A 57,671-nucleotide genomic window follows, 5' to 3' on the forward strand; every position below is an offset into this window, starting at 1 on the left:
TCATCTATGGTGAGGTAGGGGCCTATGTTTTCGGGGAAGACAATGTGGTCTTCTGCATGGCTGAGTTGATCCCAAGTAGTGTAATCGCTCAGGTGTGAGACGTACTGCTCTTCAAGCAATTTTCCATTGACATGAAAGTAGTTACCTAGGCTTTTACAGCTTACCGGAGTGTTGTCGATGCAATGCTTTTAAAAAAGCCGCGAACTCTTTCGTCATACGCGTTCCTTTGGCCACCAGTTCCCAATTCCTGGATATCACCTCACCAGTATCTTCATTGACCCATCTTCGCCGTTTGACCTTTAGATAACATGCTTTGCCTCGAAGTGGAAAATCCTTGACGGTCGATTCGTTGTGGAAGCCATGTGAGCTTAACCTCAGTCCAGAAAATTCTCCCGGCTGAAGGCGCTTCTCTACTAGACTAATGGTATAACTCTCTATGTCTTTTTCTACTGACGCTACTTCAAAGTACTCCAACATTCCTTCAGGAAGCAGCAACTCCCATGCTGTTAAATCCAATTGCTCTTTTTATCTCGCAAATTAGATTATTCTATGTTCACCCACAGGTTTTCGGATTGATCCGTTTTAATCAACAGAAGTTACGGAATTAAACAAAAAAAGCACCTATAACAACGTCATAGGTGCTTAATTCTTCACTGTGATTCGCCCAGGGCTCGAACCTGGAACCCCCTGCTTAGAAGGCAGGCGCTCTATCCAGTTGAGCTAGCGAACCCTCCTACTATTTCTAGCATTAAGTTCCCTTCAGAAAGACTCACTTCAAAAGTGCGGAGAGAGGGGGATTCGAACCCCCGGTACGGTTTCCCGCACGCATGTTTAGCAAACATGTGGTTTCAGCCACTCACCCATCTCTCCTGATTTCCGTGAGCCCCCTGAAAAGGACTGCAAATATAGTATTTCAAAATAAAAATTCTAATCATGATCAATTAAAAATATCCACATACCACTTATCCTTAAAAATCGTTAAATGAAACATCCTCACATTGGGCAATACCAACTGCTTATGTATTTTTGGGGCCGCATATGACTTGGGCTTATTCAATCGACACATTTGAAATTGTAATTATTGCGGTTTTCGCACTTTTTTACCTGCTATATGTCATCAGACTGCTCAGGATCAGAGCTACCTTGCGCACTCCCATCAGCAAATGGCTCATCAAATTCACACTCAGATCAGTCTATTTCGCGTTGATGATCGTAGCCCTGCTGGGGCCTTCCTTTGGAGACTCTACTCGTGAAATCAAATCCATCGGCAAGGATATGTTTATCTGTGTGGACCTTAGTCAGTCCATGAACGCCTTTGATATACAGCCTACCAGGTTGGAAAAGGTGAAATTTGAGCTCAAGAATATTGTAGAGGCCTTCAGTTCAGATCGCATAGGACTGATCATGTTTTCTAATGAGGCCTACATGCAATGTCCGCTGACCTATGACAACAATGCTCTTAACCTCTTCATCCAGGCCCTCACCACAGATCTCGTACCGAATAGTGGTACGGATTTTGGACCACCACTGAAAATGGCCTTAAAAAAACTGACGGACGAAGAAAATACTGTAGCCCGTCAGAAGTCTAAGATCATCGTGCTCATCAGCGATGGAGAAGACTTTGGGGAAGAAACTGAGCAAGTAACAGAAGAAATTGAAAGTTCCGGAATCAAATTGTTCACTTTGGGTGTTGGTACCGAGAGAGGAAGTAAAATAATGACCAGGAGAGGGTATAAGAAAAACAACCAGGGAGAAGAAGTAGTGAGTAGGATCAATACCAAATCGCTTAAAAAAATAGCTTCGGATACAGGGGGCAAATACTTCGAGATCAACGATAGTAAAAATGATGTGGAGCGTTTGATCAATTCCATCAATGACATAGAAGGCGAGCTGAGAGACAGCAAGCAGGTAGATACCAAATCCAATAAATATTTTTACTTCCTTATGGCAGCGCTCTTGCTCATGCTATTCGATGCCCTCATTAGTGTAAAAGTGATCAGGATATGAAAACATTTTTGATACTCTTACTCCTCATAAGTGCAGACCCGACAGAGATTGCCCGGATCAATAGGTTAAAAAATAAGGCTGAAGTGGCCTTTGAGCATGGCCAATACGATGTGGCGGCAACCAATTATCGCATTCTATATGATTCAATAGGACTAGATGACCCGAGCGTAGGACTCAATCTTGCCCACAGCTACTATGCACTGGGTGACACGGCCAACGCCAAACTGAAGTACCAGTCGGTAGCCTCAAGCAATGATAAAAAGTTAAAATCCATCGCCTATCAGCAACTGGGCGTAATGGCCAAGACCCCTACCACCCTGAGTGAGTCACTTCAGTACCTGAAGGCCGCCCTGAAAGCCAATCCCATGAATGAGGAAGCCAGGTACAACTATGAGGTGGTGAAAAAACTCCTGGACAAGCAGAAGGAGCAACAGCAGGATCAGGATCAACAAAACCAGGACGAAAACAAGGATCAGGAAGAAAACAAGGATCAGGAAAATAAGGACGATCAAAAAGAAGATCAGGAAAGCCAGGAGCAAAAAGATCAGGAGCAACAGCAGGAAGACCAGGAACAGAAAGACGCTGAGCAAAAGGACGATCAAAAAGGAGACGAAGAGAAAGAGCAGAAAAAAGAAGGTGAGCAGAAAGAGGAAGAAAAAGATCAGCAAAACCAGAACCCCAGCACCAAGCAAAAGCTGGAAGACATGAATATCAGCGAAGAAAAAGCCCGAATGATACTGGAAGCCATGAAAAACAACGAGATTCAGTATATTCAGCAGCAAAAGAGAAAGGCCACGGAGCAACCTGATAGCGGAAAACCCGACTGGTAAGCCCGAACCTTTGCCAGCTCAATAATGAAATACCCAAATAAATAAACAACCCAAAAACTCAAATTAAGAAATGGAAGAAGTTTACATCATCTCAGCCGTCCGTACCCCCATCGGCAGCTTTGGCGGAAGCCTGTCTGGTTTCACAGCAGTGGAGTTGGGCAGCAAGGCCATCAAAGGTGCGCTGGAGAAAGCAGGAGTCAGCCCTGATCAGGTCAATGAAGTCTTTATGGGCAATGTGGTCTCCTCTGGCTTGGGACAGGCTCCCGCACGGCAAGCAGCCATTGGTGCCGGTCTGGGCTACAATGTACCCTGCACTACTGTGAACAAAGTATGTGCCTCTGGCATGAAATCGGTGATGTTTGGCGCACAGAGCATCATGCTCGGCATCAATGATGTGGTGGTAGCAGGAGGAATGGAGAGCATGTCTAATGTCCCTTATTACATACCCAAAGCACGGTTCGGATACAAATATGGTCATGGCCAAATGCTGGACGGACTGATGCACGACGGGCTGTGGGAAGCTTATCACGGCTTCCCAATGGGTAGCTGTGCGGACAATACTGCCAGAGAGATGAACATCTCCAGAGAGGCACAGGACGAATACACCATCAACTCCTACAAGCGAGCCGCTGCAGCCACCGAAGCTGGAAAATTCAAAGATGAAATCATCCCTGTGGAGATTCCTCAGCGCAAGGGTGATCCAATCATCATGAGTGAAGACGAAGAGTACAAGAACGTGAGTTTCGATAAGATTCCCGGCCTTCGTCCGGTATTCAATAAAGAAGACGGGACCGTCACTGCAGCCAATGCTTCCACGATTAATGATGGATCATCTGCACTGGTGCTGGTGAGCAAAAAGAAACTTGACGAACTGGGTGTGAAGCCATTGGCCAAAATCATTGGTTTTGCTGATGCAGCACAAGAGCCTATCTGGTTTACTACAGCACCATCAGAAGCCATCCCCAGAGCGATTAAACATGCCGGACTCACAGCCGCCGATGTAGATTTCTATGAAATCAACGAAGCCTTCGCTGTAGTGGCACTGGCCAATAATCAAAAACTAGGACTGGACGCCGCAAAAGTGAATGTAAATGGTGGTGCAGTGGCACTGGGTCACCCGCTCGGTACCTCCGGCGCCCGCATCATTACCACCCTTCACTCCGTACTGGCACAAAACAAGGGCCGAATTGGAGTGGCTGGCATTTGCAATGGTGGTGGTGGCGCATCAGCCATTGTCATCGAGAAAGTTTAATTCAAAATAAATAATCCTGAAAGCCTTACGTTTGTGAAAGCGTAAGGCTTTTTTTTCTCATGTTAAAACTCTTTTTTTTCGTCGGACTTCTACTGATCTGCATGTCATCCTTTGGCCAAACCAAAGTGATCGTGCCTTACCCCAATGATCCTTCCAAAACGAAAGAAATCTACTACATCCTGGAGGGGGACTCCTCACGTATCGACGGTGATTACAAACAGTATAGTCCTTCAGGCAAAGTCATCGTCACGGGCACGTTCGTGGATGGCAGCAAAGAAGGCACGTTTTACAACTTCTACGAAGACGGCAGTGTGCAGCGCGAAACCACCTATATAGGTAACCTCCGTCAGGGAGTAACCAGGATATTTGACCCCAATGGGGTCATTATTCAGGAAGCTACATTCAGCAATGACACCCTGGTGGGCGAACTGAAGCTGTACGATACAGAAGGTAAGCTGAAAGGAACCTCCAACTTTAAAAACGGCAAGCCTGACGGGCTGGTAGCGGAGTACTATGCCTCAGGTGGTATTAAGGAAGAGATTAACTACATCAATGGAAAACCCAATGGAACCACCCGACACTACTATGAAAACGGGAACCTGGAGCTGGAAGCTCAGTATGTAGCCGGACTCCTGGATGGCTTCTATAAGACCTACTACCCTTCCGGAAAACTGGAAATGGAAGCCCTCAATGAACGGGGAAAACGTTCCGGCTTCATTAAATATTACCATGAAAATGGTCAGCTCAAATCCCTCGGAAAATACGAAAACGGAACCCTGGTCGGTGACTTTAAATCCTACTATGAAGACGGAAGCCTTCAAAAACACCTGAAATACAATGATGGCTACCGGGTGGGCAAAAACCTGGAATATCACCAAAACGGATCAATCAAATACGAGGGCATTTTTACCAACAAAGGCCTGAATGCCAGGATCAGGGAGTATAACGACAAGGGCGATTTGATTATGGAAAAAGAACTCCTGAATGACCTGCCCAACGGCAAATGGATTACCTATGATGACAGGGGTCGCGTACTCCTTTTGGAAAACTATCAAAATGGAAAGCTTCATGGACAAAGGGTGGTCTATGAAAAAGGTAAAGTGATCAGCGAAACCACCTATGGTTTTGGCAACAAACAGGGGGAAGCCAGAACCTATTTTCCTAACGGGGATGTTCAGACCATAGAAAACTGGAAACTAAACCGACTGGAGGGTTCCTTTGTGCGCTTTCAGAAAAATGGACAGAAAGAATATGAAGGAGAGTATATAAGAAACAAACGCAACGGCACATGGTACTACTATGACAGAAAGGGTGAACCAGTCAGTCAGGAAGTCTACCAGCACGGGCAACTCATCAGCTCTAACCCCCTTTGAAATACAGCCATTTAACCGGCTCGGGTTCTCATATTTGACACCTCCGATCACGCTCTGTTTTCAATATTGATCACTATATTTGTCGCCCATGTCTCAAGGTATCAAATACACTCAATTCAATTTTCCCGGACAAACTGACAAATACGTTGGTAAGGTGCGGGACGTCTACACCGTTCAGGACAAACTGGTGATGGTCGCATCTGACAGAATTTCCGCATTTGATGTGGTACTTCCCGTGCCTATCCCGTTCAAGGGGCAGGTGCTCAATCAGATCGCCGGAATCATGTTGGAAAAGACCAAAGATATAGTCCCTAACTGGGTGATATCGGTGCCTGACCCCAACGTTACCATCGGCCGTAAGTGTGATCCATTTCCTGTGGAAATGGTGATCAGAGGCTACTTAACAGGCCATGCCTGGAGAGAATACCGGGATGGAAAAAGATCCCTGTGTGGGGTCCCTTTGCCGGAGGGGCTGAAAGAGCACGACAGGCTTCCTGAACCCATCATTACGCCCACTACCAAGGCTCATGAGGGACATGATGAGGACATCTCCCGAGAAGAAATCATCAGGCAGGGCCTCATTACAGAAGCTGACTATGCACAGCTGGAGAACTACACCTATAAGCTCTTTGCACGTGGCACAGAACTGGCCTCTGAGCAGGGACTCATTCTGGTAGACACCAAGTATGAGTTTGGTAAATACAATGGCGAAATCATCCTCATAGACGAAGTACATACCCCGGACTCTTCCAGGTACTTTTACCTGAAAGGCTACGGAGCCCGGCAGAGCAAGGGTGAAGAGCAGAAGCAACTATCCAAAGAGTTTGTGCGCCAGTGGCTGATCAGCAATGGTTTTCAGGGAAAGGAAGGACAAAATATCCCGGAAATGACGAAAGAATTTGTAGATTCCGTCTCTCAAAGGTACATCGAGCTTTTTGAGCAAATCACCGGACGTTATTTTGTGAAGGATACCGTGGAGAACATCATCAAGAGAATAGATACAAACGTTAACAATACCCTCAAATCATTATGAAATTTTCGATAAACAGACAGGATCAATATACAATTCTCAAAATAGACGAAGAAAAACTGGATTCCACCATCGCGCCGGAGGTAAAGTCAGAGTTTGTGACCTTACAGGCAGAAGGTGTGAAGAACATCGTCCTCAACATGGAAGTGGTTAAATACTCAGATTCATCAGGGTTGAGTGCCCTTTTGGTGGGTAACAGACTCTTCAAAGACAATGGATCTTTTGTGATGTGCAAGCTCAATGAGCACGTGATGAAGCTCATCAGCATCAGTCAGCTGGACAAAGTGATAGATATCCTGCCCACAGAGGAAGAGGCGATAGACGCAGTAATGTTCAATGACATTGAAAGAGGCCTGAGAGAGGCTGGAGAAGAATAACGATCCTTGGCGTTAGAACTTCAAATATTAGGGTCAAATTCAGCCGCCTTTGCCCACAACCGACATCATACCTCCCAACTACTACGGGTACAGGATAAATATTTTATGATCGATTGTGGGGAAGGTACCCAACTGCAGGTCAAGCGCTATAAAATCAAGCTTTCCAGAATTAACCACATACTGATCTCCCACCTTCACGGCGACCATTATTATGGGCTCATGGGGCTGGTCTCTACCCTGCACCTTTATGGCCGCACTGCAGACCTCCATATCTACGGCCCACCCGGACTGGCGGACATTATTACCCTGCAGCTGAAATACTCTGCCACTCGTCTGTCCTATGACATCAGGTTCCATGAGTGGGTACCTGAGACCATCAGTGTGATTTATGAAGACGATAAACTAACGATCACTACCATTCCGCTCAATCACCGGATCCACTGCTCGGGCTATCTCTTCAAAGAAAAACCCAAGAAGCGGGGCATCAACAAACTGGTGGTAGATAAAAAGCTCACTCCTAACCAGGCCAATGCCCTGCGCAACGGAGAGGATATTTTTAACGAAGACGGAACCCTGCTTTATAAAAACAGCCTGGCGACGCTTCCACCCAAAAAACCCTATAGCTACGCCTACTGCTCAGACACCAAACTCATCCCCCAGCTGGTAGATGTAATCCGGGATGTGGATTTGATCTATCATGAAGCTACCTTTATGGATGACATGAAAGACCGGGCTGAAAACACGTACCACACCACCGCCAGGCAAGCTGCCCAGCTGGCGGCTGAGGCCAATGTGGGGCAGTTGCTTCTGGGACACTTCTCTACCCGTTACCGTGACCTGAATCCGTTACTTTCAGAAGCCAGGTCGGTTTTCAGGGAGTCTTATCTGGCTGAAGAAGGAAAGCGATTTGTCGTAAATCACTAAAGCAGTGAAAAGTAAGAAACAGCAGTTGTTCATTATTTTGGCGAGTATTTTTCTCACCAACGCCATCCTGGCTGAGATGATTGGCGTGAAAATCTTCTCTGCGGAAAGCACATTTAGCTTGCCCCCAGCCAGTATCCCACTCTTTGGAGGCTCTGTGCTGGACTTTAACCTGACTGCCGGTGTGATCATCTGGCCTGTAGTATTTATTACCACAGATGTGGTGAATGAGTATTTCGGTAAAAAAGGAGTGAAAAAACTCAGCTACATCGCTGCCGGATGCATCGCCTATGCTTTTCTGGTCATCTACATCATTACCCTCCTGCCCCCGGCGGCCTTTTGGCAGGAGATCAACAGCACAGATGCGGAAGGCAATTATTTCAACATCAATTATGCCTTCAAAACCATTTTCAGACAAGGGCTGGGCATTATTGCCGGATCTCTGGTGGCTTTCCTGATCGGGCAACTGCTGGATGTTTACATCTTTCAAAAATTAAGAAAGTATACAGGATCTAAAATGATCTGGCTCCGGGCAACGGGCTCCACACTCATTTCACAGTTCATTGATAGTTTCGTGGTGCTGGGTATCGCCTTTTATGTACTGGCGCCTGAGAGTGGGCGGTGGAGCATCCCGCAGCTCCTTTCTGTGGGCACCATCAACTACATATACAAGTTTGCGGTAGCCATTGTGCTCACTCCACTCATTTACCTGGCCCATCATCTCATTGACAGGTACCTTGGCCAGGAACTCTCTGAAGAGATGCAGGCAGAAGCTGCCGCAGGAAGTAAGGGTTTTTTCTAATCGAAAGCCTATTTTGTCGTAATTTGTAGTCTCATGACCACCTATGAATAACGATCGCGACATACAAATCAATTTTTTGGAGTGGGTGAAAACCCAGAAGCCAGAGGGAAAATTTGTAGAGGAGCTGGAAACATTACTGGACATAAGTAAGGACAGTGCCTACCGCAGGATGCGCGGAGATACCTTACTCACCTTCAATGAGATCAGAAAAATAAGCCAACATTTTGGTGCTTCCCTGGACACTTTTTTCAACCTCTCCAAGGATACCGTTCTTTTCCATAAGCGTATGCTCAATGTCAACTACGGGTATCTTGACTTTCTGAAATCCGTGCTGGCTTCCGTGAAAATGATCCAGGAAAACGAATCTTATCACATGACTTATGTGGCCAAAGACATCCCTCCTTTTCACTACTTCAGATTTCCTGAGCTGTCACGATTCAAGTCATTCTTCTGGATGCGCACCATCCTTAAAGAACCTTCCCTGATGAATCAGGCGTATGGCCCCAATGTCATCAGCAAGGAGATGCTGAGCATATGTGCCGAAATCTGGAACACTTACCAGCAAATCCCTTCACTGGAAATATGGAGCGACGAAACGATCAACATTACACTGCGCCAGATTGAATATAGCTATGAAACGAACATGATCACATCAGATCAGTTCAGAACGCTAGTCAATGACATCAGGAGCCTGCTCACCGTCATCAACAAAGAAGCTGAAGAGGGTCATAAAATGCATCCGGATAATTCCCTACACCTCGTCAATGGTAAGTTTGATCTCTACTACAATGAAATAGAAATTGGTGACAACACCGTCTTTTTCTCTTTAGGTGACCGGCGCATGGTCATGAAGACTTATAACATGCTCAACCTCCTCAATACCACCGATCATCAGTTTTGTGAAAACATAGAGCAATACATTAAAAGCATCCTGCAAAAGTCTATTCCCATTAGTAATTCCTCTGAAAAAGAACGACTCAAGTTCTTTCATAAGATGAACCAGAAAGTAGACCTTTTTGAACAAAAGGTGAGATAACATAAATCAGCGAATGCAAAATGTCGGATCGTTGGCTACCGCATTCATGATTCTTACAGCATTTCTTTAGTCTCCTTCAGGGCAGTTGCAAAATTTGCAACTCGACCCATTTGCTGTTTCAAACTTCAATTTTGACCCCATCTGAAAGTTGTGGAAGTTCGAATTGTGATCAACGTCTATCACTATGATTCGATACAATCAAATAGAAAATGCAGAATTCTTTGCAGTACTCAGGGTCCGGATTCAGCATTATTTCAAAAGCAATGAGTTGTCCATTTATGCAGAAGATGTGGCATACACCAAAGCTATTGTGCTCATCAGCGCTTATGCCCTGGCCTACTACACCTTACTCCACACCAATCTCTTTGACCTCTACCTGATCCTTTGTGTGATTTTGGGTATGCTAAAGATCTTTATTGCCCTCAATATAGCCCACGATGCAGCTCATAGGGCATTTTTCCGAAACAGGAGGCTCAATGACCTGATGCTCTTCACCTTTGATGCATTGGGGGCAAATGGTTACATGTGGAAACTACGTCATGTCCACTCACATCACGCTTTCACCAATGTCCCCGACCATGACGCAGACATCAAGCAATCGGCCCTGGTACGCATCTTCCCCAACGCTCCTCTCAGTGGACTTCACTGCTACCAACATCTCTATATGCCGGTATTGTATGGGTTTTACTCTCTTCACTGGCTTCTGTTCAGAGACTTCAAAGACTTTATCAATACTCCGACAAATAACCACCTAACCCACCACCGCAAGGTGGAACTGATCAGGTTAATCTTGGGCAAGCTGATTTACTTCACAATGATGATTCTGGTCCCCTACCAGCTACTTGCTCTTGAGTTCTATCAGGTTATTCTCGGGTTTATTGTCATGCAAATGACTGCAAGTTATACAGTGGCCATTGCGCTGGCTTCTGCTCATGTAGGTGAGCATGCAGAATTTCCGGAACCTGATAGAACTGGTCAGTTACCCTACTCTTTCCTCATGCATCAGATCATCACCACCACAGATTTCGCCACTGACAGCAAGCTTCTGACGCATTTATACGGAGGGTTCAATCATCATGTGATTCACCACCTGTTCCCAAATATCTGTCACATTCATTATCCATCGCTGACGAAAATTCTCAAATGCACCTGTAAGGAATATGGCATAGGCTACAATGAAAATAAGACCCTCATTGATGCTATCCATGCACACCTCCAACTCTTAAAATCCAGAAGCAAAAACAATCTGACCATTGCAATGCCAGAATTCTAAACGACTATAGCCATGAACAACAAGATTAAGATTATTGAAGTCTCGGAGCCAAAACATGTTGAAAGGTTTTTGCAGCTGCCCGAAAAGGTATACCAGGGAGACAAGAATTGGATCAGGCCATTGGACAAAGACATTGAGCAGGTGTTTGATCCAAACAAAAACAGTTTTCATAGCCACGGCATCATTACCCGGTGGATCGCAATGTGCGGAGACACCTGCGTTGGCAGAGTTGCGGCTTTTGTAAACTTCCGAACGGCCAATAGTTTTAAACAACCAACCGGAGGAATGGGGTTTTTCGAATGCATTCACTCATTGGACATTGCATTCTCACTATTTGATACCTGTAGAGACTGGCTCAAAGAGTTCGGCATTGGTGCCATGGATGGACCGATCAATTTTGGGGAAAACAATGCTTGGTGGGGACTGGTAGTCGAAGGATATGAACCTCCGCTGTATCGCAATAATTATAACCCAAGCTACTATCAGGACTTTTTTGAGCGTTATGGCTTTCAGACCTATTTTGAGCAGTATTATTACAATTATGACTTCAAAAAAGGGCTCTCACCGAGATACTATGAATTTGGACGGAGACTGGCGCAGCGTGAAGAATATCACTGCGAAAATGTAGACCTGAACAACATCGATAAATACGCCGATGATTTCAGGGAAGTCTACAATCAGGGCTGGAAAACCCATGACAACTTTAAAGAAATGAAAGCCAAACGAGCGCTTTCACTTTTCAAAACCATGAAACCAGTGATAGATAAAGACCTGATATGGTTCTTATATCATAACGATCGACCTATAGGGTTCATTATCATGATTCCTGAGCTCAACACACTTCTGAGAAACTTTAGACGAGGCAGATTCGGAATCATCCAAAAGCTGCAGCTCAAAATAGGGCTTACCATGAAAATGTGCAAAGTAGCATACGGATCCGTCATTGGGTTTATCCCGGAGTTTCAACACAAAGGTTTGGAAGCGCTACTTTTCTACCACATCCACCAAAAACTAGTGCCAGAGGGTAAATATGAAACATTGAAAATCGGTTGGGCCGGAGACTTTAACCCAAGAGTGGTTAACCTCTATCAAAAACTGGGATTCAAAAAGGTACAAACTTCCAGAACTTACAGATACCTCTTTGACCCATCTATGCCATTTGAAAGAGCTCCGATGATACATTAGCCTACCAGGCACCGCCTACTGATGCCTGAATCAATAGCCCAATGGCAAGTGGGTTTTTGATGGACGCATCCGTATTGGGGTTGATGATGTATTGCACATCCGGCTGAATGGTAAGCCAGGTCCTTACCGGAAATGAGTAGGTCAGTTCCAAAGCCGTTTCCGCGCGTTCGTCTTCAGGTGAATGCTCAAGTCTTGCTTTGCCATTGATGGCTGTAGAAAATGCAAGGCCTACATAATCCGTTTTCTCGCTTAATGATCCTGCAAAAACAATTCCTCCGGAAATGGCCGACCCTATTCGGTTGATACGGTCATTTGCCACACCGTATCGAACAAACATAGAGAGGTACCGATCGTCATAACTGGAATAAAACCAATACTTCTGTGCACCGATATAAGCTCCCCAATTGGGCTGATAAAAGCTGTTGTCTCCAATCTCCGGAAATTCTGCTGTATACATCCAGCCACCCAGGTTTATTTTATCATTTGTTGGAATATCCCGGTCCCGCCCTACTTTTTTGCGCCTGGTGGTATAGTTTCGATTAATTCTGTCCGGCACAGCTGATGACAGGTAAATGGAATGTTCCATTGCAATGAGTGCCCCATCCTCTTTAGACAATGCAATCCTATTCGATTTAAGGTTAGCGGGGTTGCCAGACACTCCGTCAAGAATCGCCAGCCTGACCTGCCACTGGTCGGTAATGGATGAACTTAACCTCAGGCCCAGAGAGGATATGGGGAATATGGATGGGCCATTGAGGCCACTCTGTGCATACTCAGCTCCTATCCCAAATGAACTATTGATAAATATGGTTCCGGGCCGTAAAACATCAAACTCAGAGTTAAGATCATACAGGCCAAAAAGTGCAGACACCCGATCATTCAGAAAATTTTCCTGAATCCAGACTTCAAACAACCTCCAGGAGGGTGCAGCCTGAATGTTGCTGGCAACCTGAAAATCACCCATAAAATCAGTCGCCTGACCGCCATGATTTCCCAGCCCATAAAAGAAAATGGACATGCTCTGCTCCCAATCAAACAACTCATTGACATTGAGCTTCGCTGTTACATCCGCATTGTCCATATAGACAAAGCCCTGATCTAACCCACCACTGAGATTAGCCCAGGGCAAGGCAGAATAAACAATTTCCCATTCCAGAATATCTGAAGATGTTTCCTGAGCAACTCCCAGGTGACAAGTAAGGCTACAAAATACCAGCAGGAGGTTTTTTAGGTCAGTCATTGGTCTCCTAAAGAACCGCAATTTTTTGTGAAAATCACTAAAAACCCTCGTTTGATTTTAGCGCTTCAGCGCACCGTCCTCCAACTCGATAACACGACTTCCATATTCCGCAAATTTCTCGTTGTGAGTTACCTGGATGATGGTCATTCCTTCCTTATTGAATTGCTTCAGCATATCCATGACCTCCTCTCCCTGCGAAGAATGCAGGTTGCCTGTGGGCTCATCCGCCAATAACAACTTGGGCTTCCCTACGATGGCACGGGCCACACCTACCAACTGCTGCTGGCCTCCTGAAAGCTGCTCGGGAAACAAGTCCTTCTTCGCCACCATGTTGAATCGATCCAGCATTTCAGCCACCATGCTGGCTCGTTCTTTCCGCTTCACCCCACGATAAAGCAGCGGTGTCTCTATGTTTTCATACACGGTGAGCTCGTCTATCAGGTGATAGGCCTGAAAAATAAATCCAATGTGCTCTTTATGAATTCTGGAAGTCTTACGTTCGCTAAAGAGGTGGACAGGTTCATCCAGAAAATAATATTCTCCCTGGGATGGTTTATCCAGCATACCAATGATATTCATGAGCGTAGATTTGCCCGAACCGCTCGGGCCCATGATGCTCACAAACTCCCCTGAATTGATTTCTAGGTTGATCCCTTTCAGAATGAATACCCGCTGGTATTTCGACTCAATGTACTTATCTACTTCATTAAGCTTAATCATATGATCTCTGAGATTTTCCTACAGGCATCAAACGTGATACCAAAAAGTTAACTAACTGAAAATGTACTCTTTAAAAAATGCGAATACTAATCTCTGCACTAAAATAGGACACCGTGTGTTCTTTTTCGCACACTCACAACGCATTTATTAAATCCGCCCTCACCTCATGCACACCGTCAAATGTTCTTACCTCCGCATCCACTCCCAGGACTGCCCGCACTTTACTCACCTGGCCTTCTTTCATACCTGTTTCATAAAAAGGGTCTCTGGAGCCTGTAAAGTATTTCACTGAAATCTTTCGGTTGAGAAAATCATAATCCTTGTTGGCCAGTTCAGGAGGAAACATACCTGCCCAGAGGATCATCTGATCAAAAGGAAGCCTGGCATGAGCCGCGTATCTGCACATGGTGGCTACTCCCTGAGAAAACCCAAAGTACACCAGTCGCTTGTCTGCCCAGTCAATCTGATGGGCAGCAATCACCGCATCAATGTAAACCTTCTGGTTAGCGATTTCGGTGAGTCTGTCTTCGCTGGTCATCCAGCTCGCTCCCACCCTGCCGCTAAAGCCCTCCAGATAGGTTTTGGAGATCCCCTGAGGAGCGATGATATAGTTTTCCACAGGATCCAAACCCTCAAACTTTCGGAGAAAATACCTGGACAGTTGCCCATAGCCATGAAAAACCAACCAGATGCGTTTGGTGTCCTTAGTGAGCTTATTGAGTACTGCGTACGGAGTGGTGTGCTGATATGCGATGTGTCGTTCCTCCATCATGGTGATACTGCACTCATCAGAAGACCACACAAATAAGCTCCATATGTGCCCAGGACATAGCCTAAAACAGCCAATAAAACACCCACTGGAGCCAGTGCCGGATGAAAGGCCGCCGCTACCACCGGAGCAGATGCTGCACCGCCTACATTGGCCGTACTACCCACGGCTACAAAGAAGTAAGGCGCCCTGATAAGTTTGGCCACTAAGGTGAGCAGTGCTACATGAAACAGCATCCAGGTCAGCCCGACCAGGAACAACCCAGGATCATCAAATACCGCCATAATATCCATGTGCATACCAATGGTAGCCACCAAAATATAAATGAAAACACTGCCGATTTTTGAAGCCCCGGCACCCTCTAATTCCTTCACTTTGGTGAAAGAAAGAATGACCCCCAATGTGGTAGCTATGACCACTATCCAAAAGAACCCTGAAGTAAGGCTGTATTTGTCCAGAGAAGGAAAATGCTCACCAATGGCCGGAGCAATCCAGTCGCTCAGGTAATGGGCGATCCCAGTACAGATGAATCCAATCATTAATATTTTCATCAGATCTGTGAGGGTGGGGATTTTAGCATTCTTCTGCTGAAAAGCCTCCATCTTATGCTTCATGGACTCTATGGCAGAGGCATCTGCCTTCAGTTTCCTGTCGATGTATTTAGAATATCCGATACCCGCCAGCAGTACGCCCAGCCAGGTATTGCCAACGATAATGTCCACGGCCACCATTTTGGAGAAGAGCTCTCCATTCACCTCAAACACTTCTTTCATGGCGGCCTGGTTGGCCCCACCCCCGATCCACGACCCGGCAATGGTGGTCATGCCACGCCACACTTCATTGGGTGGAGGTGCTGAGACCAGCTCCGGTGCTATATAGGAGAAAAGCAGGATGGCAAGGGGTCCGCCAAGGACAATGCCCACTGTAGCAGTGAAAAACATGATCAGGGCTTTCGGCCCAAGTTTTACGATTTCCTTCAGGTCTACACTGATGGTGAGCAATACCAGACAGGCAGGCAGCAGATACCGGGAGGCAACAAAATACAGTCGGGAGGCGCCCGGATCTATGATCCCGAAAGTCCCTAGTAACGAGGGTAAAAAATAGCACATGAGCAGCGCTGGCACCACGGCGTAAAATTTCTTCCAAAAGGCATTTTCACTCGATGAGGTCGTAAAGACTACACCGAGGATGAGCATGATGATGCCAAAAATAACGGCATCATTGGTCAAAAGGGGTTCATTCATAGGTCTTCTATTATTGCTGCAAATTCACTTAGCATCATGGCTGTGGCTCCCCAGACCACTTTATCCTGAATATCAAAATACGGGGAATGGAGGCGGTATCCGTGGGCGGTGATAATTTCCTTTTCCTTCAGCCTGCCCTTGTCCAGAAGCTGGGCCAAAGGAGCTTCTATAATTTCATCCACTTCTATCTGGTCTGGTATAAACCGGGGGATCTCATTCGAAAAACCGACATAAGGTACAATTAAATGATTGCTTGCTGAAACCATAAATTCGCTCAGGTGTCCGAGGATGTTGACCTGTGCTGGCTCCACCCCTATCTCCTCATGGGTTTCCCTGAGGGCTGTGATCTCCAGATCACCATCTGACTCCTCATACCTGCCACCTGGCAAAGCCATCTGTCCACTGTGAACCCCCTCATACAGAGGGCGCTGGATCATTGGAAAACGGATGATCCCCTCTTTTTCATACAAAAGAATCAGCACAGCACCTTTTCTCGGGGCCTTATCAAATTTAAAATTCACCCGGTTTCCTGTTGGAAGCTTAGGGATCATCAGGTTGTGAGCCAGAGCGCCTGGCAGTGGTTGATTGAGTTTGATCCTAAGTCTGTTAATAAGGGCCTGCATCGTGGCAAAAGTATTTTATTTCGTGAAAACTAAAACTTTCAGGAGTCACAGTCCACCATGGCGAGGTTACCTAATGACCTTCAGACAAGGCAGCCAAACACCATCATTCACCCAACTATTTGATTACTAAGGCAAAATAGGCATTTACTTTTCCTCAAAGAATTTTTATATTGCTGTACACTACCTAACCGATGAACGACCTACCCATATACATTAGCCTCACTTTTTTTGCTTGTGTCCTCGCTTCCTTTGGCTTTATTTACTACGCTGTACTGACAGCCGCCGGGCCCAAGAGTAATATTCCACTTTTTGCGATCACTTTTATGGCCGTGTGGATATTTGTCACTTCGCTGATGACCATCAATGGTTTCTTTCAGAACTATGAAGCTATGCCTCCTCGCCTGATCCTGATGGTGGTGATCCTGGTCATTTTTATTATTAGCCTGTTTCTGATTCCGGCAGCAAGGGATTTTTTAAAGCAAATGCCCATCACCACACTCACCTACATTCACATCATCCGGGTGCCCGTGGAGATCGTGCTTTGGTGGCTATTCATCAATGGCGTAGTGGCCGAATCTATGACTTTCGAAGGGGTTAACTTTGACATCCTCTCAGGCATCTCAGCTCCGTTTGCCGGGCTTTTTCTGGTAGGTCTGAAAAGCAAAAGCAGCATAGCTGCCATCATCTGGAACCTACTTGCCCTGGGTCTTCTGGTCAATATTGTGGTCCGTGCAATCATGGCTACGCCCTATTTCTATGACCCGCTGGTGTACGAACAGCCTAATATCGCAGTGTTTTATTTTCCTTATGTCTTGTTGCCTCTTTTTGTGGTGCCGGCAGTATTGTTTAGCCACCTGGTTTCCCTCTATCAGCTCATTTTCATCAAGGAGGCAGAAGAGGATTAACCTAGCGACAGTTGAGTTCCCAAAGCTTCTGTGAGGCTGCTTCCTGATGCTCAATGCCCTGCTGCCAGGACTCACATGCCCGGGCCAACTGGTCTAGCTCCAGGTAAGCCTTTCCAAGAAAAGAATACACCTCATCTACAAATTCAGGTCGGCCAATTACCTCCTGAAACAAGCGAATGGCCTGCTCCTGATCACCGGATTTCAGAAAATAAATTCCCTTATTCCTATAGGCCCATGCATTGGATGGATCGAGCAGGATGCTTCTGTTGATGTCTTTGGCCGCCAGGTCGAGCTCGTCCATCTCCAGGTAGATCTGTCCACGGTTATTCAAAAAATAGGGTTCTGAAGGCTGAATGGTCAGGGCCTGATTTACAGTAGTCAGGGCATTTTGATAGTTCCCCTCCTTCAGGTAAACCTGACTAAGGGTATTTAGTGCACTGGCCTCATTGGGGTATTCCAAAAGCACCTGATTGAGAAGTGCTTTGGCACTGTCCATCTGCTCCTGAAAGTAGTGCAAAGTGGCCATGTTGATCAGGGTCTCCTGGTTGTCAGGATCTAACGTTAAGGCCTTTTGAAAGCTCAGCATTGAAGCAGCATAGGCTCTCAGTCTGGACTGAAGCAACCCCTCATAGAAGTAGACATAAGCCGAATCCGGAAAGGCTTTCTTTACAACCCCCAGGTCTGAGAGAGCATCCTCCGTTCGGCCCACCTGCTCATAAGCGTAGGCCCTGTTGAATATCGCATCATAGTAGGAAGAATCCAGCAATATGGCCATGTTGTAATCCTGAATGGCCTCATAGGGGTGATCATCCTCTATGCGGGCGACTCCACGGTTGTTATAGGCCCGGGCAAAATCTTTATCAATGATCAAGGCCTGGGTATAAAAACCAATGGCTTTATCATATTCACGTTCTTTCAAAGCAATGTTTCCCTGCAGAAAAAACCGGTCACGCTTCACTTCCTCACTGGCGCAGCCCATTAGAAACAGGCCCAGGATCAATATCAATTTATTCATAGGTACAAATAAAAATAGCCCGCTGGTAAAGCGGGCTATGAATCAAAAAGAAATCAATCTATTTAACCTTTAAGATCTTTTCACTGAGCCTCCACTGCTGCTATCGCTATTCGTGTTCTTGGGAGATCCCTGGTATCGGATGCTGGCACCGCTGCTGGCACGAGCCGTAAGCTCACCATTCACTGTCACCTTGATAGAAGCACCACTGCTCGCTCTCAAATCTGCATCCTCACACACAAGGTCATAACCGTCAATATCCCCGGAACTGCTGGCACTGCCATCCAGGTTTCTCACCTCGCCCGATACATTCACTTCTCCGGCACTCGAAACCTCAATGTCAATATCATCCGCATAAACCTCTAAATCCACATCTCCACTACTGGACACATCCACCTCTACCTGGTCTGCCTTTACCGCCACTTTGATGTCACCGGCGCTACTACAGGAAATATCGAAATCACCTTTGGCCTGAACCGTCCCCTCTACCCTGATAGAAGCAGCGGAAGAGGCCTTCAATGCGTCAAGATCTACAAAGGTGACATACACCTTGACATCTACATTCCTGTGATTGTCTCCATCGAGGTGTATTTTAAGTGTGCCGCCAAACACGTCGGTAAGTACTTTATCAACAGCGATACCATCTGCTTCAATACGCGCAGATTCGCTACTTCCCTTGGTTAAAAACACATCAATCCCTTCCTGGGCAGTGACTTCCGAAAAAGAAGAAAGGTTTCTGGTGGATTGGGCAATCCCTGAAAAAAGGACGAGGACTGCCAACATGGTTAAGGATAATCTTTTCATGTGAGTTGTTTTTCTTTTAAAGACTTACCAAAATCAAAACGGTTGCATCTGCTACAAAGAAGACTGGTAATTTTTTTGAAAATCCTCCCATTTGGTATTTTTGAACTTATCACCACCAATGTATTTCAAAATAGGATCCAGTGATTTGGCATTCATATACCCGGGAATGGGCTGGATGATGCGAAGATTCTCATCCATAAAAACAGTAGTGGGATAACTAAGTTTGTTGTTGGTCAAAGCCGCTGCCAGTTCGTGCACTCCTCGCCTGCCCTGGGGAACAAACTTAAAAGTATGTCCATCAAATTCGATGGATTCGGTCTGTTCGGCATTGAACTTTACAGCGTAGAAATTCTTGCTGATGTATTCCGCCACATGACTATTGGCATAGGCATCACGGTCCATTTTTTTGCACCACCCACACCAGTCTGTGTAGATGTCTATCAGCAACTTTCGGGGTTCCTCTTTGGATTTGGCCACGGCCTCTTCAAAACTTAGCCACTCGATCTCCTGAGCATGGGCAATACTTCCTGGTAATATGAGGATCAAACAAACAAAAAGGTTCTTCATCAGCTTTTTCATAACAACTCAAATGTATCAAATTAAACTAAAATCCTGATTTTATAGTTCTCTCAAAGTTCTTCTAACGGCCTGCACCGGCTAAAGTACATACCGCTGAATGCATTCATCCCAAAAAATTACCACTTAAGTAATTCCAACCCGATGAGGTCTTGTTCGGTTGAATTGAATAGTGCAATTAGTTACCTTGCCGTTTTTTAACGGAAAAGAAAGGTTAAAAATAAAAAAACATCACTTTCGTTGAAATATTTTCACAAATAAGTAGTGGTTTTTGTGAAGATGATTGTTCTAGGAAGTTACGGTTTTACCTTATTTAGTTCTGATTTTTCTTCATTTTCCAAATAAAATATATGCAGAAAATAGTTTACGCACTTCTTATAGCCTTTTCATTGAGTGGCTGCTTTTTTAATGAAATCACAGATTCGGAAACGGTGGTGCTTTTGGAGGATGTGATTTACATATCAAGCAACGACATTCGCCTCCTTGGTCGCCTCTATTCCCTTGAAGGTACGGCCAGTGATCACGGATTCGAATTTTCTGAAGATGAGTCGTTCTCTGCCCCGCAGGTAGTCTCCCTGGGTGAGAAAAAAACCGTAGGCTTGTTCTTCTCAGAGTTCAACCTGCTGGAAGAGAAGACGGACTATTACTATCGTGCCTATGTGACCTCAGGCAACAATAAGTTCTACAGTGACATCAGGAGCATCAGTACCTTCGAAGGTTCAGTCACTAAAGTGTCATCACTTTACGGAGAATCAGGTGATCAGATAGAGATCATCGGCACCAACTTCACTACCGAAATGGGCATTCTTTTTGGAGAAACCACAGCAGTCATAAAATCAAGACTCGGTGGCTATAAACTGAAAGTAGAAGTCCCTGCACCGCAAACAGATTATCGGGTGCCTGTCTATGCCAACTTTGATGGAAGAAAGGTGCTCGTAGATACATTTGAATATAAGACCGGCAACTGGGTAAAACTGAGTGCGTTTCCGATTAACAGAATGACCAATGCAGCGGTGAAGACCGAAGGCAACTCGGCTTTTATCTATCTAGGAGCATTTTCTGAGAGTCAAAAAAATGGCTCTATCCACAATTACAATTTTACCACCAATGCCTGGGGAACGCCTACTGCTCTTACAAGTGAAGAATACTTTGCAGAAGGAGCATTCTATACTCCTAATGGTTTGTTTGGTGCAGGTGCGACACAGATCAGAGAAACGTTCTCGGGATTTCAGTACACCCTGACTGATCGGTTTGGTAAACTGGAAAGTGATGGGACCATCACGGATCTTGGATTTACGCCTGCCATGGGTGTCAAACCTCTGGCTTTTTATGTCAATCAAGATTTGATTGTTTTGGGGGGAATTAACAGCGGCGAGACGATCTGGCGATATACTGATGGGGAGTGGTCTTATCTGGGAAAGCTGCCCTTTGCGATAACTGCGAGCACACCTAACACCTACTACAATGGTGCCATCTATCTGTTCCATACAGAAGACAACACCGTTTGGAAATATGACTTATCCACATTGGAATTTTCTAAGTTCACTGAATTGAGCATGAATGTTCAATCGGGGGCTGCTTATTTCCAAAGAGGTAAATTCCTGATATTTGGTCTTTTCCCTTTTCAATCTGCCATGTACCAGCTCGATCTGGAAACCGGTGAGGTATTGACTAAGAACAATTTTGAAGGTCAGGCGTCGTATTCCACAGACATACAATTTGACGGGGATGGAAATCTATATGTCATCAGAGGTGCTTCCAGTACTGAAAGTACCGAATTCTGGAAATTCGAACCCTTTACCTTTAAGCAATAGACATTCCCGTGAAATTAGCAATCAAAAAAGCCGATCTCATGGCTCCCGTTCCTCTGACTTACTTGACTAGAAAATGAAGATAAAATACTTACTCGCATTGGCCTTATCCATCAGCCTGTCCGTAGTGGCAGTGGGTCAGGATATCATCACCATCAATGGAAAGGAATTTTCCGGTAATAAAGGTTATATCTATGGCAAGCTCATGGACAAAGAAACCGGCGAGGACATCATCGGCGCCATCGTTTCCATTCCGGAGCTCAAGGAAGCTACTGTTACGGATATCAATGGAGAGTTCAGGCTAAGAGCACCAAAAGGTGAGATTATCATGGAAGCTACTTCAGTAGGTTTTCAGGTAAGTACTTTCAGAGCCCGGGTATTGGGGTCTGGTAATTTCAGGTTATACCTCGTACCGGCCAGCACACAACTGGACGAGGTAGTGATCTCAGGGAGTAAGGGAGATGCCAATGTGAAGAGTACGGATATTGGCAAAAACTCGCTTTCTATAGAGTCCATCAAGGAACTTCCTATGGTCATGGGAGAAGTGGACGTGATCAAATCACTAACCCTGCTCCCGGGTGTTAGTACCAACTCTGAACTTTCTACCGGTTTCAACGTGCGTGGAGGTGGGTCAGATCAAAACCTGGTACTCCTTGGCGATGTGCCGATCTATAACCCGGCACACTTATTTGGGTTTTACACTGCCTTCAATGCAGATGTAGTAGACGATGTATCCTTATACAAAGGCGGCGTGCCTGCCAGATATGGTGGTCGGGCGTCTTCGGTATTGCATGTCAAGTATAGAGATGGGGATTACGACAAGTGGAAATCGAATCTGTCTGTTGGAGTGGTCAGTTCTAAACTGGCCGTGGAGGGCCCCATCATTAAACAAAAACTTTCCGTTTTGGGAAGTGTAAGAAGGTCCTACCTCAACTACACGCTCAAGGCGTTTGATGATCCGGATATTCGCGAAAGTTCTGCAGGGTTTTATGATTTCAATGTCATAGCTAACCTGAAGCTGAACAACCGCAATAAACTGACCTATTCCATCTACAAAAGCTCAGACAACTTCAATCTGGCCGGAGATACCATCTATAATTGGGTTAACTTCTACCAGGCGGCCAACTGGTACCATAGCTTCAGTGACAAATTCAGTTTGAAAGCTACAGGAGCCCTGAGCACCTACTCCAATACAATTGAAAACAGAAGTCTGGTCAATCCATACAAGCTCAATACGGAGATCAATAATCAGATTTTAAACCTTGACCTTGAGTATATTTTCAATGATCAGGCCTCACTCAACGCAGGTGTAAACTTCAACCGGACTATGCTTCAACCGGGAGAGTTAAAGCCTGACAATCCTGAAACAAGTAGCATTGATGCTGAAAAGGTGCAGGAGGAAAACGCCAATGAAATAGCCTACTATCTGGATGCTTCTTATGAGATCACTCCCAGGCTGTCTGTAACCGGAGGCATTCGATACAATACCTACAATTACCTGGGTGGACACACCATTTACTATTACGAACCATACCGGGAGAAGATAGAAGAAACGATCGTGGACTCGCTGCACTTTGGGGACAATGAATCCATACAAACCTACTCAGGTTGGGAACCACGTTTCACCGCGCGATACACCCTATCAGACATGTCTTCTATCAAGCTGGGCTATAACAGAATGTACCAGTACATTCAGTTGATCTCCAATACCACCACCATTGCACCAAATGATATCTGGAAGCTGAGTGATAATTACCTGAAACCACAGATTTCAGAGCAGCTCTCCCTGGGTTATTTCCAGAATTTCAACAAAAATAAATTTGAAACCTCCGTGGAAGGTTTCTATAAGGAGATTGACAATGTAGTAGACTATAAAGATGGTGCGAATCTCTTCCTCAACGACCACATAGAAACAGAACTCAATTCAGGACAAGGGAGGTCCTACGGACTAGAGCTGTACCTGAAAAAGAATTCCGGAGGGAGACTAAAAGGCTGGATCAGTTATACTTATTCCAGAAGTTTGAGAAAAATCGAGGGACCTTACAAGAGGGAGACCATCAACGGGGGTGAGTGGTATGCAGCCAACTACGACAGAAAGCACAATTTCACCAATGTGCTGATCTATCAGTTGCCTAAAAAATGGGAGTTTTCATCCACATTCACCTTTAAGACTGGCCAGCCCATCACCTACCCTGCCGGTAAGTTTGAATATGGAAGTAGTGTACTATCCCTATACACCAACAGGAACACGGAGAGAGCTCCGATGTACCACAGGCTAGACATCTCTTTTACGAAGAAATTTTATGTCTTTGAGAATAAAAATGCGGAATTCAACTTCTCCGTCTACAACCTTTATGGAAGAAAGAATCCGTTTTCTGTATTTACACAGGATGTCGTAGGAAGCCCTCCGCAGGCCTACCAACTGGCGGTGCTTGGGGTTCCGTTTCCCTCTATTTCATTTACCTTTTACCTTTAAGTCTTGAATAGAAGATGAAAAACTTAACTTATATATTAACGCTACTCACCATCATCGGATTAAATGCCTGTGTGGATCCCCTTGACGTCAAGAGTGACTCATTTCAGGAAGTACTCGTAGTGGAGGGAAGGGTCACCACAGAACCCGGTCCGCATCTGATCTACATCACTAAAAGTGCCAAGTACGGAAGTATTTTTGATGGGGTCATCACCCCGGTGGATAGAGCAGATGTTGCCATTCGAGACAATGAAGGAAAAACAACAGTTTTGGCCTTTCAGGGAAACGGATTGTATGCTACCCCTGCTGATTTTCAGGCTGTAGTGGGTAAAAGCTATGTCCTCAATATTGAAATTGGAGATAAAATTTATAATTCCACACCGGAAACCGTGGAGTCCGTCAATGTGTTGGATACACTCTATACCGTATACAACGAATATCCATATCTCAACGAAAATGATCTTCTCAATTACAGGATTGGAGTGGATGTGTATGCTAATTATGAAAAGCAGGAAAATACATCCAACTTTTACCTGTGGGATTATGATGGAACGCACTACATCAAGACCTTCCCTGAACTCTATGAGCGGGCAACACGAAGAGGTCCGGTACCAGCACCCAAAGACTGCTGTGCAGATTGCTATAAATATGAAGAAAATAATAGCATCATCATTTCATCATTCCCGCTGGGGAATAACGAAACGGACGCAAGGCTATTTTTCCTGGCTGATAATGGGTACCGATTCATCGATAAGTATGTAATGACCCTTAAAAGGTATTCTTTGTCACTCGGAGCGTATAAGTTCTATGAATTGATACAGAATCAGTTGAGTATTGATGGTGATATCTTCGATCCGCCGCCAGCTTCCATTACGGGCAACATCATCAACATTAATGATATTGATGAGCTGGTCGTGGGTTATTTTTATGCCTCGGATGTGGCACTGGATACCCTGACCATCGAGAGCTCCATGCTGGACAGGATAGCGGTGTTGCCAATATATCCGGATGACTGCCGGGTACTTCCGAATACCACCACTGTAAAACCAAGCTTTTACTAACTCCCCTTCAATCAGGGAGAATAAAAAAGGCCGGGATCAGCAAAGCTGATCCCGGCCTTTTTCGTCAGAAGAAATACCCTCCTATTTTCCCGTAAAATAAGACTTTCCCTTAAAGAGTTTATCCAGCACTGCAGCATCTTCCCAATATTCGTCTTCATTGTAAGAAGAACTGAATTCATCCTCACCATAAGCAGTCACCTGAATGTCATTCCCACTATTCAGACCAATCACGAGATCATATCTGGCCGGTGCACTGCCGCGCTCCCCGAAGTTCTTGCTATTGACAAATGCCAGAGACTGCAGGTACTTAGCTACTGAAGCTGAATCTGCGGCCATTTCGCCCAGCTGCCACTTACCAGCAATTTTGTCCAATGAAAACGCACTATCCGGATAGTTAAAAGCAATACTGGAGACAGAGTCTTTCACTAACCTCACCACGTCATCATTGCGATAGTCAGCAGAGCCCGTACCAATGCTCATCTTCATGAAATCCTTGGCCACATACACATCCGCCTCCTCATTGAGCCGAACATAAGAATAGAAGGACCGCTGCCCTTCCACATTGAAGCGACCCAGGATGATATCCAGCACCTTATCTGACCCTTCGTAGGCGATCACCCTGGTACCGGTTCCGTCTACCTGAAAATCCTTCCAGGAGTCCTCTGAGCGTGAAGCCAGCCTGCTGGGCTTGATCTGCTTCAGGTTGTTCATCAAAGCCTTGACAGTATTCTTGTCAGCTTTCTTTTGCTGGTTAACCTTCCACTCACCTGATTCCTTCGTGAGCACCGTTGTGTCCTGAGGGCTCAGGATTTCGAGTTTACTCACTGTGGCAGTGTCTATCTCCACGAGGCTGGATCGAAAGGTTTTGCTTCGCCCGGAATTCCCGGTATACTTCACCACCAGAAACACGCCCAGCAGCACCACTAACACCACCAATAACCTGACTATTTTCTTTCCTTTCATGCTACAATCAATTTTCTGTTTTCATGAATTTCTTTTACTCAAAATTACCCTGCATCCACTTCTGTCGCTTACGCTGATTCATTTGTTTTCTGATAAACGCATAAATCAGAATCAACAAGATCGGTGCAAACACATTACCATACTTGATCATGGCCTTGGTACTATCCTCCACACTCTCCAGTGGTCTGGAAGTGATGCCTTTGGTACGGAGGTCTATCAGGCCGGTATCATCAGCAATCCAGTCGATCATATTGGATGCCAGGTTGATGTTGTCCTGATTCTGCTGCTGCGGTCTTTGACCCTCACCATTCACACAGAAGGTACCATTGGCAGCCACGCCTATCCGGGCCATGCCATTGTCCAACCCTGCTACCAGTATTTGCGCGCCTTGTGGGAAATCACCCTTACTCCACTTCTTCTGAATATCAATATAAGACGGTGGAGTCACGATACCAGAGTTCTCAGAAGAGTAGACCAGCGGCACCTGTGTCCATGACGTATCTCTATTATTAAATGAGAGTGGACTTACAAAAGGAAACATCACCGATTCCAGCCCACTGGTTATGGCATGATCAGCAAAGTTGTTGACCGTAGGGAAATAAGGAAACTCCACCTGCGAATTGATAGTAAAAAATCCCTGACGCTGCTGCACATTCACAGAAGCACACTGCGCATCCACCACAAACTGATCACCCAACACCAATCCTTTGGTGGCCAGCCATCCTTTCAAACCTACATCGGTGGCCCTCGAGAGCAAGCCCTGCTGCAGGTCTCCTTCTACACTACTGTGTGCTACAAAAACTCCCCCTCCCTGACTGAGGTATCGATCGAGTTTGGCAAAGTCAGCCTGATTCACAGAGTCCTTGGGGTTGATCCAGATCAACGCCCTGTAATAGCCTGGTACTGCCGCGGTATCCCGCAGGCGAAACGGCTCGACGTTGTAGAGGACAGAAAGCTGATCCATCATCTGAGGCAACGCCTGCAACGAGGGCTCGCCATAGCCCTGTATCAGCCCCAATTTGGGTTTGTCCGCAATAGACACCTTCTTGATGGCCGTAGTAATGGCATACTCCATGGCAGCACCGGGCTGTACCAGCGGGATCACTTCTGTGCGGTCATCCATCTTCAGTACAGCGCCCATGTATGCACGCATCTGCTGTACCTGATCACGCTCGGTCACGTTGATCATCACCGGACTCACGCCATTCTGCTGAGCGTCACGTTCAGCCTCCTCGTTTTCATTCGGATTGACAAATTCGAAAACGATGTTGCCCTGCGAGTGATTTTCATACTCCACCAGCTGGTCCTGAAAATCCTGCCTGTTCTTCATCAGCTGCGGCGGAAGATCCTCAGAAAAGTAGGCTTTCACCGTAATTACCCCATTCAGTTCATCGATGACTTCCTTGGTAGCATCGCTAAAGGTGTATCGATTATCCTCCGTAAAATCGAGCCTGAAATACAGCTCATTGGAAATCAGATTGGCCACCAGGATGATCGCCAGCACTATACCCAATTGTATAATTATGTTCTTTCGGTTCATCTCTAAATGTGTTTATGATTGCCAGTTTCTTTTGGAAAGCATCACCTGTGAGAGAATCACACCGGATGCAATAATGGAAAAGAAGTAAATCAGATCGCGACTGTCTACTACTCCCCGACTCATGGATTCAAAGTGGGTATTCATGCTCAGATAGCTGAATAGCTCCCCGAAAAAACCCCGCACAGATCCTCCAATCACATCAAACAGCAGTTGGAAGAAAATACCGATGGACATGGCCATCAAAAAGGCTACGATCTGGTTTTGCGTGATGCTACTGGCGAAAAGCCCAATGCTGATATAGCTCGCGGAGAGTAAGATGAGTCCCAAATATCCACCAAGTACAGCACCATCGTCAATATTGCCCAGCTGGGAAATGGTGATGTAATAAGGCACCGTACAAAGCAAGGCGATAAGCACCAGAATGAAGCAGGCCAGGAACTTGCCCCAAACGATCTGGCTATCTGAAACGGCTTTGGTAATCAGCAATTCTATCGTGCCGGCCCTGTTTTCTTCGGCGATCATTCGCATGGTGATGGCCGGAATGAAGAAAAACAAAGACCAAAAGGCGATGCTGTAGAAAACCTGCATGCTGGCCTGATTGATCAAAAAGACGTTGGTGCCCACCAACCATGTAAAAGTGCCACTCAGTCCTAAAAAGAGGATGATCATGACATACGCTATCAGTGAATCAAAAAATGACGCAAGTTCTCGTTTTGTTATTATCCAGACTTTGCTCATAGTTATTTCGTTAGTTTTTGGAATACGTCTTCCAGCCTGGTTTCCAGACCGCTCATTTCCATGAGATACCATTTATGCTGTACACAGAGGTCAAAAATCTCCTTTCTGGAGCTCAGGTCAGGCTTGCTTTGCACATTGAACCAGCCCGCCTTGCCATCCAGCGACATCACTTTCTCCACAGATGGAAGTCCCCGGACAGCCGTCTCTACTTGGGAGGGATCGGCTTCTATGTGGATTTTCAGCAGCTCCTGTCCCTGCGATTGACTTCTGAGGGTGTCTGAGGTTCCGTCTGCGACTATCCTTCCTCTGTTAATGATCAGAATGCGATCACAAGTGGCCTCCACCTCGGAGAGGATGTGACTACTCAGAATCACCGTCTTCTCCTTGCCCAGGTCTTTGATCAGCTTCCTGATTTCCACGATCTGGTTAGGATCGAGCCCTGTGGTAGGCTCATCCAGTATGAGCACCTCAGGATCGTGGATCATGGCTTGTGCCAACCCCACCCGCTGGCGGTATCCCTTGGACAGTTCGTTGATGTTTTTATGCTTTTCTCTATCCAGTCCACATCGCTCTATCATCTCACCGATGCGTCCGGCAATGGCACCTTTGGCTACACCCTGAATTTCTGCTGTGAACCGCAGGTAATCGATGATAGGCATATCCAGATACAGGGGATTATTCTCTGGCAGATAGCCAATCTTTCGTTTGATCGTTTCAGGGTTGGTGTGGATGGAGTCATCGTCCAGTCGCACGTCTCCTGAGGACGGTGCCATAAAGCAGGTGATGATCTTCATGGTAGTACTTTTCCCGGCCCCATTGGGACCCAAAAAGCCAACTACCTCGCCCGTTTTGATCTCAAACGATATGTCATTCACTGCTTTCTGCTCACCATATTTCTTGGTAAGGTTCTCTACTATTATTGACATAGGTTCATTGAATTAATCATAGAATTATCAAACTAATGATCACTAAGAACTTTAATAATCTCGCCCGCAAGTATAATATCCCTGTTGGTTTAAGTCAAGTTAGAAAAGGTGTTAAAAAGTGTTAAGAATGGAACAAATGGGCATTTTTGAGGGCTCTTAACTAATGGGTTTACTCATACTACATTGGAAGGAATAGCTGAGCTCACATCATGATCCAATAGGAAATTTCGCAGCAATCCGTTATTTTGTATGGCGCTACTATCCAATGAAACCCTCAGTACACCTAAAAATACTTGCTCTCCTCCTACTGCTGGGTGGCTGTGTCATGCACAACAGAATGACCTCCCCGGTCGCCCTACCAAAAGAGGAGCAATCATGGACCTACGGACTCGTGGCTGACCCCATCCTGGCTAATGATGACGCGGAAGTATTTGGGTTCCAACCCATCATCAGTTATCGCGCAGGTCTGGGCAAGGGTAACGAACTTGGCATGACCCTCTATGGGGTGTACCTGCCAGGAGCAGTCATAGACCTCAAGCATGAGATTTATCACAAAGGCAATTTCACTTTTTCCGGGGACGCCGCTTTGTACGGGGGAGTCTTACGACCCTTTGGCATGCAATATGACTTACTCTTTGGGAGTCAAAGGTTTTATGGAGTAGCGGGTGTGAATGTAGATTTCACTTCGTTCACTAACTATCCGGCCGCCAAAGTGATCGGAATCGGTTCGGAGGTGCCCGGCAAAAGAGGGTTGGGATTTCAAATCACTTATGCCAACAGGCTCATACCAGACACCAATGACCGGTATGACTGGTTGATGATCGGACTCAAAATGGATTTCAGAAACACTAAGAAAAAGCATAGAGATTCATCCAAACAAAATAGCAAATAGCTAAGCCAGGTGGCTACACCGATGGATTAATCGGAAAAGCTTGTCTCCTCCACCATTTAGTGCTTTGTCTTTTCCTATCTAACTTGCAATCCAACTTTGACCAACATGCGCATAGGCATCATTTCAGATACCCACAGCTACCTGGATCCTTCCGTTTTCAAGTACTTCAGCCAATGCGACGAGCTCTGGCATGCGGGGGACATTGGGACACTGGATGCCCTCCAACAACTGGAAGCTTTCAGGCCCACCATGGCCGTATTTGGCAATATAGATGGCCACGAAGTGCGCGCAGCCAGTCCGGAAGATCTGGTGTTTGTACGTGAGGGAAAGATAATCCTCATGACACACATAGCAGGGAGTCCTCCCCGCTACAACCCCCGGGTGCGGGAGCTCATCCGCACCCACCAGCCAGATGTGCTGGTATGTGGGCATTCACACATCCTCAAAGTGCAGCCAGACAAAGCCAACAACCTGCTCTTTATCAACCCGGGAGCCGCCGGAAAACATGGCTTTCATAAAATAAAAACCCTCCTGCGTCTGGAGATACAGGAGGGTAAAATTCAAAATCTGGAAGTTGTAGAACTAGGCCCCAGGGGCCAGATCAACTGATCCACTTTATTTTCCTTCGCGGATGGCTTTAAACTCGGAGCCTTCCTTCCACTTGGGCCACTGATCCGAATTGGCCAGCTGCCAACCCAGCTCATAAAACAAGCTGGCATCCTGCAACATCCCTCCAAAACGCCACTCTGCTGCATCAAACTCATCTGCAGGCCGGTGGTATCGGTTGGTCAGGTATTCATTGGACATCTCCTCTATGTACTCCACGCCTTTGGTCATGTGCTCATAGGTACCACTGGCAAACATGGCCGGGATGCCTACTTTGGCAAACTGGAAATGATCCGATCGGAAGAAATAACCCTTGCTCGGCTCCTGATCAGGCATGACATACCGCCCCTGCTGTGCGGCTATGGCTCCCGCCAGATCATCAAGCTCGGACTGTCCGTAACCCACTACAGTAAAGTCTTTCATTGGGCCATAGTAGGCCAAAGCATCCATGTTGATATTGGCCACCGTCTGGGCAGGAGGATAGATCGGATTCTCTGCATAATACTTAGAACCTAAGAGTCCCTGCTCCTCAGCAGTTACGGCCAGAAACAAGACACTTCGCTTAGGCTTCTCTGTGTTGTCGGCGTATGCCTTGGCGATTGCGAGCAGTGTCGCAGTACCAGAGGCATTGTCATCCGCGCCATTGTAGATACTGTCTCCATCTATCGGCTGGCCTACACCCAGGTGATCCCAGTGGGCAGTGTAAAGCACATACTCATCGGGCTTCTCTGTGCCTTTCACCATCGCAATCACGTTTTTGGATGAGGCCCTTTTGATGCCATTCGTGATGGTGACACTGGCCGTCATATCCAGGGCCGTAGGTGTGAAATCCGTACTGCGTGATTTCTCTACATAGTTTTTCATGTCCTTGCCGGAAGCCTCAAAGATCTTGATGGCCGCTTCGCGGGTGATCCACCCCTGTACCAAAGGCTTGTACTGTCCTGCAGCCTGATCGAGGTAGAGGCTGGCACCTGACCAGGAGTTTCTCACCACCAACCAGGGATAACCTGCAGGTGCCGTGTCGTGAATGATGAATATCCCTGCTGCACCCTGACGGGCAGCCTCCTCATATTTATAAGTCCAGCGACCGTAGTAAGTCATGGTTTGTCCTTTGAAAAAGGTGCTGTCACCACTTCCAAATCCGGGATCGTTCACCAACACGATCACTGTCTTGCCTTTCACATCCAGTCCCTCATAGTCGTTCCAACCGTACTCTGGGGCCACCACGCCATAGCCAGCAAACACCAACTCAGAGTTTTCCAGCGTACTGACCTCCTCCACACGCTCGGTGTAGGCCACAAACTCGTCACTCACATTGAGCGACACACTGCCATTGGCACCACTAATCTCCAATGTGGGTGAAGGGGTAGCATTGAGCTCTACCATGGGTACCTCCTGGAAAAAGCTGTCGCCATTTCCGGGCTCCAACCCATAACTTTTAAACTCATTTTCTAAATAGGCCAGGGTTTTGGTCTCCCCCTCAGTGAATGGTTTTCTACCCAGAAAATCATCCGAGGCAAGTGTCTGAATGTGGTTAGCCATCGCCACGGTGTCCACCAGAAACTTCTCAGCGGTCTGCTTCGAGCCCTCACAGGCCATCAACCCTCCCAAAACCAATAAACCATAGTACTTCTTCATAGTGCTTTTCTTTTTTACACCCGGAATTTGCTCATTTTTTTCAAGAGACTAAAATTCTCTTCTATGAACTCCCGATTTTTACTTTGAATGGTTAAATCCTTAAATTGAACCTGAACAAAACACCTATACAGCTTACTCACACAAAACCAACAAATACCTTTTATCATGAAACAGCAAATAATCTATCTGGCTTTGGCACTCCTGGCAGCCGCATGCAGCCAGCCAAAATCAAATGAGGGCGAAACAGCCTCTGCCGAAACAACCGAACCTACCCTGGGGCTGGAAAAACTCTGGGCCTCTGATACCCTCCTCACCACGTCAGAGTCGGTCATCTATGACGAAACCAACGATGTACTCTACGTCTCCTGTATTAACGGTGCGCCACCGGATGCCAAAGATGAGGATGGATTTATCGCCAAAGTATCTCCGGCAGACGGCTCCATCATAGAGCTGCAGTGGGTCACTGGCATGGATGCCCCCAAAGGACTGGGGCTGATCGGCAGCACACTGTATGTCACAGATATAGACGATATCGTGGCCATAGACGTGACCACAGGAGAAATCATCCAGAAAACAACTGTGCCGGATGCCGTATTTCTCAATGACATCACCACAGACGATGAAGGCAACGTGTACTTCACTGACTCTGGTGCCAACAGGATCCACAAACTGTCTGCCGATGGGGAGCTATCTCTGTGGATAGAAGATGCGGAGATTGGCGGGCCCAACGGCCTGCTGGACGATGGCGACCAGATGATGATGGTGGCCTTCGGTAAGGGCATTTTCAATACCATAGACTATGCCTCCGGCACCATCACACAGGTGGCAGACTCCCTGCCTGGGGGCGACGGGATAGAGAAAACAGGTGCCGATTATCTGGTCTCCAGCTGGCATGGCCGGGTGTTTTATGTGACTGCTACGGGCGAAACCACCAAGCTGCTGGACACCAGTGAAGCGGGTGCCAATGCTGCCGACATTGAGTTTATTGCCAAGTCCAATACCCTGCTGGTACCTACCTTCTTTGGCAACCAGGTGGTGGCTTACAAGCTAACGAAGTAAACACTCAGGAAAGACGATTGTACCGGCCCGCATCCCATCTGCCATTTATGCCGGATGGGATGCGGGCTTTTTATGTGTTGATGATCGATGACATAAGACAGTACTTGCACTAATCATTCCGAACGTTGTGTAAAAGTATTACTTGACTTGTAATGGTTATTTCTCTAATTTGCGCGTGATCAAGAAAGAGGGATTCCTCTCCTTATTTTTTTGTGCTTCCATTAACTAGTATTAACTAACTCCGTCCATTAATGTCATTAAAACCTGCATTCAACGCCTTAATGCTTTTATTCCTAAGTGTAGCTATCCTGTCTTGCAAAGAAGATAATAGTGGAATTTCAGAAGGAAATTTAAGCTTTACTTTATCTGTAACCACTGGAGGTACGAACGGGAGAACCGTGGAATCGGCTTCCCCAAAGGCCATTTTGTTATCTGTAAAAGACTCAGATGGCCTGTACATTTTCAACCAGCAAAAATTTCCTATTTATAAAATTGGGGATGAGTATTTAACGGAAAATCTCCAATTCAATATTGGCTCATACACAATTGAGGATTTTATTGTCCTTGATTCTGTAGATTCAGCCATTTATTTAACACCAAAAACAGGATCAGAATTTGAAGAACTGGTATCCAGTCCTCTTCCCATCCATTTTACCATTAATTCGAATGAGGTAACTGAAATTTTGATTGACGTAATTCCGGCAGATTTAGGTGACGTAAGTCAGTTTGGGTACGCCACCATTTCTTTCAACGTTGTTCATGTCGCGGTTATTCAACCTGACTCAATAGCTGGGAAGGATGCCATTATAGGGTCTTTTATACCCGATACTAATTTTGGAGAGCGTGAAGACATACATCTCTATGCCTGGACACAAGGTGGAGAGCTGAATATCCATAGGGTTGTCATGGATTTTCAATTTTCCAATTTACCATCAGGATCAATCATTGATAGTGCATTCCTGTCTTTACATTTTAATACTACTTCCAAATACCTCGATGCATTAAGTCTGGACGGGCATTCAGGTGAAAACAGCTTCACCATTGAGAAAATTACTCAAGCATGGCACGAAGAAAATGTTACCTGGAATAATCAACCAACAACCACTGCAGTGGGTAAAATAACCGTTCCTGCCAGTGAAAGTATAACCATGGATTACAAAATCAATGTTTCAAATATTATAACCGATCTCTATGAGAATCCTGAAAGTGGATTTGGCCTAATGTTAAAGCACGAAGTTGAGGAACCATATAAAGTTACATTCTTAGCATCAAGTGATCATCCGAATCCAGCACTAAGACCAAAACTAACTATTTACTACCATTGATCTCATAATTTCAAGAATGTCATGAAGTAGGTTCAATCATGATGTTCATACGGAAACCAAGAGACTCAACAACCCTGACAGGTCTTGAAGACCTGTCAGGGTTGACATTTGTTCACCACAAAAAAGCGAACCTCTCGTTTTGGTAAATCCATCATAGCAAACACCACCCATGCCTAGATGCGATTCCCACCTAAGAGGGAATGACAGCAGTCGGGGCGTTTTTGTCTGATCGATTTTCCCCCTGTCTATCCTTCGACGCGGCAGTTTGCAACTGCCTGCTCAGGATGACAATCGACACGGCAGTTTGCAACTGCCTGCATAGGATGACCAATCGACACAGTGGTTTTATAACCATCACAGGGTGACAAATCGGAACGGGAACATGCCATGCTTGGTCACCCTGAGCTCCGTCGAAGGGTAAGACAAAGCATCAACGAGAGGCCTTAAACTCCAAACCTTCTATACCCCGTCAGTGATCGTTTTTAAAACTGAACTGGTCATTATCGAACAATAAGTAGTACATTGATTGAATAAAAAGGGCCAAATGGTCGCTTTGAGAGCTATCTCTGCCTTGGCACCATTATTGAAAAACTGCCATGAATTATTAAAACACACATGATTTACAACATGCTGAAGGTTAGCTGGAGAATGGCCACACGAAAAACCAGCTTCACCTTACTCAATGTAATTGGCCTTTCTGTGGGAATTATGGTTTGCCTGTTGGTCGGATTGTATGTGCAATACGAGTATGCATTCGATGCTTTCCATTCAAAATCCGATCGAATTTATCGCATCAATCAATCGATGATTTGGGGTGATTGGGCTTCCCAAATGCCTACTACAGGTCCCAATGTGGCGCTGGCGCTGAAAGCCGATGTGCCGGAGATAGAAGCCATTACCAGAATCCTGCGACCAGAAGGGTTTGTGGTTACCTCGCTGGATGAAGCCGATCAATCCAACAGTTTTTTAGAAGATCATCTCCTGATCGCTGATCCTGATTTCTTCAAAATCTTTTCATTCCATATGGTGCAGGGTGACAAATCCACTGCGCTTTCCGCTCCCAATCAAATTGTGATCACCGAGCGCGCTGCCACCAAATATTTTGGGAATGAATCGGCTTTGGGCAAAACCCTTCAGCTGCGAGGCACTATACTGGAAGGCAATCGGGCACAAGACAACGTACCGTTAAATTTCACCATCAGTGGTATCATTGAAGATGTTCCGGATCAGTCACATATTCAGTTTGAGATGGTCGCTTCAGCGGGCAGTTTCAATGACATCACACAAAATGAATCGCTATGGACGTGGACGGCCTTTGCAAACTATGCGCTGCTGAAAGAAGGCGTGGATCCAGCCCAACTCGAACCGATGCTCAAAGCCATACCTTCCAAATGGGCAGCCAGCACTTTGCAAAGAATCTTTGGGCTCACATTTGATCAATTACACGCCGACAATAAATCATGGGATCTTTTCATGCAACCCATCCGCGATGTGTACTTAGGATCAGGTACAATGGGGAACATTCTTGGACCCCTGGGTCAGAAAAATGCCATTGGCTCGTTTACTGCCATCGGGCTATTAATTTTGATCCTATCCAGCATCAATTTCATGAATCTTTCTACCGCGCAGTCCTCCAACCGCGCCCGTGAGGTTGGTATTCGTAAATCGCTTGGGGCCTACCGAAAATCTCTCATTGCGCAATTTCTATTTGAAGCTTTCTTTTTGGTTATTATCAGCACATTGGTCGGTATTGCACTTACGGGCGTACTACTGGACAGTTTTAACCATTTCTCCGGCAAATCAATCAACCTTTTAGGGCAATTGTCAGAACCCGCTGTTTTAATCAGCATCCTCATTTTTTGTGGTTTTCTGGGACTCCTTGCCGGGAGCTACCCTGCCTTTTATCTTTCTTCTTTCCAACCGGCCAATAGTATGAAAGGTCTCTTTGGTACGGGAATGAGCGGCAAGGGCATTCGCAATGCACTGATCGTATTCCAATTCACCATTTCCATCGGCCTGATTATTGGGTCAGTGTTTATCACCCGCCAATTAAATTACCTGACTGAATTCGATTTAGGCTACAATAAGGAGCATGTGCTTCAGCTGCATAACATTGAGCAATTTGGTGCTGATACCCGGGTACTAAGAAACACATTACTTAGCCAGACCGGTATAGACATGGTGGGAGAAGCGCATCAGTCTCCCCCAAATGTCATGCGGGGCGACTTAATAAGCACGAGACTTACAGGTAAAGATCAACTGGAGGTAAGTCGAATGAAAATTGATGCGCTTTATCTTGATTTACTAGATGTAACACTCATCGCAGGTCGAAACTTTAATGAAACCATGGCTACAGATCTTCACCATGCGGTGATTTTGAATGCGGAAGCCGTACAAATGCTTGGCTGGGGGACTCCAGAAACCTATGCGCAGGATTCCCCCATTGGGAAGTACATTTATACCAATAATCGGAAAATGGAAGTGATAGGCGTCACCACAGATTTTTATTATAAAAGCCCAAAACAACAGATTGAACCATTAGTCGTCTATCACATTGACAATCAATATCTACCCGATAGCGGCACCAGTCCCTCTCTGCTTTCTTTACGAATTAATCCCAATTCGATCCATTCGGCCAATGAAATGAGTGCGCTTATTGCTTCACTGCGCAATGAGGTAAAAGCACTCGACCCATATTTCCCTTTTGAATATAGCTTTCTGGATCGTGAGTTTGAAAACAGTTTTAGAAATGAGCAACGAGTTAAAAGAATTATGAACGCCTTCACCGTTCTGGCGTTGATTATTGCCTGTATAGGACTCTACGGTTTAGCCATATTCTCTGCCGAAAAACGAACCAAAGAATTGGGCATCAGAAAACTGCTGGGTGCAAGTGTCTTTCAAATTGTGGCCCTCTTTTCCAGAGACTTCACCAAATTGATAGTGATGGGGTTTGTAATAGCCACACCGATTGCCTGGTATTTCGTTGACACCTGGTTATCCAAATTTCCATACAGAACTTCTATAGACCTGTGGATCTTCGCCCTGGCCGGTATAGCGGGACTATTCATCTCCTGGGTCACCATTGGGTTTCAGTCAATCAAAGTAGCCACAAAAAATCCAGTGGAGGCCTTGAGAGATGAGTGAGGTCTTCACTGTTTCTCCTAGAATGACAAATCGGAACGGGAACATGCCATGCTTGGTCACCCTGCGCTCCGTCGAAGGGTAAGACAAAGCAGTGTGATTGGCCATTGCCTCTTTTCAAAGATTTAATTAGCGCCTGAATCTCAGAGGCGCTTGCAAAGCCCCATGCGAGAAGCTACTTTTAACCACCTATGGGGATCAACCAAACAACACTTAAATAAAAGGAAGAATGACTTCAAAACTTTGTAAAGTCTTCTTGCTATGGTTAATTCCATTCAGTCTGATCGCTCAGGAACAAAAACTAAATAAGAAGAGGTTCAATACAGTCCTCATTGGTGGCGGCACCTTGTATACCGTCAGCATGGTCGGCCTGGGTTCGGTTTGGTATCAGGATTTCGGAAGGTTTCATTTTTTCAACGACAACAACAGTTGGGGCTACATGGATAAGGCCGGACATACAACCACCACCTACCAAATAGGGCGGCTGAGTGCGAAGAGCCTGGCATGGTCGGGGTTGGATCATCAAAATGCCACCTGGTATGGCGGAATGACCGGATTGTTTTTCCTGACAAGCGTAGAGGTTTTTGACGGACTCTCTGAAGACTGGGGGTTCTCAGCCGGGGATTTTGCCGCCAATGCCCTGGGGTCCGCAGCATTTATCAGTCAGGAGCTCCTCTGGCATGAACAAAAAATTACCCTAAAATGGTCTTATTCTGGCTCACCTTATGCGCAATACCGGCCCGAACTATTGGGCTCCACCAGCGGCGAAAGGTGGCTCAAGGATTACAATGGCCAGACGTATTGGCTGTCAGCCAACCTCAGAAGCACCATTCTTCAAAACGCATCACATGTGCCCAGGTGGCTCAACCTGGCCATTGGCTACGGCATCAGCGGATACACCGGCGGCAGCAGTAACCCATCAGAAAACGAAGCAGGTCAGGCGATACCCGAATTCACTCGTCACGGTCAATATTATCTGTCACTGGATGTTGACCTTACTAAAATAGAAACCAGCTCAAAATGGATAAAGGGACTGCTCGGGGCGCTCAACTTCATAAAAATTCCATTGCCGGGAATAGAATATAACCCGGAAAATGGGTGGACATATCATTGGCTGGCTTTTTGAATAACTTCCCATTGATATAGTCTTCAAACTTTGCGAAGGGCCTCTTTAAAAATTAAATTTTACCGTGAAAAAAATAAGAATACGACCATGATGCACAAAATTCTATTCTCCTTCGGCATAATTATCCTGGCAACCTTTCAGCTGTCGGCTCAGAAAGAGCCTGTGAAAGTAGGTGTGGCAGGACTCACTCATACCCATGTACATTGGATTCTTGGACGTGAAGACCGGGGTGACATTGAGGTTGTGGGAATTGTGGAACCCAACCGGGACCTGGCCAAACGATACTCGGATCAGCACGGATTTCCCATGGACATTGTCTTTGATACCATGGAGAAAATGATTGAGCGTACGCATCCTGAGGCTGTCACGGCTTTTGGTACCATCTATGAGCACCTGGAAGTTGTAGAAAAGTGTGCCCCTCTGGGCATTCATGTAATGGTGGAAAAACCTTTGGCCGTAAGCCTGGAACATGCCAGGAAGATGGAAGCCCTTGCCACAAAGCATAACATCCACCTGCTCACCAATTATGAGACCACCTGGTATCCCTCCAATCACAAAGCCTATGAACTGATGCAATCCGGAGCAGTGGGAGACCTGCGAAAAGTCATCATCCGCGACGGACATAAAGGACCCAAAAAAATAGGGGTAAATGAAGAGTTTTTGAATTGGCTCACGGACCCTGTTCAAAACGGCGGTGGAGCCCTCATAGATTTTGGTTGCTATGGCGCAAATCTGATGACATGGCTACAGAATGGACGAAAACCCAATACGGTAACCGCTGTAACCCAGCAACAACAGCCGGAAAACAATCCAAAAGTAGACGATGAAGCCATCATTATTTTGACTTATGATGATTCCAATGCCATCATTCAGGCCTCATGGAACTGGCCCATCGGGAGGAAAGACATGGAAATTTATGGATTAGATGGCGCCATTTATGCGGACAATCGCAACAACCTTCGGGTAAGAATGGCTGAAGGCTATGATGGCTATCAGGAGGAATCCTATCAATTAGAAGAACGACCAGCACCGCTGAATGACCCTTTTGCCCTATTGGCGGCTGTCATCCGCCAGGAAATCGAACTCAGTGCCTATGACCTCACCTCATTAAAGAATAATATGATAGTCGTGGAAATACTGGAAGCTGCGCGCCAAAGTGCGGAAACTAACCAAACCATCATTCTCAACAAATAGCTCCAAACAAGCAGAAAAACCCTTAATCCAAAGCCAAAAGGCCCTTCCGCTGGTGTACTTACTTTCCTTTTACCTTGCTCCTTCGCAGGTATTCGAGTGCGCCTATGGCAATGAGCAATCCGAGAAACTCGCGGGTACCCTCTATCCAGGATTTGGTCACTTTCATCGCTCCAAAAAGCTCCGACTTATCGGGGTTGCCCAGAAACTCCACAAAAATCGGCACATACATCAGCGAATAAAGTCCGAAAATCACCATAAAAGTGGTGACGAGTGGTTTAAAATTGAGCTGACGGAGATATACCTTGAGCACCGCCACCAGGGTCACGGCACCATAGATCAGCATCCAGAGTAATGGATCGGGATCGTTATATTGTAATGCCGCGAAAAGGATAAAAATGACGGCTATCAGGTAGTGGATGTTCTTTGTACTCATGAGGTCAAAGTTAATGAGAGAAATAATCACAGTCGCACCGCTCTGCAAATCACTAAAGGTGCATTTGGCAAGGATCATATCTCATGGTAAGTAAATTGCAAAAGGAGCATCCATGTGATCGCTCCTTTTTGCTTTAATTTACCTTTTGAATACGACACATTACGCTATGAACACCACAGATTGGCTGGGTTCAGTGGGGGTATTTCTAATCCTGCTGGCCTACCTGCTCAATACCCTCGGAACGCTTACTACTAAGGATTTGGCATTTATCCTGCTGAATCTCACAGGAGCGGCACTCGCTTGTCTTGCTTCCATCCTTTTGGACTACCTACCGTTCATCATTCTGGAGGGTGCCTGGACTGTGGTATCCTGCTTTTCGCTGGTTAAATACCTCCGAAATTCCGTTCATTAATTTTATCCAAAATTCAAATAACTTATGAAATCCATTACCAACTCATTTCTGCTCCTGATGGGCCTGCTGGCCCTGGGATGCCAGACCAAAAACGTGGCAGACGCTGAACCCACACCTACCCGTCAGTATTACGAGCTGAAAACTTACACCCTGGCCACTGATCAGCAGGTAGATGCCACAGATCAGTACCTCCGCGATGCATACCTGCCGGCCTTAAAAAGATTAGGCATCGCCAACATAGGGGTGTTCAAACCCAGACCCAGCGAATCAGATTCCATCAGGAAGATTATCGTGCTGCTTCCGCTTGAGTCCGTGGATCAACTGTTGACCATCACTGACCAGCTGGCTGAGGATAGTGTCTTTCTGACTGCTGGTAGTGACTACATCAACGCTTCGCATGACAATCCTCCCTATGAGCGAATATCCACTGTACTCCTGAGGGCTTTTACGGAGATGCCTGCCATGCAAACGCCAAAGCTGACCGGAGCACGGGCAGACCGTGTGTATGAGCTACGGAGCTATGAGTCTGCCACTGAAAAAATCTATTGGAACAAAGTAGACATGTTCAATGCCGGCGGAGAAGTCAGCCTCTTTGAGAAATTGGAATTCAACGCGGTGTTTTATGGTGAAGTGATCTCAGGAGATAAAATGCCCAACCTGATGTACATGACCACCTTCTCCGATCGGCAAAGCCGCGATGCACACTGGAAATCTTTCGGCGAAAGTCCCGAATGGAACGCACTAAAAGTGATGCCCAAATACGCCAATAACGTATCTCACTCCGATATTTACTTTCTATATCCAACGGAGTATTCAGATTATTAACCACTTCATTTGACGCACATACAAGAGGGCTAAAAGCCCTCTTTTTTTTACAGCAGTCTATTTTACTACACAACGCTATTTAATCTTCTCAATCCTTTTCTGTTTCCCTGAGGTTGGTTAGATTTAATAACCTCTAACATCCTATGTTCATGATTGCGGAAGTTCAGACAGCCCCATGAAGAGGCTCTTATTACATAATACATGGAACAGAAGCAGAGCCTTTGCCGCCCCGGTGATCATCATAGGTTTTCTGGTACTCGTCAGCTGGGCATTCGATATCGAATTCATCAAACGGCCCATTCCGGGGCTGGTGGCCATGAACCCCGCCACAGCGGTTTGCTTTATCCTCTCCGGAGTGTCGTTGTGGCTGCTCACCAACCGCACTCAGCCCCAGAAACGTTTAGATTTTGGTCATATTTCGGCTTTTATTGTTCTGGCAATCGCTTTACTGAAAGTTGGCGGTATCCTTTTGGAGGTGGATACCTATGTAGATTCAGTGCTTTTCTATGACAAGCTGGAAAAAGACCTCATTGGAAACATCAGCAACCGAATGGCTCCCAATACGGCAGTCGCGTTTCTGCTCACCTCCGCTGCCCTCCTCATACTCAACTACATAACGAAGGGTAATCAGGTACCCTCACAATTCATAGCACTGGGCGTAGGCATGCTGGGAATGCTTTCCATATTGGGATACCTCTACCAGGTTAAAGTGTTTTACGGTTTTCTGGAATACCTTCCCATGGCCATCCATACTGCGGTCAGCTTTCTCCTGCTGTCCCTGGGGATAGTATTCGCCCAGCCGCAAAAAGGCCTCATGAGGGAGTTTACCAGCGACTATTCGGGAGCTAAAACCGCTCGAATACTCATTCCGGCAGCCATTTGCATACCCGCCATTCTGGGTTTCCTACGTCTGTATAGTGCATGGAAATTGTCCATATCCATAGAACTGGGCTCTGCTTTGTTGATCCTGAGCATCATCATCGTCTTTCTGATGCTTATCTGGTTCAGCACCCGCATGCTCAACAGAGAGGATGCTCTGAGGAAAGAAGCCGAGGAAGAAACCCAAACGGTCAATCAGCAACTGGAGGCCTTTTCGTACTCCGTAGCACATGACATGCGGGCTCCGCTCCGTGCCATCAATGGCTACGCCCAAATGCTCAGAGAGGATTATGAAAACATCCTGGATGACGAAGGCAAGCGAATCATCAGCATGATCACCACCAATTCTGTGCAGATGGGCAGACTCATTGATGACCTGCTGGCCTTCTCCAGGTTAGGGAGAAAAGAAATTCAAAGGTCAGAAGTTGACCTCAACGAACTCATGGAAGATGTACTTTCCGACGTTCAGAAATCAACACCACACCAGGCGAAAATCGTGGTTAAAAAACTACATTCTGTATATGGTGACTACAACCTGCTTCATCAGGTCGTCCACAACCTTGTGGCCAATGCGGTTAAGTATTCCTCGAAACGAGAAAACCCACGAGTGCACATTTCCACCAAAATCGATGACAAAAACCTGATATTCAAGATTAAAGACAATGGCGCCGGATTTGACATGAAGTACGCTGATAAACTCTTCGGGGTGTTTCAGCGACTGCACATGCAACATGAGTTTGAAGGAACTGGTGTGGGTCTGGCTATCGTACACCGCATCATCGCCAAACATGATGGAGAAATCTGGGCAAAAGGTCAGGTAAATCAGGGTGCTACTTTCTATTTTTCACTTCCCTTAAACCACCATCAATTATGAGCGTACATGAAATTGAAATTTTACTGATCGAAGACAGTGTGAGTGATGCCGAACTCACCATCAGGGCTTTGAAAAAGCACAACATGGCCAATAAACTGGTGCATTTGGAAAATGGCGCCGAGGCACTGGACTACCTGTTTGCCAAAGGGGCATACTCCGACAGAGAAGTGAGAAACGTGCCGAAGCTCATTCTGCTGGACCTCAACATGCCCAAAATAGGTGGCATAGAAGTGCTTAAACAGATAAAAGAGCAAGAACTTACCCGAAAGATTCCGGTCATCATACTCACCTCCTCCAAGCAGGATCCGGATATAGACAAATGTTATGACCTGGGAGCCAACAGCTATGTGGTAAAGCCCGTGGGTTTTGAATCATTCATGAAAGCGGTATCCGAGCTGGGTATGTACTGGATGCTAATCAACCAGCCACCATCTCGTTAGAAATAAACTGCGGATAAAAGTCCGACTAATGATTTGCTATAAAACACGGTGGTTACGCTTGGCTAGACCACATTGACTTCTCGCTCCAGCTCGACACCAAAAGTGGAAAAAACGGACTTTTGTATCTCCATAGAAAGCTTGAGAATGTCCTTCCCTTTGCCGTTTCCATGATTGACCAGAACCAGCGCCTGCTTGTCGTGCACCCCAATATCCCCGATGCGGGTGCCCTTCCACCCGCACTGATCAATGAGCCAGGCCGCCGGCAGTTTCACAGACCCTTCGTCCACTTCATAGCCTGGAATGTCTTCAAAAGCCGCTTTCAGGGAATCAAAATACACCTTTTCGATCACAGGATTTTTAAAAAAACTTCCTGCATTGCCAATCTCCAGTGGGTCCGGTAGCTTGGATTGACGAATGTTAATCACCGCCTGACTCACATTCTTGAGGGTGAGCTCCTCCACCCCCATTTGCTCCAGGGTTTCCTTCAGGTTGCCATAAGTAATGTTGAATTTGGGCTTTTTTGAAAGCCGCAGGTACACCCGGGTAATGATGTATTTGTCCTTTCTCGGGCCCTTGAAAACAGAATACCGATAGCCAAACTTGCAGTCTTCATTGTAAAAACGACTGATCTTACCTGTCTTCACATCATAGGCATCCAGCGAGTGAAAGACTTCTTTCAGCTCCACACCATACGCCCCTATATTTTGCATAGGTGCTGCTCCTACTGTCCCCGGAATCAAAGAAAGATTTTCGATCCCTGCATAACCCTGTTCCACCGCCCAGAGCACACACTGATGCCAGTTTTCTCCGGCACCAAAGCTCACGATGACAGAGTCTGCACCATCCTGCTCCACCGCTATGCCGCCAATCTCCATTTTCAGCACCAATCCCAAAAAATTCCTGGTAAACAGCACATTGGATCCTCCACCCAGGATAAGCTTCTTTATCGTTTTATACCTCGGGTTGTCATAGAGTTCCTTTAGCTCTTCGGGCTGCGTAATTCCGACCTTTAAGTTGGCCCGAACATCCAGACGAAAGGTATTATGGTCTTTCAATGAAAAATTCTCCTCAATCAGCACGGTAGATGGGTTAGAATAAAAAAAACAAACGTATCAAATTAAAACGCAATTTTAACCATTTCGGCATTACGTCCACGTCCCTAAGTTTGGGGATTTCTCAGCGGTCTGCATACACCACTTCCCCTCCGATGATCGTCATTTTCACCCGGGCCTTAAGGATCTCTTCCTCAGGAATGGTCATGATGTCCCGATCCAAAATGGTGAAATCTGCCAGCTTACCCACTTCTACACTCCCCACTACCTGCTCCATAAAAGCACCATAAGCCGGCCAGAGGGTATAGGATTTCAAAGCTTCTTCACGGGTCATCTTCTGCGCTGGTTCATAGCCTCCTTCTGGTGTTCCTTTGAGTGTCTTTCTGCTCACGGAGGCATAAAAACTCGCCAGTGGATTCACAGGCTCCACCGGTGCATCTGTGCCATTGACGATCACAGAGCCATTATCTATCAGTTCACTCCACATATAGGCACCATTCTCAATGCGCTCCCTGCCCAGCCGATCAATCGCCCAGGGTCTGTCCGAGGACATATGAATGGCCTGCATCGCCGGAATCACCCCCATCTCTGCAAACCTGGGAATATCATCCGGGTGAATGTGCTGCGCATGTTCTATCCGAAACCTGTGATCTTCTGCAATCTCCGGATAGCGCTCCAGTGCTTTTTGATAAATATCCAGCACCTCCCGGTTGCCACGGTCCCCGATGGCATGTGTGCAAACCTGAAAGCCACTGGCAGCCGCCCGCATCACCACTTCTTCTATTTGATCCATTGGAGTCACATTGTGACCGTGTACGCCCCTGGCATCACTGTACTCTTCCAGCAGCCAGGCTCCTCTCGAACCAAGTGCGCCATCGGCATACAGTTTCACCGAGCGAATGTTGAGGTGTTGATCATAAAGACCACTCCTGGGCCCTGACGCAAAGTATGTTTTCAGTAAAGTAGTGTCTGTACCGGCAAGCATCACATGTAATCTGAGTTTCAGACGGTCTTCTGACGCAAACTGTTCAAACAAGGTAATATCTGCCTGATCCGATCCAGCCTGATGAAACCCCGTAATTCCATTGCTAAGGCATTCCTCTATGGCCAGGCTCAATAAGTCAGACTGATATGCAGTGGATTTGAGCGGTAATCTTTCTGTGATCAATTTCTCGGCCATTTCATTGAAAATTCCCGTAGGTTGACCGGAGACATCCCGGAAGATCTCGCCACCCTCCGGATCCGGAGTGGACTTGCTGACCCCTGCCAGGTTCATCGCCGCAGCATTGGCCAGACTGGCATGACCACTCGCATGGCTGAGCAGCACCGGGTGATCGGGCACTGCCTCACTCAGTGGATGATGCGTGGGGAAGCCATTGAACATCAGTTCGGGCATTTCGTCCCATTTGTCCTGGTGCCAGCCACGCCCGATAATCCACTCACCTGCTGGTGTCACAGCGGCCCGCTCCTGTACCATACGAACTACCTCTTCAAAACTCCGCGCCTGCATCAGGTCCACATTGATAAGGTTGGCGCCTATGCCCATGATGTGGGCATGCCCCTCTATAAAACCAGGATAGATATAGCATGCACTCATGTCCATCACCTCTGTGCTGTCGCCCACAAAATCCCGGGCTTTGTCATTGCTCCCCACATAGAGGATCCTGCCATCTTTCACCGCAATGGCCTCCGCCTCTCCTGCATCGGGATTCAGCGTATACACTTTGCTATTCAGCAAAACCAGGTCAGCTTTAGTTTGGGGCTTTTGGCAACCCCCTATCATCAAGGCGATTAGAAGGGCAATGGCAGACAGTTTTCTCATGGGAAGTCGTGTTGGGTTTGAATCAGATAATAGAATCGAAATTACCTTTTTTTGTTTAATTCCTTTAGCTTTGCGCCTCCATTCGGGTGAATGGGCGTCTTGATTCGTCGGGATGAATTTCTAACTAAATCCTTCATTCCCCTGACTCTAGGAATGAACGTGTATAAATAGAGTCATTTTTTAATTATGGCAGAAGATAAAAAAGACGAGCTTCAGGAAGTGGAAAACACAGAAGCTCAGGCAGCTGAGACTCCAGAGGAGGCCAAAGCAGTAGAAGCAGCAGAGGAGACTCCAGCTGAAGAAGCCAAAAAAGAAGTAGCTGAGGAAGTAAAACCTGAGCCAGCGAAAGAAGAAGTAAAAGCTCCTGTGGTACAGGCGCCAATTGCAGAGCCGGAAGTAGACATCTGGGATACTGCAGTGGATGACGGTTTTGGAGAGGAATACTCTGACAAAGACCGCAAAAAAATGGAAGCCCTTTATGAGGCTACCCTCAACCAAATCACAGAGAAAGAAGTGATGGCCGGAACTGTAGTGGGTATCACTGACAGAGACGTGATCATCAACATCGGTTTCAAATCTGACGGATTGGTTTCCCTTTCTGAATTCAGAGATGTGGAAGACCTGAAGCCTGGTGATGCCGTAGAGGTATATGTAGAAGAGCAGGAAAACGCCAACGGTCAGCTTGTTCTTTCTCGCAGAAAAGCCAAAATCGTGAAAGCATGGGAAAACATCCAGAAAGGTTTGGATGAAGACATGGTGATCAACGGAATGGTGAAGAGAAGAACCAAAGGTGGTCTGATTGTAGATATTTTTGGAGTAGAGGCTTTCCTTCCAGGTTCGCAGATCGATGTGAAGCCTATCAGAGACTTTGATGTTTTTGTAGGTAAGAAAATGGAAGTGAAAGTAGTGAAGATCAACTACGCTAACGATAACGTGGTAGTTTCTCACAAAGTATTGATCGAGAAGGATATCGAGAAGCAGAAAGCTGTGATCCTCGAAAACCTGGAGAAAGGTCAGGTACTGGAAGGTGTGATCAAAAACATGACCAACTTCGGTGTATTCATCGACCTTGGTGGTGTAGACGGTCTGCTTCACATTACGGACATCTCGTGGGGACGTATCAACCATCCTGAAGAAGTGCTTTCTTTGGATGCTAAGGTGAACGTTGTTGTTCTTGATTTTGATGATGACAAGAAGAGAATTTCTTTGGGTATGAAGCAGTTGACTGCTCATCCTTGGGATTCACTTGACAAAGACATGACTGTAGGTTCTAAAGTGAAAGGTAAGATTGTGAATGTAGCGGATTACGGTGCATTCCTTGAAATCATCCCTGGAGTAGAAGGACTTATTCACGTATCTGAAATGTCTTGGTCTCAGCACCTCAGAAATCCTCAGGATTTCATCAGCGTAGGTGACCAACTCGAAGCAGTGGTATTGACCATCGACAGAGATGATCGTAAGATGTCTTTGGGTATCAAGCAATTGACTGAAGATCCATGGACTAAGCAGGATGTACTGACTAACTACGCTGTGGGCACTAAGCACACAGGTATCGTAAGAAACCTTACCAACTTTGGCTTGTTCATCGAGCTGGAAGAAGGTATCGACGGTCTGGTACACGTTTCTGATCTTAGCTGGACTAAGAAGATCAAGCATCCATCTGAATTTGTCAAAGTAAGTGACGAATTGGAAGTGGTAGTGATGGAGCTCGATGTAGACAACAGAAGACTGGCACTGAGCCACAAGCACCTGGAAGAGAATCCTTGGGATACATTCGAAACGGTATTCACCAGAGGTTCTGTACACAAGTGTACTGTGATTTCTAAAAATGACAGAGGTGGTTTACTGGAGCTTCCATACGGCCTTGAGGGTCAGGTGACGACTAAAAACCTTCAGAAAGAAGATGGCTCACAAGCCAACGAAGGTGAAACACTTGACTTTAAAGTGATGGAATTCTCTAAGGATGAGAAAAGAATTGTACTTTCACATACATCTACCTGGAAAGAAGGTGCTGAGCAGCCTGCTCCTGCAGCTGCACCGGCTCCCAAGAAAGGTAAATCACCGAAAGGCAATACACTCAACAAGATCAACCAGGAAACTGAGAAGTCTACCTTAGGTGATCTGGAAGCGCTTTCAGCTTTGAAAGATAAGATGGAATCAGCTGCTAAGCCTGCTGCCCCTAAGCCTGCCAAAAAAGCAGCGCCTAAGGCAGAGGAAAAAGCACCAGAAACGGAAGGTTCTGAAGAAGAATCAAAAGATTCTGAATAAATGAATGAGCCGGAAGGGATTTCCCTTCCGGTTTTACTTTATTCTTGTTTAATTTGCACCTTGCAAAAAGGGTCGAGTGGCCGAGTGGCTAGGCAGAGCTCTGCAAAAGCTCGTACAGCGGTTCGAATCCGCTCTCGACCTCTTCTACAAACACCCCGTCAATTTGACGGGGTGTTTTTGTTTGTGCCCCTCCCCCGGGGGCGTGCACCTCTGGTTTAATTAAAGGAACTTTAAACGACCATACCTCCCTATAGCCGATAATGGTTTGTTCAGGATTGAAAAACTGCTACATTTGGTAGCGTTACAAGGCAGGCAACCGGTGGTGGTTGTTAGGCAGTTGTTGGAGGTAATATGGCTCACGAAGAATTTAAATGGAACGGAATAATAAGTCGGGTGCCACCTGAGTTTGACCGGCGAACAAAAAGACAAATTACGATTGGATACATGATATTTCCAGTTCTCACAGTTGTAGTCGCCATTATTGCAGCAACTCGTTATCCAAATCTCCTAACGTTTTCAATTATTGCAGCAACTGTATTATTTCTTGTTAACTCTTATCGCCGAACAAGTACCTTCTCGACGTTTCTGGAACTGGACATGAACCAACTTTCTGAATTAGCATCTGATAAAAGAATAAGTGAGGTGCTTAATTTCAAAAGAGAAATGCATGTATTTACCGATTATTCCTGGGGACTGTTCTCTGTTGGAATTCAACATGTATTCGTGAAAGTCGACAATAAAGTATTTATGAACACCGGAATTGATGGAATCGAACGCTCTTTCGGATTCTTGCCATTGTATTTGAACATTTTAACGAAGGATCAACGGTTTTTTAGAAAACTGGCAAATACTACCTCCAACAGGCGATATCGGCAATTTCCCCAATAAGCAAAATCAATGCTATTCGAACCCGAATCAAAACCAAATGTTAAAGTCAGAGGAACGGTTTTACGTTTTGATCAGTCAATCAATCATAAAGGTGAAACCCTTGAAAATATAACTCTTTGGTGTTCTTCGGACGAACTTGAAATCCCGAATGATTACACCTTCAAATACTCATCCAAATGGAAGTCTTTAAACCTTATAGAAGGTGATACTGTAGAATTTTTAGTGACGCTAAAGAGATTTAGCTATTTCGTTCATAAAGACCATCGAACAACTGATAGTTGGGACATTCTTCCCCCTGAAATGCGTGAAGAAGTAAATCAAATTGAGTTGCAGAGACCAAAGCAATTAATCAAAGTTATCGCAGAAGATGAAGAACCAGAAATAGCTCATAAAGAACAATTAACCCATCTCCTTCTTATCCTTCTAGAAGTTGCAGGTCATGATATTAAATACTCTGATGATTTCGAAGAAGCTTATAGAAAACGCCTTCGGTTCCAGAAACAAACGGATTGGAAGAGATATAGAGCAAGTGTCGACCTAATTGAAGATACTGAACAAGCAATTTTAAGCGCCTTTAGATACCAGCTCGGTGACCTTAATAACAAGAACAAGGATTACGGAGAAACCTATTTGAGACTTTATGGAATCTTGAATGCCGTATACCTTCAGATGAACGCTTTCAAAGAAATTGCCAATTTGCTCAATTACCCTGGAAGAAAGGAAGTGATGCCCAAGTTTGAAGCACTTCGTATTTATAAGCTTAGAAACATCGCTGGGGCTCACACCACCGATTATAAATACAGCAAACAAGAAATTCTGGAACTCAATGGAGCTAGAAAAACGACAAGTTTTAGAATTATTCAAATGAATCTCGATAAGACAGGCAAGAATATCCAGGTATTAGATGAAAACAATGTATCGTTAAATTTCAACTTACTCTCCCTTCTCACAGAGTATGAATCATTGGCTACTGAACTACTAATTAAGCTAATTATTCATATTAAGGAAACACTGATGTTTACCAAAGAAGATAAAGCTTGGATGCAAGAGCGACTCGATGAACTCCTTCCTAATTTAATCGACTATTCAAAGATGGATATGAACAAAGACTACAAGGCTAATCTGAAGAATAGGATTGACGAAGAACTAAAAGCCGATAACAATCGCTAGCAGTTATGCGCCTACTGAGCATTCTGCCAGCTTCATTCGGTTATTTGCCAGCTTCACTGTCCATTCTGACAGTTCTGTGCTGCTAGCTCTTTCTGTGGTTCTGGCCTTTCATCAGGGGAACGCAGTGCTTCGTAGTTACTGTTGTGGGGCTTGGGCAGTTTCGCTAGCTTAGTGCAGTCCAAAAAGTGTGAGACACGCCTCATACATGGGCGTTGCCGCCAATACCGCACGTTGTAAATGAACCTAGAATTTGACAAGGAATATCAGGAACACCCAATTTTCGAACAACTAAAAAATTATTCCATTTTTTACTCTAGCCTGTCATACTCAACTATGGGTTTTGCTACGATTGGAACATTAGGAATCATTAATATGGATACCTATGTGTTCACTTCAATGCAAGGAACACTTGAATCAATTCAATCGATTCTGCAGCTTGGAAGAATCAACGACTCATATGCGCTTCTCAGAAAGTTTTATGACTCAACGGTAATTAACATATATACAAACATTTACCTTCAAGAACAATCTAGCCTCGATTCATTAATTGTAGAACAAATTGAAAACTGGAGACGAGGAAAAGAAAAAATGCCCCGATTTGGTCAAATTTCGAAACATATTAACAAATCGTCGAGACTTCAATCCGTAACCGAACTCATCAATAAACAAGGCAACTACGAGAAAATTAGAGATAGATGTAACGATCATACTCACTATAATTTCTACCATAATCTTCTTATCAACGACAATGAAATCCACTTACCTGAGCGAACAAAATATCTAGATAGATTTTCCATTGATCTTAGGGATATTTTGATTCAGCACTTAGCTTATTTATTTTACTTGCAACCTCATTATATGTCGTCCAGCGATTACATGGATTATAGAGATCTTGGTCTTGAACCTCCGGAAAACTCGCAATATTTTGTGGCAACATTCATTCAAGAAATGATGAACGAGACCGTAAGAAAGCATCGTCCTGATATTTACGAGCTAATAAAGAACAACACCGAAATGGAACTAGAATAACTGGCGGTAACAGGCGATATGGCGAATGACCAAAGTGCTTATCTGAAATTTCAGTGCAACTTGACCGTGACCCTGCCCATTCTGCTAGCTTTTGTGCTTCTAGACATTTTCATCTTTCTGGCTTGAGACTTTCAGAACGCAGTGCTTTCTACAAACCTTGGAAGCTTTCCCCTTGCCGGGCGCGGCAGATTTCACTAGTTTAGCGCTTTTTTACCAGCTGTGGGCATACACCCGCTAGTTGATTATTGTGTGACATTATTCCATATGAAAAAAAGTATATTCTTATCAATAATATGTATTTCCATACTCCTTCCAAAGTCCGGAGAAGCACAGATAAATGAAGATAAATTAGGGGCATGGTATATGTATTTTTTTAATACCACTTTCAAAGAAAGCTCCTGGGGAGTTCAGGGAGACGTCCAATATCGCAACTGGAATACTGCCGGAGACCTTGAACAATTATTGTTGCGTGGAGGCATAACATATGAACCTAAAAATGCCGATGTGAAACTTACTTTTGGTTATGGGAATGTAACTACAGGAAGCTACGGATCCGATAACTCAACTACATCAGAGAGTAGAATTTACCAGGAAGCCCTATTCCCGGTTAAATTTGGCAATCGCCTCTATACCAATCATCGCTTTAGGTATGAGCAAAGGTTTGTTGAAAATCAAGATTTCAGAACACGCTATAGGTATAATTTATTTTTAAATATACCATTGAACAAAGCGACAATGGATGATAAGGCGCTTTACCTGGCCCTTTATAATGAACTTTTCATCAATGGTGAAAGAAATATAGGGAACGGAAATAGTGTGGAAATTTTTGACAGGAATAGATTTTATGTGGCAGCTGGATATGTGATTAAAAAGGAACTTAAAATTCAACTGGGAGTCATGAAACAGGCAACGGACAGTTGGCAAAAGAATCAGCTTCAATTTAGCTTCCATCAAACACTTTAACATCACCCAACACATACAAAAGCCTTAGAGTGACTGATGGCATTTATTCCCGCCCCCTCAACTACCTGTCTATACGAATTAAATGAATACCTTAGAATTCCCGATTCTTTTATACCCATAAATTCAACTGATGAAAATCGCAGTGACGTCAGCCAACGGTCAACTTGGTTCATCCATTATCAAACAACTAATCATAGAAATTGGCAGTGAAAATGTCATCGGAATTGCCCGGACGCCCAAAAAGGCGGAGCACCTCGGCGTAGAGGTGAGAAAAGGAGACTACAATAGTCGGGAGGATTTTGACCAAGCTCTGAAAGGTGTAGACAAAGTCATTTTACTTTCAGGGATGGATGCTCCGGACAAAAGAATTCAGCAACACCGAAATGTCATTGAGGCAGCAAAACAAAACGGTGTCAGGAAAATCGTTTACACCAGCATAGTGGGTGATGAAGAAAACACGGCCTTCAGCCCGGTAGTACAGAGCAATCGTCAGACAGAACAAGATGTCCGGAAATCAGGACTACAATGGGTCATCGGCAGAAACGGCATTTACATCGAGCCCGACCTGGAATATCTGGATAACTACATTCAGGAAGGAGAAATCCGAAACTGCGCTGGGGAAGGCAGATGTGCTTACACCAATCGGGGAGAATTGGCATATGCCTACGCTCAAATGCTTTTAAATGATAAGCACAATGGCCAAACGTATAATTTAGTTGGAGAACCAATCACACAGGAAAAGTTGGCCCAACTGATTAATCAGGTCTTTGACACAGATTTGACATTCAATTCCATTTCATTTGACGAGTATTTAGCTGAGAGAAAGGCAGCGCTTGGCGACTTTATTGGAACCGTCATCGCAGGAATTTATGAGGGAATTAAGAACGGCGTAAATGATGTTCCTTCCGATTTTGAAAAAGCAACCGGAAGACCTCATCAATCCCCTTTGGACATGATTACGGCTTTCAGCATAAATAACAACTCCTAACCGCGGGCCAGCTCTATATCCTCAAGCTGAACCTGTAATCGATAAGAACCAGAGCAGGGTTCCCCTGCCCCGGGAGGTCTCCAGCCGGCCTTGCACAGCTCCCTGGCACCATCCATTCCACTGGATGTGACACCCATCCCAAAACAAAAGGTAGGGTAAAATCAACCCTCCCCGTTTCATAGACAGAAACAACCAAAACGCTATCTGAATGAAACGAAAAACATTAACCAATCTCCACCCTTTATGGGTCGGTCTTATCATCTTACTAGTAAGTGCCTGCACACCCGAAGATCCCACAGCACCAGACGGCCGGGGATATATCAGCCTGTCACTATCCAACACAGCATCTTCAGGAGCTGGCAGAACGACCAGTGATGAAGACTACAAATACCTGGTGGTCTCCATCATGGATGACTCTGGTGAATATGTTCTGAACAGTGAGAAACTGGAGTTGATCAAACTGGGCGATGGTTACTTCACCGAAAACATTCAGTTTCGTGTCGGCACTTATTTTATTACAGACTTTATTGTGTTGGATGCTGAAGAAAATGCCAGGCTGATCTGTCCGAAAGAAGGTTCAGAATATGCCAGCTATGTGGAAGATCCGCTCCCGGTAAGTTTTGAAGTGATCCTGGATGAAACCATCATCAAATCTGTGGAAGTACTGGATGCCACCAGGGATACCCCTGCCGCCTACGGATACACCATTCTCACCTTCAACTACGTGGCACTGGTAAACCTGGAGGCTGGATTGTTGGCGCATTATGACTTTATTGGAGATGCTACCGACCTAAGTGGTCACGGGTTTGATGGGGAGGTGCACGGAGCCACGTTGACGGCCAGTCGCAAGGGGCATGCCAACCAGGCCTATCGCTTCAATGGCTCCACAGATTATATAGAGACATCCATTGCCGACAGTCTACTGTCCGGCCTGGAAGGCTTTAGTGTTGGATGCTGGGTGAAGTTTGACTCGCTCAATAACAACAGGCAGGAGATTCTCTCCAACTCGCGCGACGGTAATGCCATGTTTTTACAACGCATTGAAGACAACCAAATCGCCACAGGGGTTTACACAGCAGTGGACAGTGTCACTTATGCCTGGACTGGCGTCAAAGTGGGAAAAAACCTGCTGACCATCACACAAAATACCTGGTACCACTTCGTGACCGTCTATGATGGCCAGACGATGAGGCTCTACCTGAACGGCAATGAGTTGGCGGCAGATGAGGGGTCAGGTACCCTGGCTCGTCAGGGTACGCAGGCCCGTACCATCAAGCTGGGTAGTAATGCAGACCGACGATCTGATTATATGCTGGAGGGCGTACTGGACGAGGTGAGGATATACTCCAGAGCACTCAACCCCTATGAGGTACAGGCGTGGTATTCTCTTTAATTCGGGTTTAAACAACCAGAGAAAGGCTGTTTCACTCCGGTGGAACAGCCTTTTTTGAGGTGGTTAAAGTACCTTTTTACGTCTGTGGGTCACCCGGGTAAATCCACGAAACATACCTGCTGAAACGGCTATCATATCCTAATCCACAGCAGCATCCCTCATCTCAATCCACCATTCTCACCGTTTTCAATTCACCATTCAATAATTTTCCCTTATTTTGACACCGGATGAAAAAACAGGCCCTCATTTACATTTTCCTTTTACTCTTAGGGTCGCTCACTATGGCACAGGACTTCCTCTCCTGGCAGATGAACGACCGCTACTTTACGGCCCAGGCTGGCTTTGGCTTTGCCTCTTACCGTGGGGAGCTTAAGCACAATGGCAGCATCCAAAACGAAATTTCTAACCTCAGTCTGGCAATGGAGGCCCGCCTGCTCCCCAAAGTGGGGACCCGGGTAGAGCTGGGCCGATACAGCATCAGAGGCCATGACAAACATGCACCTGACAGCTCATATGCGCAGCAGCGAAACCTCTCTTTCAGTTCCTCCAATTATGAGGTCAGTGTGCAGGGCATTTTTTATATGAAAAAATATGCCGGGGCCTATTACAAAAGACACAAAGTAGACCCTTACCTGCTCGCTGGTGTTGGCGCTACGTTTATCAGCCCCACTGCGGAGCTCGCTGGTGAGCAGTATAGCCTATATGACATCCAAACGGAAAACACCGAATACAGCAGGTTTACAATGATCTTCCCGGTGGGTGCCGGTCTTAAATGGAAAATCAATCCATTCCTGAACTTTGCCACTGAAATCACCTACCGATTCACACTATCGGACTATCTGGATGATGTCTCGGGCAACTACCCTCAAAACCCGGGGCCGGGTGCAGATCTTCTTTCCAACCGCAAGGACGAAGTGGGTGTAATTAATCAGGAAGCCTATGACCGGCTGGTAGCCGGTGCTCCCAGAGGAGATCAGCAGGACAAAGATGCCTACCTGTTTCTGAACCTGAAATTTGAATTTTTTCTTCCGCCTGGATTGTTCAAAGGAAAATAAGCCTAGACCTTCTCCAGCACCCCTATCACCCGGCTCATCTCCTGAAAAGTGAGCCCCGCACCACTTGGCAGGCATATCCCCTTCCTGAAAAGATCCTCAGCCACGGAGCCACCCACATACTCAGCACCAGAAAACAGCGGTTGCATGTGCAGGGGTCTCCAAAACCTGCGGGCCTCAATGTTGGCCGCTTCAAATCGCCGGATCAGCTCATCCACGCCTATTTCATGATCCATTACACAAGGATATACCCAGCCATTAGCTCCCGACACCTCCTTTGGAGTCAGCCATGGCAACCCTTTGAGTGCCTGGTGATAACGCTGAAATCTGGCCTTTTTTCGTTCCATAATCTCATCAAAACGACCCAGCTGCGCCAGCCCAAGTCCCGCGAGGACATTACTCAGCCTGTAATTGAAGCCCATTTCTTCATGGAGGTAATGATTGGCCGGCATTTTAGCCTGTGAAGCCAGGCTTTGCGCACGCTGATGATCAGCCGCATTTTTGCAAATCAGTGCACCACCTCCACCTGTGGTTATGATCTTATTACCATTGAATGAGAGTGCAGCAAAATCCCCCACCCCTCCTACAAATCGTCCTCCGGAGCTGGTCGTACCCAGTGCCTCAGCAGCATCCTCTATCAGCTTCACCTCATATTGAGCACATATTTCCGCGATCTCTTCTATTTTGGCCGGCTGGCCAAACAGGTGTGTC

General features: G+C 45.9%; 53 protein-coding genes and 3 tRNA genes (2 of these 56 only partly in view). 35 read left to right on the forward strand and 21 right to left on the reverse strand.

Annotated elements, in window-relative coordinates; all coding sequences use genetic code 11:
- The 4 genes from RIH33_RS05150 to RIH33_RS05165 all read right to left on the reverse strand — a co-directional run.
- Positions 1 to 119: the beginning of a transposase gene (locus tag RIH33_RS05150; RefSeq protein WP_406650820.1), read on the reverse strand. 805 nt of this gene lie to the left of the window's left edge; 119 of the gene's 924 nt are visible here — the first part of the coding sequence; it begins with the start codon at positions 117 to 119; its stop codon lies off the left edge, out of view.
- Positions 120 to 153: 34 nt separating this feature from the next.
- Positions 154 to 516, reverse strand: coding sequence for a transposase (locus RIH33_RS05155; RefSeq protein ID WP_406650819.1), 363 nt, complete (start codon positions 514 to 516; stop codon positions 154 to 156).
- Positions 517 to 656: 140 nt separating this feature from the next.
- Positions 657 to 730, reverse strand: a tRNA-Arg gene (locus RIH33_RS05160).
- Positions 731 to 783: 53 nt separating this feature from the next.
- A tRNA-Ser gene (locus tag RIH33_RS05165) sits at positions 784 to 870 on the reverse strand.
- A 168-nt stretch (positions 871 to 1,038) separates the two neighbouring features.
- On the opposite strand from RIH33_RS05165, the gene RIH33_RS05170 reads away from it, so the two are divergent.
- The 11 genes from RIH33_RS05170 (at position 1,039) to RIH33_RS05220 (ending at position 12,086) form a co-directional block, all read left to right on the forward strand.
- On the forward strand, positions 1,039 to 2,007 hold the full coding sequence (locus tag RIH33_RS05170) for a vWA domain-containing protein (protein WP_406650818.1): 969 nt from the start codon (positions 1,039 to 1,041) through the stop codon (positions 2,005 to 2,007).
- A complete protein-coding gene (locus RIH33_RS05175; protein WP_406650817.1) occupies positions 2,004 to 2,837 on the forward strand; it encodes a hypothetical protein in 834 nt (277 codons plus the stop codon). The genes RIH33_RS05170 and RIH33_RS05175 overlap by 4 nt, the downstream gene beginning before the upstream one ends.
- A gap of 70 nt (positions 2,838 to 2,907) precedes the next feature.
- On the forward strand, positions 2,908 to 4,089 hold the full coding sequence (locus tag RIH33_RS05180; protein ID WP_406650816.1) for an acetyl-CoA C-acyltransferase: 1,182 nt from the start codon (positions 2,908 to 2,910) through the stop codon (positions 4,087 to 4,089).
- Between the two features lie 59 nt (positions 4,090 to 4,148).
- Positions 4,149 to 5,462 (forward strand): toxin-antitoxin system YwqK family antitoxin, encoded by a 1,314-nt coding sequence (locus RIH33_RS05185; protein WP_406650815.1) that lies wholly within the window; start codon positions 4,149 to 4,151, stop codon positions 5,460 to 5,462.
- 88 nt (positions 5,463 to 5,550) lie between these two features.
- A complete protein-coding gene (locus RIH33_RS05190) occupies positions 5,551 to 6,495 on the forward strand; it encodes a phosphoribosylaminoimidazolesuccinocarboxamide synthase (protein WP_406650814.1) in 945 nt (314 codons plus the stop codon).
- Entirely contained in the window at positions 6,492 to 6,869 is a 378-nt protein-coding gene (locus tag RIH33_RS05195; RefSeq protein WP_406650813.1) for an STAS domain-containing protein, read from the forward strand. Before RIH33_RS05190 ends, RIH33_RS05195 begins: the two co-directional genes overlap by 4 nt.
- Positions 6,870 to 6,875: 6 nt before the next feature.
- A complete protein-coding gene (locus RIH33_RS05200; protein ID WP_406650812.1) occupies positions 6,876 to 7,793 on the forward strand; it encodes a ribonuclease Z in 918 nt (305 codons plus the stop codon).
- A 4-nt stretch (positions 7,794 to 7,797) separates the two neighbouring features.
- On the forward strand, positions 7,798 to 8,592 hold the full coding sequence (locus tag RIH33_RS05205) for a queuosine precursor transporter (protein ID WP_406650811.1): 795 nt from the start codon (positions 7,798 to 7,800) through the stop codon (positions 8,590 to 8,592).
- A 43-nt stretch (positions 8,593 to 8,635) separates the two neighbouring features.
- Positions 8,636 to 9,628: a helix-turn-helix domain-containing protein gene (locus tag RIH33_RS05210; RefSeq protein WP_406650810.1), complete on the forward strand. Its 993-nt coding sequence runs from the start codon at positions 8,636 to 8,638 to the stop codon at positions 9,626 to 9,628.
- Between the two features lie 184 nt (positions 9,629 to 9,812).
- The gene (locus RIH33_RS05215) at positions 9,813 to 10,901 is read left to right on the forward strand and encodes a fatty acid desaturase family protein (protein WP_406650809.1); all 1,089 of its coding nucleotides are present in this window, start codon (positions 9,813 to 9,815) and stop codon (positions 10,899 to 10,901) included.
- Between the two features lie 12 nt (positions 10,902 to 10,913).
- Positions 10,914 to 12,086 (forward strand): hypothetical protein, encoded by a 1,173-nt coding sequence (locus tag RIH33_RS05220; protein WP_406650808.1) that lies wholly within the window; start codon positions 10,914 to 10,916, stop codon positions 12,084 to 12,086.
- A 1-nt stretch (position 12,087) separates the two neighbouring features.
- Here the strand turns inward: RIH33_RS05220 and RIH33_RS05225 are convergent, their stop codons facing one another.
- The 5 genes from RIH33_RS05225 to RIH33_RS05245 form a co-directional block, all read right to left on the reverse strand.
- Positions 12,088 to 13,326 (reverse strand): carbohydrate porin, encoded by a 1,239-nt coding sequence (locus tag RIH33_RS05225; protein WP_406650807.1) that lies wholly within the window; start codon positions 13,324 to 13,326, stop codon positions 12,088 to 12,090.
- 57 nt (positions 13,327 to 13,383) lie between these two features.
- Entirely contained in the window at positions 13,384 to 14,046 is a 663-nt protein-coding gene (locus RIH33_RS05230; protein ID WP_406650806.1) for an ABC transporter ATP-binding protein, read from the reverse strand.
- Between the two features lie 133 nt (positions 14,047 to 14,179).
- On the reverse strand, positions 14,180 to 14,818 hold the full coding sequence (locus tag RIH33_RS05235) for an alpha/beta hydrolase (RefSeq protein ID WP_406650805.1): 639 nt from the start codon (positions 14,816 to 14,818) through the stop codon (positions 14,180 to 14,182).
- Positions 14,815 to 16,059: a DUF819 domain-containing protein gene (locus RIH33_RS05240; protein WP_406650804.1), complete on the reverse strand. Its 1,245-nt coding sequence runs from the start codon at positions 16,057 to 16,059 to the stop codon at positions 14,815 to 14,817. The genes RIH33_RS05235 and RIH33_RS05240 overlap by 4 nt, the downstream gene beginning before the upstream one ends.
- Positions 16,056 to 16,682 (reverse strand): NUDIX hydrolase, encoded by a 627-nt coding sequence (locus tag RIH33_RS05245; protein ID WP_406650803.1) that lies wholly within the window; start codon positions 16,680 to 16,682, stop codon positions 16,056 to 16,058. Before RIH33_RS05245 ends, RIH33_RS05240 begins: the two co-directional genes overlap by 4 nt.
- A 191-nt stretch (positions 16,683 to 16,873) precedes the next feature.
- Between RIH33_RS05245 and RIH33_RS05250 the strand changes: the two genes are divergently transcribed.
- Entirely contained in the window at positions 16,874 to 17,587 is a 714-nt protein-coding gene (locus RIH33_RS05250) for a hypothetical protein (protein WP_406650802.1), read from the forward strand.
- A gap of 1 nt (position 17,588) precedes the next feature.
- Here RIH33_RS05250 and RIH33_RS05255 read toward each other — a convergent pair whose 3' ends face one another.
- The 3 genes from RIH33_RS05255 to RIH33_RS05265 form a co-directional block, all read right to left on the reverse strand.
- The gene (locus RIH33_RS05255) at positions 17,589 to 18,602 is read right to left on the reverse strand and encodes a tetratricopeptide repeat protein (protein WP_406650801.1); all 1,014 of its coding nucleotides are present in this window, start codon (positions 18,600 to 18,602) and stop codon (positions 17,589 to 17,591) included.
- Positions 18,603 to 18,671: 69 nt separating this feature from the next.
- The gene (locus RIH33_RS05260; RefSeq protein ID WP_406650800.1) at positions 18,672 to 19,403 is read right to left on the reverse strand and encodes a head GIN domain-containing protein; all 732 of its coding nucleotides are present in this window, start codon (positions 19,401 to 19,403) and stop codon (positions 18,672 to 18,674) included.
- A 51-nt stretch (positions 19,404 to 19,454) separates the two neighbouring features.
- Positions 19,455 to 19,982, reverse strand: coding sequence for a thioredoxin family protein (locus RIH33_RS05265; RefSeq protein ID WP_406650799.1), 528 nt, complete (start codon positions 19,980 to 19,982; stop codon positions 19,455 to 19,457).
- Positions 19,983 to 20,329: 347 nt separating this feature from the next.
- Here RIH33_RS05265 and RIH33_RS05270 point away from each other — a divergent pair, with 347 nt between their 5' ends.
- The 3 genes from RIH33_RS05270 to RIH33_RS05280 all read left to right on the forward strand — a co-directional run bounded on the left by RIH33_RS05270 (position 20,330) and on the right by RIH33_RS05280 (position 25,324).
- On the forward strand, positions 20,330 to 21,793 hold the full coding sequence (locus tag RIH33_RS05270; RefSeq protein ID WP_406650798.1) for a hypothetical protein: 1,464 nt from the start codon (positions 20,330 to 20,332) through the stop codon (positions 21,791 to 21,793).
- Positions 21,794 to 21,866: 73 nt separating this feature from the next.
- The gene (locus tag RIH33_RS05275; protein WP_406650797.1) at positions 21,867 to 24,266 is read left to right on the forward strand and encodes a TonB-dependent receptor domain-containing protein; all 2,400 of its coding nucleotides are present in this window, start codon (positions 21,867 to 21,869) and stop codon (positions 24,264 to 24,266) included.
- A gap of 14 nt (positions 24,267 to 24,280) precedes the next feature.
- Positions 24,281 to 25,324, forward strand: a complete 1,044-nt coding sequence (locus tag RIH33_RS05280; RefSeq protein ID WP_406650796.1) for a DUF4249 domain-containing protein — start codon at positions 24,281 to 24,283, stop codon at positions 25,322 to 25,324.
- 81 nt (positions 25,325 to 25,405) lie between these two features.
- Here RIH33_RS05280 and RIH33_RS05285 read toward each other — a convergent pair whose 3' ends face one another.
- From RIH33_RS05285 to RIH33_RS05300, 4 genes are all read right to left on the reverse strand, one after another.
- The gene (locus tag RIH33_RS05285; protein ID WP_406650795.1) at positions 25,406 to 26,287 is read right to left on the reverse strand and encodes a DUF4340 domain-containing protein; all 882 of its coding nucleotides are present in this window, start codon (positions 26,285 to 26,287) and stop codon (positions 25,406 to 25,408) included.
- A gap of 34 nt (positions 26,288 to 26,321) precedes the next feature.
- Positions 26,322 to 27,827 carry a GldG family protein gene (locus RIH33_RS05290; protein WP_406650794.1) on the reverse strand — a complete coding sequence of 502 codons (1,506 nt, stop codon included), beginning with the start codon at positions 27,825 to 27,827 and terminating at the stop codon, positions 26,322 to 26,324.
- Positions 27,828 to 27,839: 12 nt separating this feature from the next.
- Positions 27,840 to 28,496, reverse strand: a complete 657-nt coding sequence (locus RIH33_RS05295) for an ABC transporter permease subunit (RefSeq protein WP_406658697.1) — start codon at positions 28,494 to 28,496, stop codon at positions 27,840 to 27,842.
- 71 nt (positions 28,497 to 28,567) lie between these two features.
- Positions 28,568 to 29,491 (reverse strand): ATP-binding cassette domain-containing protein, encoded by a 924-nt coding sequence (locus RIH33_RS05300; protein WP_406650792.1) that lies wholly within the window; start codon positions 29,489 to 29,491, stop codon positions 28,568 to 28,570.
- A gap of 265 nt (positions 29,492 to 29,756) precedes the next feature.
- Here RIH33_RS05300 and RIH33_RS05305 point away from each other — a divergent pair, with 265 nt between their 5' ends.
- The gene (locus RIH33_RS05305) at positions 29,757 to 30,383 is read left to right on the forward strand and encodes a hypothetical protein (protein WP_406650791.1); all 627 of its coding nucleotides are present in this window, start codon (positions 29,757 to 29,759) and stop codon (positions 30,381 to 30,383) included.
- Positions 30,384 to 30,488: 105 nt separating this feature from the next.
- Positions 30,489 to 30,992 (forward strand): metallophosphoesterase family protein, encoded by a 504-nt coding sequence (locus RIH33_RS05310; RefSeq protein WP_406650790.1) that lies wholly within the window; start codon positions 30,489 to 30,491, stop codon positions 30,990 to 30,992.
- A gap of 6 nt (positions 30,993 to 30,998) precedes the next feature.
- Here RIH33_RS05310 and RIH33_RS05315 read toward each other — a convergent pair whose 3' ends face one another.
- Positions 30,999 to 32,627, reverse strand: a complete 1,629-nt coding sequence (locus RIH33_RS05315) for a M28 family metallopeptidase (RefSeq protein WP_406650789.1) — start codon at positions 32,625 to 32,627, stop codon at positions 30,999 to 31,001.
- A 165-nt stretch (positions 32,628 to 32,792) separates the two neighbouring features.
- Here RIH33_RS05315 and RIH33_RS05320 point away from each other — a divergent pair, with 165 nt between their 5' ends.
- The 5 genes from RIH33_RS05320 (at position 32,793) to RIH33_RS05340 (ending at position 40,472) form a co-directional block, all read left to right on the forward strand.
- On the forward strand, positions 32,793 to 33,686 hold the full coding sequence (locus RIH33_RS05320; protein WP_406650788.1) for a hypothetical protein: 894 nt from the start codon (positions 32,793 to 32,795) through the stop codon (positions 33,684 to 33,686).
- 251 nt (positions 33,687 to 33,937) lie between these two features.
- Positions 33,938 to 35,011, forward strand: coding sequence for a DNRLRE domain-containing protein (locus RIH33_RS05325; RefSeq protein ID WP_406650787.1), 1,074 nt, complete (start codon positions 33,938 to 33,940; stop codon positions 35,009 to 35,011).
- Between the two features lie 615 nt (positions 35,012 to 35,626).
- Positions 35,627 to 38,155, forward strand: coding sequence for an ABC transporter permease (locus RIH33_RS05330; protein ID WP_406650786.1), 2,529 nt, complete (start codon positions 35,627 to 35,629; stop codon positions 38,153 to 38,155).
- A 226-nt stretch (positions 38,156 to 38,381) separates the two neighbouring features.
- Complete coding sequence (locus RIH33_RS05335; protein WP_406650785.1) at positions 38,382 to 39,278, forward strand: DUF2279 domain-containing protein; 897 nt, start codon at positions 38,382 to 38,384, stop codon at positions 39,276 to 39,278.
- A gap of 87 nt (positions 39,279 to 39,365) precedes the next feature.
- Positions 39,366 to 40,472, forward strand: a complete 1,107-nt coding sequence (locus RIH33_RS05340) for a Gfo/Idh/MocA family protein (protein WP_406650784.1) — start codon at positions 39,366 to 39,368, stop codon at positions 40,470 to 40,472.
- Positions 40,473 to 40,530: 58 nt separating this feature from the next.
- Here RIH33_RS05340 and RIH33_RS05345 read toward each other — a convergent pair whose 3' ends face one another.
- On the reverse strand, positions 40,531 to 40,905 hold the full coding sequence (locus tag RIH33_RS05345) for a transmembrane 220 family protein (RefSeq protein WP_406650783.1): 375 nt from the start codon (positions 40,903 to 40,905) through the stop codon (positions 40,531 to 40,533).
- Between the two features lie 166 nt (positions 40,906 to 41,071).
- Here RIH33_RS05345 and RIH33_RS05350 point away from each other — a divergent pair, with 166 nt between their 5' ends.
- From RIH33_RS05350 to RIH33_RS05365, 4 genes are all read left to right on the forward strand, one after another.
- The gene (locus tag RIH33_RS05350) at positions 41,072 to 41,317 is read left to right on the forward strand and encodes a hypothetical protein (protein WP_406650782.1); all 246 of its coding nucleotides are present in this window, start codon (positions 41,072 to 41,074) and stop codon (positions 41,315 to 41,317) included.
- A gap of 24 nt (positions 41,318 to 41,341) precedes the next feature.
- Positions 41,342 to 42,142, forward strand: coding sequence for an NIPSNAP family protein (locus RIH33_RS05355; RefSeq protein WP_406650781.1), 801 nt, complete (start codon positions 41,342 to 41,344; stop codon positions 42,140 to 42,142).
- Positions 42,143 to 42,317: 175 nt separating this feature from the next.
- Entirely contained in the window at positions 42,318 to 43,895 is a 1,578-nt protein-coding gene (locus RIH33_RS05360; protein WP_406650780.1) for an ATP-binding protein, read from the forward strand.
- The gene (locus RIH33_RS05365) at positions 43,892 to 44,335 is read left to right on the forward strand and encodes a response regulator (protein WP_406650779.1); all 444 of its coding nucleotides are present in this window, start codon (positions 43,892 to 43,894) and stop codon (positions 44,333 to 44,335) included. Before RIH33_RS05360 ends, RIH33_RS05365 begins: the two co-directional genes overlap by 4 nt.
- A gap of 62 nt (positions 44,336 to 44,397) precedes the next feature.
- Here RIH33_RS05365 and murB read toward each other — a convergent pair whose 3' ends face one another.
- Together murB and RIH33_RS05375 are read right to left on the reverse strand one after the other, a co-directional pair.
- Entirely contained in the window at positions 44,398 to 45,414 is a 1,017-nt protein-coding gene (gene murB / locus RIH33_RS05370) for a UDP-N-acetylmuramate dehydrogenase (protein WP_406650778.1), read from the reverse strand.
- Positions 45,415 to 45,511: 97 nt separating this feature from the next.
- Positions 45,512 to 47,209, reverse strand: a complete 1,698-nt coding sequence (locus RIH33_RS05375; RefSeq protein WP_406650777.1) for an amidohydrolase — start codon at positions 47,207 to 47,209, stop codon at positions 45,512 to 45,514.
- Between the two features lie 186 nt (positions 47,210 to 47,395).
- Between RIH33_RS05375 and rpsA the strand changes: the two genes are divergently transcribed.
- The 9 genes from rpsA (at position 47,396) to RIH33_RS05420 (ending at position 56,963) form a co-directional block, all read left to right on the forward strand.
- A complete protein-coding gene (rpsA, locus tag RIH33_RS05380; RefSeq protein WP_406650776.1) occupies positions 47,396 to 49,477 on the forward strand; it encodes a 30S ribosomal protein S1 in 2,082 nt (693 codons plus the stop codon).
- A gap of 70 nt (positions 49,478 to 49,547) precedes the next feature.
- Positions 49,548 to 49,618, forward strand: a tRNA-Cys gene (locus tag RIH33_RS05385).
- A 210-nt stretch (positions 49,619 to 49,828) separates the two neighbouring features.
- Entirely contained in the window at positions 49,829 to 50,365 is a 537-nt protein-coding gene (locus RIH33_RS05390) for a hypothetical protein (protein WP_406650775.1), read from the forward strand.
- A gap of 9 nt (positions 50,366 to 50,374) precedes the next feature.
- Positions 50,375 to 51,535 (forward strand): hypothetical protein, encoded by a 1,161-nt coding sequence (locus RIH33_RS05395; RefSeq protein WP_406650774.1) that lies wholly within the window; start codon positions 50,375 to 50,377, stop codon positions 51,533 to 51,535.
- Positions 51,536 to 51,772: 237 nt separating this feature from the next.
- The gene (locus tag RIH33_RS05400; protein WP_406650773.1) at positions 51,773 to 52,564 is read left to right on the forward strand and encodes a hypothetical protein; all 792 of its coding nucleotides are present in this window, start codon (positions 51,773 to 51,775) and stop codon (positions 52,562 to 52,564) included.
- 264 nt (positions 52,565 to 52,828) lie between these two features.
- Entirely contained in the window at positions 52,829 to 53,527 is a 699-nt protein-coding gene (locus RIH33_RS05405; protein ID WP_406650772.1) for a DUF2490 domain-containing protein, read from the forward strand.
- A gap of 130 nt (positions 53,528 to 53,657) precedes the next feature.
- Entirely contained in the window at positions 53,658 to 54,515 is an 858-nt protein-coding gene (locus RIH33_RS05410; RefSeq protein WP_406650771.1) for an SDR family oxidoreductase, read from the forward strand.
- A gap of 208 nt (positions 54,516 to 54,723) precedes the next feature.
- Positions 54,724 to 55,908 (forward strand): LamG domain-containing protein, encoded by a 1,185-nt coding sequence (locus tag RIH33_RS05415; protein ID WP_406650770.1) that lies wholly within the window; start codon positions 54,724 to 54,726, stop codon positions 55,906 to 55,908.
- 227 nt (positions 55,909 to 56,135) lie between these two features.
- The gene (locus RIH33_RS05420; RefSeq protein WP_406650769.1) at positions 56,136 to 56,963 is read left to right on the forward strand and encodes an outer membrane beta-barrel protein; all 828 of its coding nucleotides are present in this window, start codon (positions 56,136 to 56,138) and stop codon (positions 56,961 to 56,963) included.
- 2 nt (positions 56,964 to 56,965) lie between these two features.
- On the opposite strand, the gene RIH33_RS05425 is transcribed toward RIH33_RS05420, so the two are convergent.
- On the reverse strand, positions 56,966 to 57,671 hold the 3' portion of the coding sequence (locus RIH33_RS05425) for a DegT/DnrJ/EryC1/StrS family aminotransferase (protein ID WP_406650768.1). It continues 404 nt past the right edge of the window; 706 of the gene's 1,110 nt are visible here — the last part of the coding sequence; the start codon falls outside the window, past its right edge; it ends in the stop codon at positions 56,966 to 56,968.

This window comes from Marinoscillum sp. (assembly GCF_040222955.1).
Taxonomy (GTDB): Bacteria; Bacteroidota; Bacteroidia; order Cytophagales; family Cyclobacteriaceae; genus Marinoscillum.

Excerpts from the sequence above, each read along its gene's own strand:
- RIH33_RS05325 (WP_406650787.1), top strand. The coding sequence starts at position 33,938 with ATGTCATTAAAACCTGCATTCAACGCCTTAATGCTTTTATTCCTAAGT.
- RIH33_RS05180 (WP_406650816.1), top strand. The coding sequence starts at position 2,908 with ATGGAAGAAGTTTACATCATCTCAGCCGTCCGTACCCCCATCGGCAGC.
- RIH33_RS05220 (WP_406650808.1), top strand. The coding sequence starts at position 10,914 with ATGAACAACAAGATTAAGATTATTGAAGTCTCGGAGCCAAAACATGTT.
- RIH33_RS05245 (WP_406650803.1), bottom strand. The coding sequence starts at position 16,682 with ATGCAGGCCCTTATTAACAGACTTAGGATCAAACTCAATCAACCACTG.
- RIH33_RS05350 (WP_406650782.1), top strand. The coding sequence starts at position 41,072 with ATGAACACCACAGATTGGCTGGGTTCAGTGGGGGTATTTCTAATCCTG.
- RIH33_RS05190 (WP_406650814.1), top strand. The coding sequence starts at position 5,551 with ATGTCTCAAGGTATCAAATACACTCAATTCAATTTTCCCGGACAAACT.
- RIH33_RS05260 (WP_406650800.1), bottom strand. The coding sequence starts at position 19,403 with ATGAAAAGATTATCCTTAACCATGTTGGCAGTCCTCGTCCTTTTTTCA.
- RIH33_RS05175 (WP_406650817.1), top strand. The coding sequence starts at position 2,004 with ATGAAAACATTTTTGATACTCTTACTCCTCATAAGTGCAGACCCGACA.
- RIH33_RS05330 (WP_406650786.1), top strand. The coding sequence starts at position 35,627 with ATGATTTACAACATGCTGAAGGTTAGCTGGAGAATGGCCACACGAAAA.
- RIH33_RS05405 (WP_406650772.1), top strand. The coding sequence starts at position 52,829 with ATGAAAAAAAGTATATTCTTATCAATAATATGTATTTCCATACTCCTT.
- RIH33_RS05265 (WP_406650799.1), bottom strand. The coding sequence starts at position 19,982 with ATGAAAAAGCTGATGAAGAACCTTTTTGTTTGTTTGATCCTCATATTA.
- RIH33_RS05365 (WP_406650779.1), top strand. The coding sequence starts at position 43,892 with ATGAGCGTACATGAAATTGAAATTTTACTGATCGAAGACAGTGTGAGT.
- RIH33_RS05360 (WP_406650780.1), top strand. The coding sequence starts at position 42,318 with ATGAAGAGGCTCTTATTACATAATACATGGAACAGAAGCAGAGCCTTT.
- RIH33_RS05295 (WP_406658697.1), bottom strand. The coding sequence starts at position 28,496 with ATGATCATCCTCTTTTTAGGACTGAGTGGCACTTTTACATGGTTGGTG.
- RIH33_RS05305 (WP_406650791.1), top strand. The coding sequence starts at position 29,757 with ATGAAACCCTCAGTACACCTAAAAATACTTGCTCTCCTCCTACTGCTG.
- RIH33_RS05395 (WP_406650774.1), top strand. The coding sequence starts at position 50,375 with ATGCTATTCGAACCCGAATCAAAACCAAATGTTAAAGTCAGAGGAACG.
- RIH33_RS05255 (WP_406650801.1), bottom strand. The coding sequence starts at position 18,602 with ATGAATAAATTGATATTGATCCTGGGCCTGTTTCTAATGGGCTGCGCC.
- RIH33_RS05390 (WP_406650775.1), top strand. The coding sequence starts at position 49,829 with ATGGCTCACGAAGAATTTAAATGGAACGGAATAATAAGTCGGGTGCCA.
- RIH33_RS05250 (WP_406650802.1), top strand. The coding sequence starts at position 16,874 with ATGAACGACCTACCCATATACATTAGCCTCACTTTTTTTGCTTGTGTC.
- RIH33_RS05285 (WP_406650795.1), bottom strand. The coding sequence starts at position 26,287 with ATGAAAGGAAAGAAAATAGTCAGGTTATTGGTGGTGTTAGTGGTGCTG.
- RIH33_RS05315 (WP_406650789.1), bottom strand. The coding sequence starts at position 32,627 with ATGAAGAAGTACTATGGTTTATTGGTTTTGGGAGGGTTGATGGCCTGT.
- RIH33_RS05225 (WP_406650807.1), bottom strand. The coding sequence starts at position 13,326 with ATGACTGACCTAAAAAACCTCCTGCTGGTATTTTGTAGCCTTACTTGT.
- RIH33_RS05185 (WP_406650815.1), top strand. The coding sequence starts at position 4,149 with ATGTTAAAACTCTTTTTTTTCGTCGGACTTCTACTGATCTGCATGTCA.
- RIH33_RS05355 (WP_406650781.1), top strand. The coding sequence starts at position 41,342 with ATGAAATCCATTACCAACTCATTTCTGCTCCTGATGGGCCTGCTGGCC.
- RIH33_RS05420 (WP_406650769.1), top strand. The coding sequence starts at position 56,136 with ATGAAAAAACAGGCCCTCATTTACATTTTCCTTTTACTCTTAGGGTCG.
- RIH33_RS05335 (WP_406650785.1), top strand. The coding sequence starts at position 38,382 with ATGACTTCAAAACTTTGTAAAGTCTTCTTGCTATGGTTAATTCCATTC.
- RIH33_RS05400 (WP_406650773.1), top strand. The coding sequence starts at position 51,773 with ATGAACCTAGAATTTGACAAGGAATATCAGGAACACCCAATTTTCGAA.
- RIH33_RS05375 (WP_406650777.1), bottom strand. The coding sequence starts at position 47,209 with ATGAGAAAACTGTCTGCCATTGCCCTTCTAATCGCCTTGATGATAGGG.
- RIH33_RS05240 (WP_406650804.1), bottom strand. The coding sequence starts at position 16,059 with ATGAATGAACCCCTTTTGACCAATGATGCCGTTATTTTTGGCATCATC.
- RIH33_RS05195 (WP_406650813.1), top strand. The coding sequence starts at position 6,492 with ATGAAATTTTCGATAAACAGACAGGATCAATATACAATTCTCAAAATA.
- RIH33_RS05270 (WP_406650798.1), top strand. The coding sequence starts at position 20,330 with ATGCAGAAAATAGTTTACGCACTTCTTATAGCCTTTTCATTGAGTGGC.
- RIH33_RS05290 (WP_406650794.1), bottom strand. The coding sequence starts at position 27,827 with ATGAACCGAAAGAACATAATTATACAATTGGGTATAGTGCTGGCGATC.
- RIH33_RS05310 (WP_406650790.1), top strand. The coding sequence starts at position 30,489 with ATGCGCATAGGCATCATTTCAGATACCCACAGCTACCTGGATCCTTCC.
- RIH33_RS05345 (WP_406650783.1), bottom strand. The coding sequence starts at position 40,905 with ATGAGTACAAAGAACATCCACTACCTGATAGCCGTCATTTTTATCCTT.
- RIH33_RS05215 (WP_406650809.1), top strand. The coding sequence starts at position 9,813 with ATGATTCGATACAATCAAATAGAAAATGCAGAATTCTTTGCAGTACTC.
- RIH33_RS05210 (WP_406650810.1), top strand. The coding sequence starts at position 8,636 with ATGAATAACGATCGCGACATACAAATCAATTTTTTGGAGTGGGTGAAA.
- RIH33_RS05235 (WP_406650805.1), bottom strand. The coding sequence starts at position 14,818 with ATGATGGAGGAACGACACATCGCATATCAGCACACCACTCCGTACGCA.
- RIH33_RS05230 (WP_406650806.1), bottom strand. The coding sequence starts at position 14,046 with ATGATTAAGCTTAATGAAGTAGATAAGTACATTGAGTCGAAATACCAG.
- RIH33_RS05415 (WP_406650770.1), top strand. The coding sequence starts at position 54,724 with ATGAAACGAAAAACATTAACCAATCTCCACCCTTTATGGGTCGGTCTT.
- RIH33_RS05300 (WP_406650792.1), bottom strand. The coding sequence starts at position 29,491 with ATGTCAATAATAGTAGAGAACCTTACCAAGAAATATGGTGAGCAGAAA.
- RIH33_RS05340 (WP_406650784.1), top strand. The coding sequence starts at position 39,366 with ATGATGCACAAAATTCTATTCTCCTTCGGCATAATTATCCTGGCAACC.
- RIH33_RS05280 (WP_406650796.1), top strand. The coding sequence starts at position 24,281 with ATGAAAAACTTAACTTATATATTAACGCTACTCACCATCATCGGATTA.
- RIH33_RS05410 (WP_406650771.1), top strand. The coding sequence starts at position 53,658 with ATGAAAATCGCAGTGACGTCAGCCAACGGTCAACTTGGTTCATCCATT.
- rpsA (WP_406650776.1), top strand. The coding sequence starts at position 47,396 with ATGGCAGAAGATAAAAAAGACGAGCTTCAGGAAGTGGAAAACACAGAA.
- RIH33_RS05320 (WP_406650788.1), top strand. The coding sequence starts at position 32,793 with ATGAAACAGCAAATAATCTATCTGGCTTTGGCACTCCTGGCAGCCGCA.
- RIH33_RS05170 (WP_406650818.1), top strand. The coding sequence starts at position 1,039 with ATGACTTGGGCTTATTCAATCGACACATTTGAAATTGTAATTATTGCG.
- RIH33_RS05275 (WP_406650797.1), top strand. The coding sequence starts at position 21,867 with ATGAAGATAAAATACTTACTCGCATTGGCCTTATCCATCAGCCTGTCC.